The following is a 57,671-nucleotide window of genomic DNA, read 5'->3' on the forward strand; positions in this document are numbered from 1 at the left end:
GCGCCCGGCCGCCTCGATCAAGGACGAGAAGCAGAAGGCGGTCGCCTGCGAGTCCGGCGCGAAGTACCTGCTCGACGTGGCGAAGGTGCTGGGCACCGACGTCAAGAACGCCTCCGCCCAGCTCGACCAGACCAGCTCCTGGGTGGTCAGCCTCAACTTCACCGGCAAGGGCCAGGAGAAGTGGACCGCGCTGACCCGCGAGGCGTTCAACAACGAGGGCCAGGCCTGCGACCAGACCGCGCTCGGCCAGGACGGCAAGTGCCGGGTCGCCGTGGTGCTGGACAACGGGATCGTCTCGTCCCCGGAGATCCAGGGCGTGCTGACCGGTGACTCGCAGATCACCGGCAGCTTCGACAACAAGACGGCGAACGCGCTCGCCAGCCAGCTCCGCTACGGCGCGCTGCCGGTGACGTTCGAGCCGCAGGAGCAGCAGAACGTCACCGCGACGCTCGGCGACAGCCACCTCAAGGCGGGTCTGCTGGCGGCCGGCATCGGCATGCTGCTCGTCATCATCTACTCGTTCTTCTACTACCGGCTGCTCGGCTCGGTCATCTTCCTGAGCCTGGTGCTCTCCGCGCTGCTCGTCTTCGGCGCGCTCGTGGTGCTCGGCCGCTCGATCGGCTTCACGCTCACGCTCGCCGGCATCGCCGGAATGATCGTCTCGCTCGGTGTGGCGGCGGACTCGTTCGTCATCTACTTCGAACGATTGAAGGACGAGATCCGGGAGGGCCGTAGTCCACGGAGCGCGGTGCCGCGCGCCTGGATCCGGGCCCGCCGGACGATCATCTCGGCGAACGCGATCACGCTGATGTCGGCAGTGGTGCTCTACATCGTGTCGGTCGGCGCGGTGAAGGGCTTCGCCTTCGCGCTCGGCCTGGCGACCGTGCTCGACCTGGTCGTCGTGTTCCTCTTCCGCCACCCGATCATGACGATGTTCGCCCGTACCCGGGCGTTCCTGTCGCCGCGGGTCAGCGGTCTGGGCCGGGCGCTGCCGGCCCGGTCGGCCGAGTCGGGCACCGCCCGCAACCCGCGTGTCAAGGAGGCCTGAGATGGCTAAGAGTGGTCTGGCCGCCCGGCTCTACCGGGGCGAGGCGGATCTCAACATCGTCGGCCGCCGGAACCTGTGGTTCGGCGTGGCGGGCGTCCTGGTCCTGATCGCGGTGCTCAGCTTCGCGATCAGCGGCTTCAAGCTCGGCATCGAGTTCGCCGGCGGCAACACGTTCCAGGTGCCGGCCAGCGTCGGCACGCTGGACCGGGCCGAGCAGACCGTCGACGAGGTGCTGGCCGACGAGGCGCCCGGCGTCGAGGTGGTGAGCGCGCAGAAGGTCGGCAGCACCAGCGGCGAGTTCTACGAGATGCGCACCGGGCAGCTCAGCGCCGAGCAGGCCAACGCGGCCAAGGCCGCGATGGCGGAGGAGTTCGGCATCCAGGCCGACCAGATCAGCGGCAGCCAGGTCTCCGAGGCGTGGGGCAGCCAGGTCACCTCCCGCGCCTTCCTCGGTCTGCTGATCTTCATCGCGGTGGTGTCGATCTACCTGGTGCTGCGCTTCGAGTGGCGGATGGCGGTCGCTGCGATCATCTCGCTGCTGACCAACCTGATCCTCACCGCCGGCATCTACTCGCTGGTGAACTTCGAGGTCACCCCGTCGACGATCATCGGCTTCCTCACGATCCTGGGCTTCGCGCTCTACGACGTGGTGGTGGTCTTCGACAAGGTGCAGGAGAACACACGCGGCATCACCGCGAACAACAACGTCACCTACGGCGAGGCGTCCAACCTGGCGCTCAACCAGAGCCTCATGCGGTCGCTGAACACCTCGGTGGTGGCGTTGCTGCCGGTCGGCGGCCTGCTCTTCATCGGCGCCGGCCTGCTCGGCGCGGGCACGCTGAAGGACCTCGGCCTGGTGCTGTTCGTCGGTATGGCGGTGGCGTTCCTGACCTCGATCGTGCTGGCCACCCCGCTGCTGGTGCTGCTGAAGAACATGGACCCGCGGATCAGCGCGCACAACAAGCGGGTGCAGTCCCGCCGGGCCGCCCTGGCCCGGGGCGAGATCACCCCGAAGGGCGCCACGCGCGCCGCCCCGGCCGCCGACGCCGACGCCGACGCGCCGATCGACCCGGATGCCGCCGCGCTCGCCGGCGCCGCCCCCAAGGTCGGCGCCCGCCCGGCCGGCAAGCGTCCCAGCGGCGCCCGCGGCGGCCGACCCGCGGGCGGTGGCGGCAACCGGCCCGGCGGCAAGCGCCGCTGACCGTAGGGCCGGACGCAATCGCGACGACGGCGTCCGTCATGCTGATGTCACGGCATGACGGACGCCGTCGTCGTTTCGAGAGGACATGGGACGCACTGTGACGGAGACCCACACCACGGGCGTACGCGGAGACAGCGGCCCGGAGGCCGCCCAGCTCGTCGCCAGCCGGTTGCTGGACGTGCCGGACTTCCCCAAGCCGGGTGTCATGTTCAAGGACCTGATGCCGCTGTTCGCCGACGGCGCGGCGTTCCGTGAGGTGATCGACGGCATCATCGCGTACCACGGGCGCGACTCGTTCGACACCGTCGCCGGCATCGAGGCGCGCGGGTTCGTCCTCGCCGCGGCCGTCGCGTACGCCACCGGGGTCGGCGTGGTGCCGGTGCGCAAGGCCGGCAAGCTGCCCCGGGCCACGCACTCCGCCTCCTACGCGCTGGAGTACGGCGAGGCGACGCTGGAGGTGCACCAGGACGCCTTCACCGCGGGCCACCGGGTCCTGGTGCTCGACGACGTGCTCGCCACCGGCGGGACCGCCGAGGCCACGCTCGACCTGGTGGAACGCGCCGGCGGGACGGTGGCCGGGTTCACCGTGCTGCTGGAGCTGGGCTTCCTCGAAGGCCGTAAGCGGCTCGCGCCGCGCCCGGTGCACGCCCTGTTGACCGTTTGATCCCGACCGGCCGTCGGGCCGGTCGGCGCCGACCGTCCGGGGGAGCGGTGGCGTACCCTGCGTACGGGTAGCATTGCGCTTTGCCCGACCCGGCCGAGGTGTCCGGGGCGGCGCAGGCGCCGGGGCCCGCCCCGGAGCCGCGGAACAACACCGGCCCCCGGGCTGGTTGCACGAGACGTCGGCCGAACGGCCGGCGCATCCCGGCGAGCGGTGAGGAGGCCGGTGTCCCACGATGTCGTCCCTCCGGTGGAGGGCACGGTGCACCCGACAGGCGACGCGGACGGCTCGGTGACCGAGCGCAGCGGCAACCCGCAGGCCCGGGCGACCGGTGCCACCGGCGGCGCGCCCGACGCGACGGCCGACGGCGGGGCGGTCGTGGTGCCGTTCCCGACCGAGAGTTCCGGTGACCCGACGACCAGCGGCGGGTTCGCGCTCTCCAACGCGCCCACCGGCCGGCGGGTACGCGCCCGGCTGGCCCGGTTCAACGCGCCCTGGCAGACCTCGCAGGTCAGCGAGGTGCTGGAGCCGCTGATCGCCACCCACCGGGAGAACCACCCCAAGGCCGACGCCCGGCTGCTGCAGCGCGCCTTCGACACGGCCGCGCGGTGGCACTCGGGGCAGTACCGCAAGTCCGGTGACCCCTACATCACGCACCCGCTCGCGGTGGCGACCATCCTGGCGAACCTGGGCATGGACACCACCACGCTGGTCGCGGCGCTGTTGCACGACACCATCGAGGACACCGAGTACACGCTCGACCAGATGCGCGCCGACTTCGGCGGCGAGGTCACGCTGCTCGTCGACGGCGTCACCAAGCTCGACAAGGTCAAGCTCGGCGACGCGGCCAAGGCCGAGACCATCCGCAAGATGGTCGTCGCGATGGCGAAGGACCCCCGGGTCCTGGTGATCAAGCTGGCCGACCGGCTGCACAACATGCGGACCCTGACCTTCCTGCCGCGCCCGAAGCAGGAGCAGAAGGCCAAGGAGACGCTGGAGATCCTGGCGCCGCTGGCGCACCGCCTCGGTATGAACACGATCAAGTGGGAGCTGGAGGATCTCGCCTTCGGCACGCTGTTCCCGAAGCGGTTCGAGGAGATCAACCGGCTGATCGGGGAGCACCAGCCGCAGCGTGAGGCGCTGCTGCGCCAGGTGACCCAGAAGGTGTCCACCGACCTGAAGGCCGCCAAGATCAAGGCGGAGACGACCGGGCGGCCGAAGCACCTCTACTCGATCTACCAGAAGATGATCGTGCGAGGGCGGGACTTCAACGACATCTACGACCTGGTGGGTGTGCGGATCCTGGTCGACACGGTGCGCGACTGCTATGCGGCGCTGGGGGTCATCCACGCCAACTGGCAGCCGGTGCCGGGCCGGTTCAAGGACTACATCGCCATGCCCAAGTTCAACATGTACCAGTCGTTGCACACGACTGTGATCGGGCCCACCGGCAAGCCGGTGGAGATGCAGATCCGCACGTACGCGATGCACCGCACCGCCGAGTTCGGCATCGCCGCGCACTGGAAGTACAAGGAGCACAAGGGCACCCCGGTGGTGGGCCCGCCGGCGCACATCGACGAGATGACCTGGCTGCGGCAGCTGCTGGACTGGCAGCGCGAGGCGGCGGACCCGAGCGAGTTCCTGGACGCGCTGCGGTTCGACCTGTCCAGCCAGGAGGTGTACGTCTTCACGCCCAAGGGCGACGTCATCCCGCTGCCGACCGGGTCGACGCCGGTGGACTTCGCGTACGCGGTGCACACCGAGGTCGGGCACAAGTGCATCGGCGCGCGGGTCAACGGCAAGCTGGTGCCGCTGGAGTCGACGCTGTCCAACGGCGACGTGATCGAGATCTTCACGTCGAAGTCCGACACGGCCGGCCCGACGCAGGACTGGCTCGGCTTCGTCAAGAGCCCGCGCGCGCGTACGAAGATTCGCCAGTACTTCAACAAGGAGCGGCGCGAGGAGGCGATCGAGGCCGGCAAGGACGCGATCGTCAAGGCGATGCGCAAGCAGGGCATGCCGTTGCAACGGATGCTCACCTCCGACAACCTGATGGCGATCGCCCGGGACCTGCATCTGCCCGACGTGGCGTCGCTGTACGCGGCGGTCGGCGACAGCCAGGTCTCCGCGCAGTCGGTGGTGCAGAAGCTGATGGCCTCTTACGGCGGCGAGGAGGGCGCGGCGGAGGACATCGCCGAGACCGCCGTCGCCACCCGGCCGCCGCGCAGCCGGCAGAGCAGCGCCGACCCGGGCGTTGTCGTCCGCGGCGTCAGCGACGTCTGGATCAAGCTGGCCCGCTGCTGCACGCCGGTGCCGCCGGACTCGGTGTTCGGCTTCGTCACCCGCTCCGGCGGGGTGAGCGTGCACCGGGACGACTGCGCCAACGCCGAGGACCTGCGCGCCCAGCCCGAGCGGGTGGTCGAGGTCAGCTGGAAGCTCACCTCCGCCTCCACGTTCCTGGTCGCCATCCAGGTCGAGGCGCTGGACCGGCACAAGCTGCTCGCCGACGTGACGAGGGTGCTGTCCGAGGAGCGGGTGAACATTCTCTCCGCGACCGTGACCACCACCCGGGACCGGGTGGCGGTCAGCCGGTTCAGCTTCGAGATGGCCGACCCGAAGCACCTCGGGCACCTGCTGGCCGCCGTCCGGAAGGTCGACGGCGTGTTCGACGCGTACCGGGTCACCTCCGGGGCCTGAGCCACCCCACGCACGCGAAAGCGCCCGCCGGCTGGGATCAGCCGGCGGGCGCTTCGTCGTCGTAACCGGGAGGGCCTCAGCCGCCCTGGATCGGGCTCATGGTCACCTTGGTCATGGTGATCTCCTTCTTCGGGTGACCACCGCCGGCCTGCTTGGCGAACGCGCCGTCGTCACCGGCCGCGGCGACCTGCTTCACCACGTCCATGCCACCGGTGATGGTGCCCAGCACCGTGTAGTTCGGGTCGAGCGACGAGTCGCCGTACACGATGAAGAACTGGCTGCCGGTGCTGCCCGGCTGCCCGGAGTTGGCCATCGCGATGACACCCTCCGGGTACGGCGGGCGCTTGTTGGTGGGGAGGTTCTCCTCGGCCAGGTTGTAGCTCGGCCCGCCGGTGCCGTCGGTGTCCCGCCAGCCCTTGCCGGTGGCGCTCGGGTCGCCGCACTGGAGGACCTGGATGCCCTGGGTCACCAGCCGGTGGCACTTGGTGTTGTCGAAGAAGCCCTTCTCCGCCAGGTGGGTGAAGCTGCCGGCGGTGCAGGGCACGGCGGCGCGGTCGATCTTGGCGGTGATCGGGCCCAGGTTGGTGTCGATCGTCATCGTCTGGCTGCCCTTGCCGGCCTGCTGGGTCGGCGGCAGCCCGACGTCCTTGATCTGCGGCGGCCGGCCCTCCTTGGGCACCTCCGTGTACGCGCACTGCACGGCGTCGGCGGTGGTGGCGCCGCCCGTCTGCTCGTCGTCGTCGCCGCCGAGCGAGGTGGCCAGCCACACCGTGCCGGCCACGACGAGCACCAGCACGGCCGCGGCGCCGACGATCGCCTGGGTCTGCCGGCGCTTGCGGGCCTTACCGGCCCGCTCCGCCATCTCCCGCTCGAGCTTGGCTCGCGCCGCCGCGCGCTGGCGGTCTCTGGTGGACGTCAAGGTCACTCCTCACCTGCTGCGTATGGGGTCGGCGCGCGCGCCGGGTCACGTCTGGATCGCACCGGCGGCACGCCGCCGGCTCGCCTGTGTTCTCAGCCCGCGCTGGCGCTCGGCGAGGGCGCGGGACTGTCGGCCGGAGCCGCGCCGGGCTCGCCGACGGTGACGCTCTGCACAAGGACCTGCGTCTTGGGCTTGACCTTGGCGCCGTTGCCATTGTCCACCGTCGGCATGGCGCCGATCTTCTCCACCACGTCGAGCCCGCCGGTGACCTTGCCGACCACCGAGTAGGCCGGCTTGGCCGGGCTGGCGTCCTTGAAGAAGATCAGGAACTGGCTGCCGTTGCTGCCCGGCGGGTTGCCGATCATGGCGACCGTGCCCTTCGGGTACGTCGCCGGCTGCCCGGGGGCCGGGGAGGCCGACGGGCTGGGCTCCGGCGCGCTCGGGACGTTCTCGTCGAAGAACGAGTAGGTCGGGCCGCCGAGGCCGGTGCCGGTCGGGTCGCCGCAGCGCAGCGCGCCCTCTGCGGTGATCTCGTGGCACGTGGTGTTGTCGAAGAACGAGCGGCCGGCCAGGTAGCTCAGGCTGGCCGCGCCGCACGGGGCGTCGGTCTGGTCCAGCTCGACCGTGATCGGCCCACCCTGGTTGGTGGTGATCGTCATCGGGCGGGTGCCGGAGGTGGGCAGGCCCGTGGTGGGCGGCTCGCCGACGTCCTTGAGGTTGGTGTTGACGGCGCCGTCCTGCGCGGTCCAGAGGCAGACGTCCTCGGCGGCCTGCTTCTCCGGCTCCGAGTCGAACGCGCCGAGCGCCCAGGCGGAACCGGCCACGATCAGCACGAGCACCACCGCGGCGCCCACACCGGCCCGGATCTGCCGGCGGCGCTTCGCGACCGCCGCCCGCCGGGCGAGCTGCCGGTCAAGCTTGGCCCGCGCCAGTTTGCGCTGCCGGTCCCTGCTGGAAGCCACGTGCGCTCCCCTTCCTCTGCCTGAATCGCCGCCGGCGCCGGGCGCCGGCCGCCGTTCCGGTCGGGGTGCGCCACGCCACACGCCCGCCAGAGTGTACGGGTAGCGACTGTGAATGTCGTGTACGAGGTCCCGCCGTCTCAGCCGGGGCCCGCTGGGCGGTGGTGGTGGCGGACGGAACTCGCTGGCCGCTACGACTAGGCTGAAGGTGACGACGACCGGACGGAAAGGGGAGCGACGTGCTCGTGGCCGGCTTTCCCGCGGACGCCTTCGGCACCAACTGCTACGTGGTGGCGACCGCTCCGGGGGAGCAGTGCGTGGTGGTCGACCCCGGCATCGGGGTGCTCGACCGGCTCGACGCCGTGCTCGCCGAGCACCGCCTGCACCCGGCCGCCGTGCTGCTCACCCACGGCCACCTGGACCACACCTTCTCCGTCGCCCCGGTTTGCGACGCGCGGGGCATCCCCGCCTACGTCCACCCGGACGACCGGGAGCTGCTGGCCGACCCGAGCAAGGCGCTGTCGATGGACCTGACCCAGTTGTTCGGTGGCCGGCTGCCGTACGCCGAGCCGGACGACGTGGCCGAGCTGACCGACGGCGCGACGCTGTCGCTGGCCGGGTTGGAGATCACCGTCGACCATGCCCCCGGCCATACCGGCGGGTCGGTGCTGTTCCGGTTGCCCGGCGCCGGCTCGCCCTGGGAGGCCGAGCAGATCTGCCTCTCCGGTGACGTGCTGTTCGCCGGCTCGATCGGCCGCACCGACCTGCCGGGCGGCAGCATGCCCCGCATGCTGTCGAGCCTGCGGGACAAGGTGCTCCCGCTGGCCGACGACACAGTCGTCCTGCCCGGCCACGGCCCCGCGACCACGATCGGCCGCGAGCGCGCGACCAACCCGTACCTCGTCGAGGTGGCGGGCGTCGGCGGCGCGCGCCCGGCAGCGCCCACCCGAGGCCTCTAGACCCTCACCCGCGCCCGCGCGGGTTCCCAAGGAGTTCGTGATGAGCAAGCCCACGCCCATTTCCGGCTTCCCCGAGTGGACGCCGGCGCAGCGGATGATCGAGCAGTTCGTTCTCGATCGCATTCGCACCACGTTCGAGCTGTACGGCTTCGCGCCACTGGAGACCCGCTCGGTGGAGCCGCTGGATCAGTTGCTGCGGAAGGGGGAGACCTCCAAGGAGGTCTACCTGCTGCGCCGGTTGCAGGCCGACGCCGACGGGCCGGCCGGGGACGACGCGCTCGGCCTGCACTTCGACCTGACCGTGCCGTTCGCCCGCTACGTGCTGGAGAACGCCGGCAAGCTGCAGTTCCCGTTCCGCCGCTACCAGATCCAGAAGGTGTGGCGGGGTGAGCGCCCGCAGGAGGGCCGGTACCGGGAGTTCCTCCAGGCCGACATCGACATTGTCGACCGGGACACGCTGCCGGCGCAGTACGAGGCGGAGATGCCACTGGTCATCGGCGACGCGCTGCGGTCGCTGCCGATCCCGCCGGTGCGCATCCAGGTCAACAACCGCAAGATCTGCGAGGGCTTCTACCGGGGCATCGGGCTGACCGACGCGGAGGCGGCGCTGCGCGCCGTCGACAAGCTCGACAAGATCGGGCCGGCCAAGGTGACGGAGCTGCTGGCCGAGACCGCCGGGGCGAGCGAGGCGCAGGCCAAGGCCGTGCTGTCGCTGGCCGAGATCTCCGCGCCGGACGCCTCCTTCGCCGACGCGGTGCGCGCGCTCGGGGTGAGCGACCCGCTGCTGGACGAGGGCGTCGCGGAGCTGACCGCCGTGGTGGAGACGGCCGCCGCGCACGCGCCCGGCCTCTGCGTGGCCGACCTGCGCATCGCGCGGGGCCTGGACTACTACACCGGTACGGTCTACGAGACGCAGATGATCGGCTACGAGCGGTTCGGCTCGATTTGCTCCGGCGGCCGGTACGACAACCTGGCCAGCTCCGGCAACGTCCGGTTCCCCGGGGTGGGCATCTCGATCGGGGTGACCCGGCTGCTCGGCCTGCTGTTCGGCGCCGAGGCGCTGGCGGTGTCCCGTTCGGTGCCGACCTGTGTGCTGGTGGCGGTCACCGCCGAGGAGGACCGGGCGGCCAGCGACGGGGTCGCGGCGGCGCTGCGCTCGCGGGGTGTGCCGACCGAGGTGTCCCCGTCGGCGGCCAAGTTCGGCAAGCAGATCCGGTACGCCGAGCGGCGCGGCATCCCGTACGTCTGGTTCCCCGGCGCGGACGGCGACGAGGTCAAGGACATCCGTTCCGGCGAGCAGGTGGCCGCCTCGGCGGGGGAGTGGACGCCGCCCCGGGCGGACCTGAAGCCGCTGGTCGGCCCGGCCGGCACTGGCGTCTGAAGACGTTTCGACCTACGGTGGCGTAAGTTACGCCACCGTAGGGAGAACGTCGTGACCGTGCTCAGCCAGACCGCTCTGCTCACCGAACTCGAGCCGGTGGTCGAGAAGAACCTCGACCGCCACCTGTCGCTGGCCAAGGAGTGGTTCCCGCACGAGTACGTGCCGTGGAGCGAGGGCCGCACCTTCGACGGGCCGCTGGGCGGCGAGGCCTGGTCGCCGGAGGACTCGACGCTGCCCGAGGTGGCCCGGACGGCGCTGATCGTCAACCTGCTCACCGAGGACAACCTGCCCTCGTACCACCACGAGATCGCCACCCTGTTCGGGCGTGACGGCGCGTGGGGCACCTGGGTGCACCGGTGGACCGCCGAGGAGGGGCGGCACGGCACGGCGATCCGCGACTACCTCACGGTGACCCGGGCGGTGGACCCGGTGGCGCTGGAGCGGGCCCGCATGGTGCACATGTCGGCGGGCTACCAGAACGTGCACGACCAGGAGATGCTGCATTCGCTGGCGTACGTGTCGTTCCAGGAGCTGGCCACCCGCATCTCGCACCGCAACACCGGCCGGGCCACCGGCGATCCGACGTGCGAGGCGCTGCTGGCCCGGGTCGCAGCGGACGAGAACCTGCACATGGTCTTCTACCGCAACCTGCTCGGCGCGGCGTTCGAGCTGGCGCCGTCGCAGGCCATGCGCGCGGTCGCCGACGTGCTGGCCAACTTCCAGATGCCGGGCGTGGGCATCGACGGCTTCGCCCGCAAGTCGGTGGCAATCGCGCTGGCCGGCATCTACGACCTGCGCCAGCACCGCGACGACGTGGTGATGCCGGTGCTGCGCCAGTGGAACCTGTTCGAGGTGACCGGTCTGAACGCCGACGGCGAGGCCGCCCGCGACCAGATCGCCGCCCACATTGACACCCTGGAGACCCAGGCGTCCCGCTTCGAGGAGCGCCGCGCCGCCCGCGCCGCCCGAGTAGCCGCCACCACCCAGGCCTGACCCCGCCCCTCTCCCGCGCGATCTTGCACTTACGGCCCCCACGGCGCCCGTTTCACGGCGTTTGCGGGGGCCGTAACTGCAAGATCGCCGGGGATGGGGGAGGGTGGGGCGGGTCAGGGGAGGGGGAAGATCAGGCAGGTTGAGGTGGCGTGGGCTACCAGGCGGCCTGCCGGGTCTGTCAGGCGGGCCTCGGCCAGGGCGGTACGGCGGCCCCGCTGGAGCACGGTGCCCTCGCAGCGCAGCGTGCCGCTGTCGACGCGGGTCGATCCCCGGCTCTGACACCTTGAGTCGATGTTGTTGCTCAGGCGTTACATCGAGCGCGGGTGCGAATTAGGGCAAAGCCATGTCTTGCTTACGATCTTAAATGTGTGAATACTTTGGGCACTCGGGCGGTTTCCCCAGGTCGCCCGGGTTGCCCTCGGGCGCGCCCCCATGACAGCGCCCGTTCACCCCCATTCGGAGGTTGTTACATGCGACCCACGAGGTCCACGCTCCGCCGCGCCGCCGCAGTCGCCGTCGCCGGCACCCTGGTCACCGGCTCGCTGCTCAGCGCCCCCGCGCAGGCCGCCCCCGCGGCCCTCTCGCCGGACGCCGCCGCCACCCTCGTCGAGAAGCTCGGCGCCCGCGCGGCCGGCACGTACGCCGACGCCAGCGGCGCGATGATCGTCACGGTGACCGACACCGCCACCGCCCGCCAGGTACGCGCCGCCGGCGCTATCCCGAAGATCGTGGCGCGCGGCGCGGACAAGCTCAACGCCGCCACCGGCGAGCTGGAGCGCTCCGCCAAGATCCCCGGCACCGCCTGGTGGACCGACCCGGCCACGAACCAGGTCGTCGTCTCCGTCGACAGCACCGTCACCGGTGCCAAGCTGGAGCGGGTCAAGGCCGCCGCCGCCCGTCACAACGGCGCGATCCGCATCGAGGCCGAGGCCGGCGTGCTGAGCACCCGGATCTCCGGCGGCCAGGCGATCTACGCCGGCGGCGGTGGCCGCTGCTCGCTCGGGTTCAACGTCCGCAGCGGCTCGACCTACTACTTCCTCACCGCGGGCCACTGCACGAACATCTCGTCGAGCTGGTACAGCAACTCCGGGCAGACCAGCCTGCTCGGCACCCGGACCGGCACCAGCTTCCCGGGCAACGACTACGGCATCGTCCGGCACAACAACTCGGCCAACGCGGCCGGCAACGTGTCGCTGTACAACGGCAGCTTCCAGGACATCACCTCGGCCGGCAACGCCTACGTCGGCCAGTCCGTCCGCCGTTCCGGCAGCACCACCGGCCTGCGCAGCGGCAGCGTCAGCGCGCTGAACGCGACCGTGAACTACGCCGAGGGCAGCGTCTCCGGCCTCATCCGCACCAACGTCTGCGCCGAGCCGGGCGACAGCGGCGGCTCGCTGTTCGCCGGCACCACCGCGCTGGGCCTCACCTCCGGTGGTAGCGGCAACTGCCGCACCGGTGGCACCACCTACTTCCAGCCCGTCACCGAAGCCCTCAGCCGTTACGGCGTGAGCGTCTTCTGATCCGCGCACCGCAGTGAACGGGCCGCCGGGTGACCGGCGGCCCGTTCCGCGTACCCGATCAGGCGCCCGCCTCCCGGCGGCCCGGACTGACCGGCGGCGCGTCCGGGCGCGGCGGCCGGGTCGGCCGGGCCGTCCAGTGCCGGTGGGCCCGCCGCGCGGACAGCACCGCCGCCAGCGGCCAGAGCGTCACGGCGAGCGCTGCCACCCGCTCGGCCAGCCCGGTCCGGGAGCCGCCCGTCACCTCCACCACCGACCAGCCGAACAACGCCAGCAGCACCGCGGTGACGGCCAGCGCCACCGGCCGGCGGAACGCCCACGGCGGCCGGCCCGCCGGGGAGGCGGCCACCGCACGCGGCACTCTCCGGGGCAGGCGCAGCGCCGACCCGGCCGGCCAGAGCGACAACGCGAGCACCGCCACTGTGGCGATCACGCCGTGCGCCGGGGAGCCACCCACCTGCGGGCGGGGGAACGCGATGAGCGCGACGGTGGCCAGCCCGCCGAGCACGAGCAAGAAGCGGCTCGGCAGCCCGGCGGCGTGCAGCGCGGCGGCGGTGGCGGCGTAGCAGCAGCCGAGCAGCACCAGCGCGCCGCCCATCAACCACGGATCGGTAGCGCCCTCGCCGGCCAGCTCGCTGATCGTGTCCCGCACCGGGTCGTATTCCGGCCCCTGGCGGGCGCCCGCGACCGTCCAGCCCGCCACCAGCAGTGCGGGCGCGGCGGCCGCGGTGGCCACGGCCCAGCTGGGTACGGCACGCACCCGGCCACGGTAAACCGCCGGACCCGGCCCTCGACGCGCTTTCGCCGCGTCCCCGGGACGGGCCGGGCTCGACGGGTGCCGGGGAGCGGGCCCGCCCGCCCTGACAGAATGCGGAAAGCAGTCGTGGACCAGATTGAGGAGACGCCAGCCGTGATCCGTACCCACAATGCCGGAAGCCTGCGCGCCGCGGACGCCGGCTCGACGGTGACGCTCGCCGGGTGGGTGGCCCGCCGGCGCGACCACGGCGGTGTCATCTTCGTCGATCTGCGCGACGCCTCCGGCGTCGTGCAGGTGGTCTTCCGCGAGGAGGACGCGCACGCGCTGCGCAACGAGTTCTGCGTCAAGGTCACCGGCGAGGTGACCCGCCGCCCCGAGGGCAACGAGAACCCGGACCTGCCGACCGGCGAGATCGAGGTGACCGCGTCCGCGCTGGAGGTGCTCTCCGAGGCCGCGCCGCTGCCGCTGCCGGTGGACGACCAGATCGAGGCCGGCGACGACATCCGGCTCAAGTACCGCTACCTGGACCTGCGCCGGGGCGGCCCGGCCAAGGCCATGCGGCTGCGCTCGCGGGCCAACCAGATCGCCCGCGGCGTGCTGCACGAGCGGGACTTCCTGGAGATCGAGACGCCGACGCTGACCCGCTCCACCCCGGAGGGCGCGCGCGACTTCCTGGTGCCGGTGCGCCTGCAGCCGGGTAGCTGGTACGCGCTGCCGCAGTCGCCGCAGCTGTTCAAGCAGCTGCTCATGGTCGGCGGCATGGAGCGGTACTACCAGATCGCCCGCTGCTACCGCGACGAGGACTTCCGCGCCGACCGGCAGCCGGAGTTCACCCAGCTCGACATCGAGATGTCGTTCGTCACCGAGGACGACGTGATCGACCTCGGCGAGGCGATCGTCTCGGCGCTGTGGAAGGACCTCGCCGGCTACGAGATCACCCGGCCGATCCCGCGCATCACCTGGCACGACGCCATGTCCCGGTACGGCTCGGACAAGCCGGACCTGCGCTACGGCGTGGAGCTGACCGAGCTGACCGAGTACCTGCGTGGCACCGACTTCCGGGTGTTCGCCGGCGCGATCGACGCGGGTGGCTACGTCGGCGCCGTGGTCATGCCCGGTGGCGCGGCGCAGACCCGCAAGGAGCTGGACGGCTGGCAGGACTGGGCCAAGGCGCGTGGCGCGCGGGGCCTGGCGTACGTGGTGCTGGACGCCGAGACCGGCGAGGCGCGCGGCCCGGTGGCGAAGAACCTGTCCGAGGCGCACCTGTCCGGCCTGGCCGACGCGGTCGGCGCGAAGCCCGGCGACGCGATCTTCTTCGCCGCCAGCACCAACACCCGCGAGGCGCAGGAGCTGCTCGGCGCGGCCCGCATCGAGATCGCCAAGCGGTCGAACCTGATCGACGAGAGCGCCTGGGCGTTCTGCTGGGTCGTGGACGCGCCGATGTTCGAGCCGACCTCCGACCAGGAGAACGGCGGAGCGGGCGGCTGGACCGCCGTGCACCACCCGTTCACCTCGCCGAACGCCGAGTGGGTGGACCGGTTCGAGTCCGCTCCGGACCGGGCGCTGGCGTACGCGTACGACATCGTCTGCAACGGCAACGAGATCGGCGGCGGCTCGATCCGTATCCACCGCGGCGACGTGCAGCAGCGGGTGTTCGACCTGCTCGGCATCACCGCCGACGAGGCGCAGGACAAGTTCGGCTTCCTGCTGGAGGCGTTCAAGTACGGCGCCCCGCCGCACGGCGGCATCGCGTTCGGCTGGGACCGGGTCTGCATGCTGCTGGCCGGCGCCGACTCGATCCGCGAGGTGATCGCGTTCCCGAAGACCCGGGGCGGCTTCGACCCGCTGACCGGCGCGCCCACCCCGATCACCGGGCAGCAGCGCGCCGAGGCCGGCATCGACGCCAAGCCGAAGGCCCCGGCCGGTCCGCACGCCGGTACGGCGGGCCCGGCCGCCCCGGTGGCCGACCCCACCTGATCCAGCCCTGTCGAAAGGCCCGCGTCATGATGACGCGGGCCTTTTCGATATCAGGGGGACAGATGCACCTGCTCGTGGTGGGAGCCAGCGGCTTCCTCGGCGCCGAGGTGTGCCGGCAGGCGGTCGCCGCCGGGCACCGGGTGACCGGCACGTACCACTCGAACGCCGTCACGGCTCCCGGCGTCGCGCCGCACCGGCTCGACGTGACCGACCGCGCCGCCGTGCGTGAGCTGCTGACCCGGGTACGCCCCGACGCGGTCGTCGCCACCCCCTACCGGTACGACGACTGGGCGGTCACGGCGGACGGGGCGGCCCACATCGCGGTAGCCGCCGCCGAGGTGGGCGCCCGGCTGGTGCACCTGTCCAGCGACGCGCTGCACGCCGGGCGGCCGAAGGCGTACGCGGACGAGGACGTGCCCACGCCGCTGCACCCGTACGGGGCGGCGAAGGCGGCGGCGGAGACGGCCGTGCGGGCGGTGGACCCGGGCGCGGCGGTGGTGCGTACCTCGCTGATCGTGGGGGAGGGCAGCAAGCAGATCCAGCTCTGCCGGGACGCGCTGGCCGGGCGGGCCACGTTGTTCACCGACGAGCTGCGCTGCCCGGTGCACGTCGCCGACCTCGCCGCCGCGGTGCTGGAGCTGGTGCCGGGGGACTACGCCGGGCTGCTCAACGTGGCCGGGCCGGACGCGGTGAGCCGGGCCGAGCTCGGGCTGCTGGTGGCCCGGCACGACGGCGTCGACGCGGGCGGGCTGCGGACGACCACGATCGCCGCCGCCGGGCTGCACCGCCCGGGTGAGGTGGTGCTGGACTCCGCCCGTGCCGCCGGGCTGCTGCGGACCCGCCTGCGAGGGATCACCGAGCTGTACGGCTAGTTGCACAGTTTCTTTGCAAGCATCTTGTGCACGGAAAGTGTGCACAGATATTGTGCATCCCATGGAGGAGAAGACGGAGCGCACCGTACACATCGACCACCGCCAGGTTCGTGCCCTGGCCCAACCGCTGCGCATGCGGCTGGTCGGGGCGCTGCGCGTGGGCGGCCCGGCCACCGCCACCGCCCTCGCCGAGGCGCTCGGCACCAACAGCGGCGCGACCAGTTACCACCTGCGCCAACTCGCCGAGGTGGGCCTCGTGGTGGAGGACCCGAGCCTCGGCACCGGCCGCCAGCGCTACTGGCGGGCCGCGCACGACGTCACCAACTGGGAATCCAGCGACTTCGACGACGACCCCGACGCGCGGGCGGCCATCGAGTGGATCGAGGCGGACTACGTCCGCTTCTTCGCCGGGCACGCCGAACGCTGGTTCGCCCAGCGGCACCAGTGGTCGCCGGCCTGGCGCGACGCGTTCGGCATGGGCGACTTCTTCATGCGGATTCCGGTCGACCGCCTCAAGGCGATCCAGGAGGAGGTCTTCGCGGTCTTCGAGCGGCACCGCGACGCCACCGACCCCGACGACCCCGACGCCGAGACGGTGCAGCTCTACCTCGCCGCCCTCCCGATGGACGCCGCCTACCCGCGGTCCACCCCGCCGCCTGCCGAGGAGAAGCCGTGACCGCGCTGTCCGTACGCCAGATCCGGATCCGCTACCTCACGCTGTACGGCCTGCGCTGGTTACCAAGCGGCCTGCTCATGCCGGTGATGATCCTGCTGATGCAGGAGCGCGGGCTCACGCTGTCCCAGATCGGCCTGGTCGCCACCGCGCAGGGCCTCGTCGTGCTGGCGCTGGAGTTGCCCACCGGCGGCTTCGCCGACGCGCTCGGCCGCAAGCCGGTGCTGGTCACCGCCTGGGTCATCGGCCTCGGCTCGCTGGCGCTCATGGCGGTGGCCGACTCGTTCTGGATGTTCTTCCTGGTCTGGGCGTTGCAGGGCGTCTACCGGGCGCTCGACAGCGGCCCGCTGGAATCCTGGTACGTCGACGCCACGCTCGCCGCCGACCCGAAAGCCGAGTACGAGCGCGGCCTCGGCTGGGCGGGCACCGTGGTCGGCGTCGCCATCGGTGCCGGCGCGCTGCTCAGCGGCGGCCTGGTCGCGCTCGGCCCGCTCGGCCCGGTCAGCGCGCTGGCCCTGCCGGTGATCGTCGCCGCCGTGCTCCAAGCGGTCTCCATCGTGGCCCTGCTGGCGCTGATGGCCGAGCGGCGGCCCGCGTCCGGCCCGGCCGCGCTGCGCGCCTCGGTCGTCGACGCGCCCCGCATGGTCGGGCAGGCCGTCGGGCTGCTGCGCCGCAACCGGGTACTGCTGGCCCTGGTCGCCGTCGAGCTGTTCTGGGGCTTCGGCATGGTCACCTTCGAGTCGCTGCTCCCGGTACGCCTCGCCGAGGTGCTCGGTGACCCGGACCGCGCCGCGGCGCTGCTCGGCCCCGCCGGCACGGCGGCCTGGCTCGCCAACGCCGCCGGCGCCGCGCTCACCCCGTTCCTGCTGCGCCGCCTCGGCGCCGCCCCGGCCGCCGCGCTGATGCGGATCCTCCAGGGCGTGACGGTGGTCGGCATGGGCCTGCTGGCTGGTCCGGTCGGCATCCTCATCGCGTACCTGGCCTGCTACACCGTGCACGGCGCGTCGAACCCGCTGCACATGGGACTGCTGCACCGGCAGGTCGACGGCCCGTACCGGACGAGCGTGCTGTCGCTCAACTCGATGGCCGGCCAGCCGGCCGGCGCGCTCGGCGCGGTCACGCTCACCGCGCTGGCCGACGCCACGAGCGTCGGCGTCGCCATGATCGTCGGCGGGGTGGTGCTCGCCGTGGCCGCGCCGCTCTACCTGCCGGCCTGGCGCGCGGCCCGCCGTACCTCCGCCGAGGCCGAGGTGGCACCGGAGGTGACGGGCGGCGGACCCGGCCACGCCGGCCTGGCGTCCGAGCCGCCCCTCGACCCGGCCGACCGTGCCACGGTCGTCGGCGCGGCCCGGGCTGCCGGCCGGGGCGAGCCGGTCGTGCCGGCGTCACCCGGCCGCGAATGATTCCTGCGGGCGTCGTCCAGCGGCGGTTGGGTCGTCCCGGCTTCCCCCGGAGGCTGGCGTCGTCCGCCGTGCGGGTCACCGCCCGCCGTGGGTGGAACGACATGGGCGTCTCGGCTCCCGTTTGACACCCATGACGTTCCACCCACCGCTTCGACGCGCCCGCTACGGCGGGCGCGTTCCTTTCTGGGAGGCGGAGTCCGCGACGTGGGACGCGGGGAGATCTTGGTGAGCGGGCGCCCCGGTAGGGGCCGTTTCGTACCAAGATCTCGTGCGGCGTGCGGCGTGCGGCGTGCGGCGTGCGGCGTGCGGCGTGCGGCGTCCGTCCGGTCGAAGCCTTGGCCGGCGGGTGTGCCGACGCGGTCAGGCCAGCTTGATCGAGGTGCGGCGTTCGGTGGCGGTGAAGCCGAGCCGCCGGTAGAGCCGCAGCGCGCCCACGTTGTCCGGGTAGACGCCGAGCGCCACCGTGTCGTACCGGGCGAACAGGGCGCCCGTCATTCCGGCGGTCAGCGCCGCGCCCAGCCCTCGGCCGCGAAGCCCGGGGGCGACTGTCAACCCGGCCAGGAATCCGATGTCGCCGCGGCTGCGATCCGCGCCGCAGGCGAGCAGACGGTCACCGTCGCGGATGCCGTACCAGTCGACGATCCCCGGGTCGCCCGGCCGGGAGGTGGTGCTCGGGAACGCCTCCTCGATCAGCGCGGCCAGCGCGGGAAGGTCGGCCCCGGTCAGGCGTACCACCCGCTCCTGCTCCGGCTGGCGCGGCGGCGGGCCGGTGGTCCAGAGGAAGTCCCACTCGGTCAGCCGGGCCACCGGCAGCCGCGCGGACACCTCGTCCGGATCGGCGTGGGACAGGTTGATCGACTGTCCGGCCGACAACGTCCCGTCCGCCCGCTGGGCGGCGAAGACGCCGAGCGCCGGGCCGGGGGCACCGACCGCCCCGCCGGCCGACCACTCGCCCGGTGGAAGCAGCCATCCGACCGCGCCGCCACGCCGCCACCCCCGCACGGCCTCGTCGCGCCGGAGCGCGTGCCGGGCGAACGGGTGGTGGCCGGCCGCGGCGAGCAACGCCTCCCGCCCGATCAGCGCCTCGTCGACAATGATCATGCCGCCAGCCTACGAGCGCCGACGCGCCCGATCCGCGTCGGCGGCCCGGCTGCTGGGACGTGTTCCACGGTGGAGATTGACGAACAGACCGATTGGGTACATCCGTCGCCGACCTGCTGGGAACCCCCACCGGAGGAACGACATGCTCGCCATTCTCGCGGCCATCGTGTTCGGCTTCGCGCTGCTGCTCGACTTCATGAACACCGACCTCGGCGCGCCCGATCTGTTCAGCACCACGACGCTCATGCTCATCGGATTCCTGCTGCTCTCGCTCTACCTGGCCGGCGTCGGCTCCGGCCCGCGCGGCGGCGGTGGCGGCCGCTGGTACCGGGGTCGGCGGCCGGGTCGCGGCTGACCGGAAAAGACCACCCGGGTCGGGGCGGCGGCGCGATTCCGGCGCCGTCGGCCCGGCCCGGTACTGTTCTCGTGATGGAATCGGACGCCCTCTTCACCCTCGGCGAGCCGGCCGGCGCACCCGCGGGCACGGGCGGCGCCGACGGCTTCACCGACGCCCGGGCGGACTCGCCCCTGCCGGTGCGGATGCGGCCGGCCGGCATCGACGAACTGGTCGGGCAGGAGCACCTGCTCGCGCCGGGCGCGCCGCTGCGTCAGCTGGTCGAGGGCTCGGCGCCGATGTCGGTGATCCTCTGGGGTCCGCCGGGCAGCGGCAAGACCACCATCGCCCACCTCGTGGCCCGGGCCACCGACCGGCGGTTCGTGGCGATGTCCGCGTTGACCGCCGGCGTGAAGGACGTGCGCGCCGTGATCGAGACCGCGCGGCGGCAGCGCCGGTCCGGCGGCCCGCCGACGGTGCTGTTCATCGACGAGGTGCACCGGTTCAGCAAGACCCAGCAGGACTCGCTTCTCGCCGCCGTCGAGGACCGGACTGTCACGCTGCTGGCGGCGACCACCGAGAACCCGTACTTCTCGGTCATCTCGCCCTTGCTGTCGCGCTGCGTGCTGCTCACCCTCCAGGCCCTCGACGACGACGACGTACGCGGGCTGCTGCGCCGCGCGGTCGCCGACGAGCGCGGCCTCGGCGGCTCGCTGGTCCTGGCGCAGGAGGCGGAGGACCACCTGGTCCGGCTCGCCGGGGGCGACGTGCGCAAGGCGCTCACCGCGCTGGAGGCGGCAGCGGCCACCGCGACCGCGCTCGGCGCCGAACGGATCGATCTGGCCGTGGCCGAGCAGGCGGTCGACGTGGCGGCGGTGCGCTACGACCGCGACGGCGACGCCCACTACGACGTGACCAGCGCGTTCATCAAGAGCATGCGCGGCTCCGACGTGGACGCGGCACTGCACTGGCTGGCCCGGATGCTGGTGGCCGGGGAGGACGCCCGGTTCATCGCCCGCCGGCTGGTGATCTTCGCCAGCGAGGACGTCGGGATGGCCGATCCCACCGCGCTGACGGTGGCCACCGCCGCCGCCCACGCGGTCGAGTACGTGGGCCTGCCGGAGGCACAGCTCAACCTGGCCCAGGCGGTCATCCACCTGGCCACCGCGCCGAAGTCGAACTCGGCCACCGCCGCGATCGGCGCCGCCGTCGCCGACGTACGCGCCGGTCGCGGCGGCCCGGTGCCGCGCGGGCTGCGCGACGCCCACTACTCCGGCGCGCGCGGACTCGGCCACGGGGCCGGCTACCGCTACCCGCACGACGACCACCGGGGGGTGGTCACCCAGCAGTACGCTCCGGACGACCTCGTCGGAACCGACTACTACCAGCCCAGCGGGCACGGCGCGGAGCGGGCGGTGGCCACCCGGCTGCCGCTGCTGCGCCGGATCGTCCGTGGGCTGCCGGCACCGACGACCCGGGAGGCCGGCGCCCCGGCCGCCGTGAACGGGGCCCGGGTGGGGGGCGGCGAGCAGGCCAGCGGGGCGAGTGAGGGCGGCAGCGACGCCGCCGAGGGGGGTCAGTAGTGATGGCGCGTGGTCCGGAGCGACCGGCGGACGGCCCCGACGAGCGGCGCGATCCGCGGGCCAAGGGCCGCCGGTGGGGACGCGGCCGGCCCGAGCCCGAACTGGACCCGACGGTCGTCGGCGAGGAACTCGGCTGGATCGACGACCTGCGCACCGCCAAGGAGCAGGGCGGCGAGCTCGGACCGCAGGGGGAGTCCGCCGCGCCCGCGCCGGGCAGGCCGGGCGCCGCACCCGGCCCGGGCGCCGGGCCGGGGATGCCGCCGCCCGCCGCGCGGCCCGCTCCGCGTTCCCCGGCGCCGGGCCCGCAGCCACCCGCCTCCGGTCACCCGGGCCCGCAGCCACCTGTTTCGGGTCGTCCCGGCCCGGCGGCGCCGTCATCGGCCGGGCGGCCCGGTGCGCCGTCTCCCGCCGCCGCGCCCCCGCCCCCCGGCCGGTCCCAACCCGCCGGGCCCGTGCCGGACGGCCGCACCGACCCGACGCTCCCGCCCGTTTCCGGTCGTCCCGGCCCGGCGGCGCCTCCGGGCGTGAGCCGCGGGGGACCGGCCGCGCCCGATCGCGGTCGGCCCGGCGTGGACGTACCTCCGGTCGCCGGGCGTCCCGGTGTGGACGCGGGCGCCGCCCGGCCCGGCCCGGAGATGCCGCCCGGCCGCTCGGCTGACGCGCCGCACCCGATGCCCGATGGCCGGCCCGGTCCGCGTCCTCCGGTGACCCGGCGCGGTCCCGACCAGCCCGGCCCGGCCGCGCCGCCGGTGCGCCCCGGCCCCGAGGCCGGCGCACCGCGGCCGCCTGCCGAGGGCCCCTGGCCCGGCGTGCCCGAGGCCCGTCGTCCGGCGGGGCCACCCGTCCGCCGGAGCCCGGACGGCCCCACGGGCCAGCAGCCGCCGGTCACCGGCGGCACGCCGCCGTCCGGTCCGCCCGCCGGGCCGCCTGCGCACGGCCGGGTACCTGCCGATCCGGGCCGCCCGCCCGTCGACGGCGAGCACCGGCCGCCGACACCTCGCGGCCGGCACGGCGCCGGCGTGCCTGAGGGCGCGCACCAGGCCGCCGTCGCCCCGCCGGTCACCCCGTCGCCTGGCGGTCGCCGGGCCCGGCCCGACGACACCGCCGGCGTCCAGCCGGTCTCCGGCGTGCCCCGGCGAGCGCGGCCGGACGACGTTCCGCCCGGCACGCGTCCCGTCTCCGGCGCCGGCCGCCGCGCCGCCCCGGAGGGCGTCGCCCCCGGCGGGCCGGCCGGGCGGGCCGTCCCCGAGGCCACCCCTGCCCCCGGTGGCGGGCGACGGTCCCGCCACGAGGAGCCCACCGGCGGCGGCCACCGCGCCGCCGGCCCGGGTGCAGCGTCCGCTGCCGTGCCCCCACCGGGGGGCCGTCGGGCCGCCCCGGAGCCGGACCGCCCGCCGGTGGTGCCGCGGAGCGGAAACGCGCCGGACCTGCCCGGCGCGCCCGTGTCCGGTGGCCCGGCGAACGGCCCCCGCCGCCCCGCGCCGGACGGCCGCAGGGCCGTACCCGACGGGCCGGCCGACACCGGCCCCGGCGACGCGGCTCGGCCCGGGCGTCGCGCGGCCCCCGACGACACCGCCGATCCGCGCCCTCAGCGGCCCGCAGACTGGCTGCGGCAGGCGGGTCGCACCCCACACACCGACCCCGCCATGCCGGTGACCCGCCGCCCGGCCGACGAGCAGACCGGCCGGCCCGGCGCCCCCGCCGGCCGTACCGGCGCCGCCGTCCCACCGGTCCGTCCCGAACCGACCGATCCGGGTGTGCCGTCCCGACGGCCCGGGCAGGCCGGACCGGGCGCGCCCGGGCGTGGCGCGGCGGCCGGACACCCGGCTCCGCAGGCCCGGCCCGACCAGTCCGGCCAGGTCATGCCTCCGGCGGGTCCTTTGATGCCCGCCCCGCCCGCGAAGCCCGGGCGCCCCGGTCCGGCCCGGGGGGCCGCCCGCCCCGGCGTACCGCCGGGACCCGGTGGCGGCCCGGCCGGCCCGGCCGGCGCCGGCCCGCAGGGCGACGTCGAGCGCACCGGTGGTGTGCCGACCGGCGGTGGCCGTCCCGGCGGTCGCGCCGACGAGGCCGTCCGCGCTCCGGGCCGCCCGCCCGGCGTCGACGGTGGCCGTACCGTTCCCGGCCCGCATCCGCCCCGGCAGGGGCCTGGCGGTCCCGGCCCGCATCCGCCCCGGCAAGCGCCTGGCGGAGCCGGCCCGGCCCGGCCCGGTGAGACGCCTCCGCCCGGTGGCGCACCCCGTCCGCCGATGGCGCCCGGCCCTCGGGGCGCGGCCGCCGGACCGGCGCCTGCCGCCCGCGCGGCGGCGGGTGTGGCGCGACCGGTCGGACCGGACGAGCGGACCACCGGACGGGCGGCCGGCCCCGGACCGGAGCCGGACCGCAGTGGACCGGGCAACCCGGCCGGCATGGCGCCGCCCCCCGGCGCTCCGGCGGTGGCACGGGCGGCTGCTGTCGTACCCCCGGGGGAGCCTTCGGGGCCACGGCCGGGCGCGGACGGCATGCCGGCGCCGCGACCCGCCGGTCCCGGGGTGGACGAGGCGGAGGCCGGTGGCCTGCGCGGCGCCCGGTCCGAGCTGCGGCGGCAGATGCGCGAGCGGCGCCGCCTGCGGATGGGCGTCCTCGCGCTGGTGAGTCTCGTGCTGCTGGGCGCGGTGCCGCTCTACTTCGGGATGCGGGCGCTCAGCCGCGATCCGGTCTTCGACACCCTCGACGCGCTCGACGTGCCCGCCTGGGCCGAGACCAAGACCGTCGACAACGTCAGCGGCAGCCGCTGGTGCCTGCAGGACTGCCGGCTGCGCGAACGCGCGGTCGAGTCGGAGCAGGGGTGGGAGCAGACGGTCGCCGTCTACGAACAGGCGCTGGCCAAGGACGGCTGGCGGCGGTGGACCGTCGAACGCTGCCCGGAGGAGAAGGTCGAGGGCAGCTACACCTGCTGGCGCCGCGACGAACTCACGCTGGACCTGTGGGTACGCGACCCGGCCTGCACGCCGCCGCCGATCGACGGCGCGCCCGCGCCCTCGGCCCCGCCCGCGCCCGCAGCGGCGACGTGCACCGGCTCGTTGGTGTCGGTGAAGGTGCGCAACGCGATCGACGACGAGCGCACCGGGCCGACGCCGACCACCGATCCGTCACTCACCGGTGAGGACCCGTTCCCGACGCTGACCGACGACCCGCTGGGCGAGGCGACTCCCTCACCGTCGTGAGCCGACTTTCATCACGGACGGTAGGGTCTGGGGCTGGCACGCCCGTCCGCGCCCGGTGACCGGGTCGGCGTGGCGCGAAGTGGGTAGGTACGGTCGCGCGTTCCGGGGCGTCGGGTCCCGGGACACTGCTTGAGGAGGACTTACGCGTGAGTGGTGGAGAGATCGCTGCGCTGATCGCGGCCGGCGCGTTCCTGATGCTGGTGCTCGTGCTGGCGGTGCCGATCCTGCGGCTGCGGCACACCGTGGACGCGACGACCCGCATGATCACCGAGGTGAACGAGCGCACCGCGCCGTTGCTCGGTGACGTGAACACCACGGTGAAGAACGTCAACGTGGCGCTGGAGCAGGTGCAGACCTCGCTGGACGGGGTGAACCTGCAGCTCGCCAAGGTGGACACCATGACCAGCCACGCGCAGAACGTCACCGCGAACGTGGCGAACCTGGCCACCGTGGTCTCGGCCGCCGCCGCGAACCCGCTGGTCAAGGTGGCCGCGTTCGGGTACGGCGTGCGCCGGGCCGCGTCCGCGCGCCGGCACGCCGAGACCGAGCGCGAGGTGCGCGACACCATCAAGCAGCAGCGCCGGGCCGCCAAGCGCGGCAACCGCTGACCTCGACCGGCGTACGCGGGAGGATGAGAGCATGAGGCGGTTGTTCTGGCTGGGCATCGGGCTGGCCGTGGGCGTCCTGGTGGTGCGCAAGGCCACCCGGACGGCGCAGGCGTACACCCCGGCGGGCATCGCGAGCGGGCTGTCCGAGTCCGCCGGCGGTCTGGTCGAGTCGCTGCGGGCGTTCGTGGACGACGTCCGGGTCGGCATGGCCGAGCGTGAGCAGGAGATCCACGAGGCCTTCGCCCGCGGCGAGGCGTACGACGACCAGTTCGCCGAGCTGCGGGAGGACCCGCGGATCGGCGATCGAGAGATTTTCCCGGAGGACCACCAGCGATGAAGACGGCGGAGATCAAGCGGCGGTTCCTCGCCCACTTCGAGGCGAACGGGCACACCGTGGTGCCGTCCGCTCCGCTGCCCGCCATCAGCGACCCGAACCTGCTGTTCATCAACGCGGGCATGGTGCAGTTCGTGCCCTACTTCCTGGGCCAGCAGGCCCCGCCGTACGCGCGGGCGACGAGCGTGCAGAAGTGCATCCGTACGCCGGACATCGACGAGGTCGGCAAGACCAGCCGGCACGGCACGTTCTTCCAGATGAACGGCAACTTCTCCTTCGGTGACTACTTCAAGTCCGGGGCGATCCCGCTCGCCTGGGACCTGGCCACGAAGTCGGTCGAGGCGGGCGGCTTCGGCCTGGACCCGGAGCGGATCTGGGCCACCGTCTACCTGGACGACGACGAGGCGTACGACATCTGGCGTGCCACCGGCGTGCCGGCCGAGCGGATCGTGCGCCGGGGCAAGGCCGACAACTTCTGGTCGATGGGCATCCCCGGCCCGTGCGGCCCGTGCTCCGAGCTGTACTACGACCGCGGCCCGGCCTACGGCCGCGAGGGCGGCCCGGAGGTCGACGAGGACCGCTACCTGGAGTTCTGGAACCTCGTCTTCATGCAGTTCGAGCGCGGCCCGGGCGCCGGCAAGGAGGACTTCCCGATCCTCGGTGACCTGCCGGCGAAGAACATCGACACCGGCATGGGCCTGGAGCGGATGGCCTCGCTGCTGCAGGGCGTGGACAACCTCTACGAGATCGACGAGGTCCGGCCGATCCTGGACAAGGCCGCCGAACTGACCGGCAAGCGCTACGGCGTGCACTCCGGTCACGCGGCGAACGAGTCGCACCCGGACGACGTGCGGCTGCGGGTGATCGCCGACCACGTGCGCACCTCGCTGATGCTCATCGGCGACGGCGTGACCCCGTCGAACGAGGGCCGGGGCTACGTGCTGCGCCGGATCATGCGCCGCGCGATCCGGGCCGTTCGGCTGCTCGGCTACCAGGACCGGGCGCTGCCGGAGCTGCTGCCGGTGGCGCGCGACTGCATGGCGCCGTCTTACCCGGAGCTGGCCGAGGACTTCGGCCGGATCTCCCAGTACGCGTACGCCGAGGAGGACGCGTTCCTGGCCACGCTGCGCGCCGGCACCACCATCCTGGACACCGCCATCGCCGAGACCAAGTCGGCGGGCAAGGCGGCGCTCTCCGGTGACAAGGCGTTCCAGCTGCACGACACGTACGGCTTCCCGATCGACCTGACCCTGGAGATCGCGGCCGAGCAGGGGTTGCAGGTCGACGCGGAGGGCTTCCGCCGGCTGATGGCCGACCAGCGCAGCCGGGCCAAGGCCGACGCGCAGGCCCGCAAGACCGGGCACACCGACGTGTCGGCGTACCGGTCGGTGCTCGACGGCGGCGGGCCGGTGGAGTTCACCGGCTACACGGAGCTGAGCCGCGAGTCCCGGGTGCGCGCGCTGCTGTCCGGCGGCGCCGCTGTCTCCGCCGCGGTGGAGGGCGACACGATCGAGCTGGTGCTCGACACCACCCCGTTCTACGCCGAGGGCGGCGGGCAGCAGCCCGACCAGGGGCTCATCACCGTCGGCGGCGGCCAGGTCGAGGTCTTCGACGTGCAGCAGCCGGTGCCCGGCCTGATCGTGCACCGGGCCAAGGTGGTGCGCGGCGAGGTGCGCTCCGGGGAGACCGGGTACGCCGAGATCGACGTGTCCCGCCGCCGGGCGATCTCCCGCTCGCACACCGCGACGCACCTGGTGCACCAGACGATGCGCAACTTCCTCGGTGAGTCGGCCACCCAGGCAGGTTCGCTGAACGCGCCGGGCCGGCTGCGGTTCGACTTCAACACCCCGACGGGTGTGGCGCCGAGCGTGCTGCACGACGTGGAGCAGCAGGTGAACGAGGTGCTCCTGGCCGACCTGGAGGTGCACGCGTTCGTCACCAGCCAGGAGGAGGCGCGCCGGATCGGGGCGATGGCCCTGTTCGGCGAGAAGTACGGCGAGCGGGTCCGGGTCGTCGAGGTCGGCGACTACGCCCGGGAGCTGTGCGGCGGCACGCACGTGGCCCGCTCCGCCCAGCTCGGCCTGGTGAAGATCCTCTCCGAGGCGTCGGTGGGCTCCGGGGTACGCCGGATCGAGGCGCTCGTCGGCATGGACGCGTTCGGCTTCCTGGCCCGCGAGCACCTGCTGGTGTCCCGGCTGGCGGAGCTGTTCCGGGTGCCGGGGGAGCAGGTCGCCGACCGGGTGGAGCAGACCGTCACGCAGCTGCGCGACGCGGAGAAGGAGCTGGAGAAGCTGCGCGCCCAGCTCGTGCTCGGCGGGGCCGGCGCCCTGGCCGCGCAGGCGAAGGACGTGCGCGGCGTCGCGTACGTCGGCACCGAGGCGCCCGAGGGCGCGGCGGCGAACGACGTGCGGACGCTCGCCCAGGAGATCCGGGGCCGGATCGACGCGGCCCGCCCGGCGGTGGTCGCGGTGGCGGCCCGAGCCAACGGCAAGGCGTCCCTGGTGGTGGCCGTCAACCAGGCTGCCCGGGGCCGGGGCCTGAGCGCGAAGGACCTCGTGAAGGCGGCGTTCTCCGGCCGGGGCGGCGGCAGCGACGACCTGGCCCAGGGTGGCGGGCTGCCCGCGGCGGAGGCGCCGAAGCTGCTGGTCACCGTCGAGCAGGCGGTCGCCGGCACGGCATGAGCGAACGCACCGAGCGGAGCGAGGGCCGTGAGGGCATGCCCAGCCGGCACGGCATGAGCGCACCGATCGACGCCAGGGCGGACCACCCGGTCCGCCCTGGCCCGTACCGGCGGGGAGGTGCCCGATAGTGGGCGAGCTGTCCCGTGGCGTCCGGCTGGGCGTCGACGTGGGTCAGGTCCGGGTGGGGGTGGCCCGTTGTGATCCGCACGGCATCCTCGCCACGCCCCTGGTCACGCTGGCCCGCGACCTGACCGCGGAACCGGACGCGGTGCCCGCCGACATGGCCGAGTTGGTCCGGCTCGCCGCCGAGCACGAGGCGGTGGGGATCGTGGTCGGCTTGCCGATCAACCTCGCCGGAAAGCACGGGCCCGCGGCGGCGAACGTATCGGCATATGCCAGCCGATTGGCTGATGTAATGAGGCCGATTCCGGTGACGCTGACGGACGAGAGGATGTCTACCGTCGTCGCGAGTCGTAGGCTGGCCGAACGGGGCGTCCGGGGAAAGCGCCAACGGGCGGTGGTCGACCAGGCCGCCGCGGTGGAGATTCTGCAGAGCTGGCTGGACGCACAGCGGAGGCGGACGCGATGATCGACGACCTTGACCTGGGCTTCGACGAGCAGGACAGGGGGGATAAGGGCCGGCACCGGCGCGGCGCGGTGCGCCGACGGCAGGGCAAGTCCGGCGGCGGCCCGGGCAAGACCCTGCTCGCCCTCGCGCTCGCGCTGATCCTGCTGGGCGGCATCGGCGGCGGCGCGTTCTACGGCTTCGACCGGGTCCAGAACTACTTCGTCACGCCCGACTACGACGGCTCCGGCACCGCCGAGGTGACCGTCGAGATCAAGCAGGGCGCGCTGCTCGCCGACATGGCCGACGCGTTGGTCGCGGCCGACGTGGTGAAGAGCACCAAGGCGTTCATCGAGGCCGCCGAGGAGAACTCGCGCAGCAAGAACATCCAGCCTGGCACGTACAAGCTGCGCAAGCAGATGAGCGGCGACGCGGCGGTCGCGGCGATGCTGGACCTCAAGAACCGGATCGTGAACGGGATCACCATCCCCGAAGGCCTCACCGCGAAGACGGTCTACAAGCGGCTCTCCGAGAAGACCGACATCCCGGTCAAGGACTTCGAGGCGGCGGCGAAGGACCCGATCGCGCTCGGCGTCCCGGACTGGTGGTTCAAGCGCTCCGACGGCAAGACGGTCAAGCCGTCGATCGAGGGCTTCCTCTTCCCCGACACGTACGAGATCCCGCCGAAGGCCACCGCCGAGACGGTGCTCAAGCTGATGGTGAACAACTTCCTCACCGTCACCTCGAACATGCAGTACGCCGAGAAGGTGCAGAAGGAACGCGGCGGCATCACCCCGTACGAGGCGCTGATCGTCGCCTCGCTCGCGCAGGCCGAGGCCGGCAACAAGGCCGACCTGGGCAAGGTCGCCCGGGTGGCCTACAACCGGGTCTACGGCGAGTTCGACTGCAACTGCCTGGAGATGGACGTCACCGTCAACTACTACCTGGAACTGACCGGCCAGAAGACCAAGGCGTCCAAGGACATGACGGCCGCCGAGCTGGACAACCCGAAGAACCCGTACAACCGCAAGCTGCGCGGGCTGGTCCCGTCACCGATCAACAACCCGGGCAAGGAGGCGCTCGAGGGCGCGCTGAGCCCGCCGCCGGGCAAGTGGCTCTACTTCGTGGCGATCAGCAAGGACGGGCGCTCCGCGTTCGCCGAGACCTACGACGAGCAACTGCGCAACGAGCGGAAGGCCAAGGAGGCCGGGATCATCTGATGGCCGATCCCCGCCGCGCCGCGGTGGTCGGCAAGCCGATCGCCCACTCGCTCTCCCCGGTGATCCACACCGCCGGGTACGCGGCGGCCGGGCTGACCGGCTGGTCGTACACCCGGATCGAAGCCGGCGCCGACGAGATGCCCGGCCTGGTCGCGGGCCTCGGCCCGGAGTGGGCCGGGCTGTCAGTGACCATGCCGGGCAAGGAGGCGGCGCTCGCGCTGGCCGACGAGGTCGCGCCGGTCGCCGCCGCCGTCGGCGCCGCCAACACGCTGGTACGCCGCCGCGACGGCACCTGGTACGCGGACAACACCGACGTCACCGGCATGGTCGAGGTGCTCACCGGCGCCGGCTGCGTGGCCGGGGCGGTGGTCACCGTGCTCGGCGCGGGTGGCACCGCCCGGGCGGCCGTCGCGGCGGCGGCCCGGATCGGGGCGGCCGAGGTGACTGTGGTGGCCCGCAGCCCGGAGGCGGTCGACGAGCTGCGCCCGGTCGCGGCGGCCGCCGGCGTTCCGCTGGCCGGGGCCGAGTGGGACGGCGCGCCCGCGCACGCCCGCGCCGACCTGGTGATCTCCACGGTGCCGAAGGGCGTGGCCGACCCGCTCGCGGACAACTTCGACTGGCGGCCGGAGTCCGTGTTCTTCGACGTCGTCTACGATCCGTGGCCCACGCCGCTCGCGGCGGCGGCGCTGACTGCCGGGTGCCGGGTGGTCTCCGGGCTGGACCTGCTGCTGGCCCAGGCGTTCGGCCAGTTCGAGCAGTTCACCGGCGTTCCCGCCCCACGCGCCGCGATGCGCGCCGCCCTGCCGGTGTAAGGAAGGGCCCCTTCTTAACGCCTCAGGTAGAGGAAGGGCCCCTTGTTAACGCCTCACCCATGGAGCGGCAGATCAGCGCGGAGCTGGCCTGTCCGGTGGGCGGGATGCGGCGGGCGGCGTACGCCGGTGACCACCGGGCGTGACACACTGACCGTCGTGTTGCGCTGGCTGACTGCAGGTGAATCGCACGGACCCGCCCTCGTCGCGATGCTGGAGGGCGTACCCGCCGGCATCGAGGTGACCACCGGGGAGATCTCTGGCGAGCTGGCCCGGCGCCGGCTCGGCTACGGCCGGGGCGCCCGGATGGCGTTCGAGCAGGACGAGGTCGAGATCATCGGCGGGCTCCGGCACGGGGTGACGCTCGGCAGCCCGGTGGCGATCCGGGTCGGGAACTCCGAGTGGCCCAAGTGGCGCACCGTGATGGCCGCCGACCCGGTCGACCCGGAGGAACTGGCGAGCCAGGCCCGCAACGCGCCGCTGACCCGTCCCCGCCCGGGTCACGCCGACCTGGCCGGCATGCAGAAGTACGGCCACACCGACGCCCGGCCGATCCTGGAGCGCGCCAGCGCCCGGGAGACTGCCGCCCGGGTCGCGGTGGGCACCGTCGCCAAGGCGCTCGTCCGTCAGGCGCTCGGCATCGAGATCGTCTCCCACGTGGTCGAGCTGGGCCCGGTGGCGGTCAAGCCGGGCCTGCGGCCCACGCCGGAGGACGCCGCGCGCATCGACGCCGACCCGCTGCGCTGCCTCGACGCCGAGGCCAGCGCACGGATGGTCGCCGAGGTCGACGCCGCGAAGAAGGCCGCCGACACGCTCGGTGGCGTGGTCGAGGTGCTGGCGTACGGGGTGCCGCCGGGCCTGGGCAGCCACGTGCAGTGGGACCGCAAGCTCGACGCCCGCCTGGCCACCGCGCTGATGTCGATCCAGGCGATCAAGGGCGTGGAGATCGGCGACGGGTGGCAGCAGGCCCGATCGCGCGGCTCGGAGGCGCACGACGAGATCGTGCCCACCGCCACCGGCGTGCGGCGGATCACCGACCGGGCCGGTGGCCTGGAGGGCGGCATCACCACTGGTGAGCCGCTGCGGGTGAAGGTGGCCATGAAGCCGATCTCCTCGCTGAACCGGGCCCTCGCGACGATCGACGTGACCACGGGCGAGCCGGCCACCGCGATCAACCAGCGCTCCGACGTGTGCGCGGTGCCGGCGGCGGCGGTGGTGGCCGAGGCGATGGTCGCGCTGGTGCTGGCCGAGGCGGCGGTGGAGAAGTTCGGCGGCGACTCGGTCGCCGAGATGCGCCGCAACCTGAACGGTTACCTCGACAGCCTGGTGATCAAATGAGCACCCGGCCGGTCTGCGTGCTGGTCGGTGCGCCCGGCTCCGGCAAGACCACTGTCGGCACGGCGCTGGCCGAGGCGCTCGGCGTCGACTTCCGGGACACCGACGCCGACATCGAGAACCTCGCCGGCAAGCCCATCCCGGAGATCTTCGTGGACGAGGGGGAGGAGCACTTCCGTACCCTCGAACGGGCCGCCGTGGCGGCGGCGCTCGCGTCGCACGCGGGCGTGCTCGCGCTCGGCGGCGGCGCGGTCCTGGCCGAGGAGAACCGGGCCGCGCTGATCGGCCACACCGTGGTGCACCTGTCGGTGGAGCTGCCGGACGCGGTCAAGCGGATCGGTCTGGGCGCCGGGCGGCCGCTGCTCGCGCTGAACCCGCGCGCCACGCTCAAGCACCTGATGGACCAGCGCCGCCCGCTCTACGCCGAGGTGGCGACCGCGACCGTGGTGACGGACGGGCGTACCCCGGAAGAGCTGGCTGCGGAGATCGCCGCGCTGCTCAAGCCCTGACAACCGCCCGCCCCGCCGTGTCCGGCTCCCTCGGTGGAACGCCGTGGGTGTCTCCCGAGCGTTTTGGCACCCGTGGCGTTCCAGTCGGCGTGCATGACGCCGGTGGGTGGAACGCCATGGGCGGGTGAGAAGGCGCACCGGCCAGGTCCGGCCGGTCAGGCGTTGGCCGCAACGGCCCCGGCCGCCCGGCGTCGAGGGCTCCGCTCCGGTCGCCAGGTGGCGAGCAGCGCGAGCGCCAGCGCGATCTCGGCCAGGTCGCCGAGGTAGTACATGAGCGTGGCGCCGGCCCGCAGCTCGGCTGCGGTGGCCGGCACGTCCACGAACAGCCCGGCGTAGAGCAGCTGGGCGATGGTCGCGTGCGCGGCCACCCCGACCCCGATCACCACCAGCCGCACCGGTACGCGCGGGCGGTGCGGGCCCGGATCCGGACCGGCGATCGACCAGGCGAACAGGCAGCCGCTGAGCAGGAAGTGCACGTTCACCAGCGTGTGCAGGGCCGGGCTGTCCAGTGTGGCCCGGTACAGCGGGGTGAGGTAGAGCAGCCAGAGTCCGCCCGCGGTCAGCAGCAGCCCGGTCACCGGGTGGCCGAGCACCCGCGCGACGGGATGCCGCAGCAGGTGGACCAGGGCCCGGCCGGTACGCCGGTCCAGCGTGCGCAGCAGCAACGTGACCGGCGCGCCGAGCACCAGCGCCAGCGGCGCCAGCATGCCGATCAGCAGGTGCTGCCACATGTGCCCGACGAAGTCGCCGGCGGGCCACAGCAGCCCCGCCGCCAGCAGCAGCGCGCCCAGCCCGAAGCTCGCCGTCCGGGCGTGCGGCCAGCCCGGCCCGCCCGGGTCACGCAGCCGCAACGCGGCGGCCAGGTACGCCCAGAACAGCGCCGCCGGGACCAGCGCGGTCGCCGGGAAGCCGCCGTCGGCGTGCCCGGCGTGGGCCAGGCTCACCGGCGCTCCGGCGCGCAGAGGTCGACCGCCCGGGCCCGGCGCTGGATCGCCCAGCCCACAGCGATCAGCACCACGCCGAGGGCGAGGAACCCGAGGTCCCACCAGAGCTGGTTCGGACCGCTGCGGACGTGGTGGATGCCGAGCAGGTGGTGGTCGATGACGCCCTCGACCAGGTTGAACAGGCCCCAGCCGATCAGGGCCCAGCCCCAGAGCATCGGCGAGCGCCACAGCCGGCCCCGGGAACTGGTCACCCGGGAGTAGAGCAGGGCCAGGCCGGTCAGCACCGCCACCCAGGTGACCACATGGAACAGGCCGTCCCAGAGCGTGTTCATCTGCAATCCGGGCACGGTGTCCACCGGGTACTCGCGGATGCCGACCCGGTCGCTGCCGGTGCTGCTGAGCAGGTGGTGCCACTGGAGGACCTGGTGCAGGACGATGCCGTCGACGAAGCCGCCCAGCCCGACGCCGAGGATCGTGGCGGGCAGCCGGATGCTCGTCGCGGACTCCGGTCGGGTCGCGTGTGCCGTCGTCTCGCTCATTCCGGCCGCCCTACCCGGTGCGCGACCGGTCAAACACCCAGGGAGTGGACAGTGGCCCCGCTAGGGCGCCGTCCTGCACTAGGCTGCCCGCGATGGACGAGGTGACCCGGATCCCGGTCGGCGGCGAGCGGCCGTACGACGTGCTGGTGGGACGTGACCTGCTGGACCCGCCGCCCCGGCTGCTGCCGGGCGCCGAGCGGGTGGCCTTCCTGCACGCGCCGCCGCTCAAGGCGCTCGCCGACCGGCTCGCCGACGCGGTCCGCGAGGGCGGCGTGACGCCGCTGCTGATCGAGGTGCCGGACGCCGAGGCGGGCAAGCACGTCGACGTGGCCGCGGCCTGCTGGGACCGGCTCGGCGCGGCCGGGTTCACCCGTACCGACGCGGTGGTCGGGGTGGGCGGCGGCGCGGTCACCGACCTGGCCGGTTTCGTCGCCGCGACCTGGCTGCGCGGCGTGCGCTGGGTGCCGGTCGCCACGTCGCTGCTCGGCATGGTCGACGCGGCGGTGGGCGGCAAGACCGGGATCAACACGGCCGCCGGCAAGAACCTGGTCGGCGCGTTCCACCCGCCGGCCGGCGTGCTGGCCGACCTGGCGACGCTGGACAGCCTGCCCCCGGCCGACCTGGCCGCCGGCATGGCCGAGGTGGTCAAGTGCGGGTTCATCGCCGACCCGGTGATCCTCGACCTGGTCGAGCGGGACCCGGCCGCCGCGCTGGACCCGGCCGGGCCGGTGCTGCGCGAACTGGTCGAGCGCGCGGTCCGCGTGAAGGCCGGCGTGGTCGCCGGGGACCTGCGCGAGTCCGGGGTACGCGAGGTGCTCAACTACGGGCACACGCTCGCGCACGCGATCGAGAAGGTGGAGGGCTACCGCTGGCGGCACGGTCACGCGGTGTCGGTGGGCCTGGTCTACGCGGCCACGCTGGCCCGGCTCGCCGGCCGCCTCGACGCGGCCGACGCCGAGCGGCACCGCCGCGTGCTGACCGCGCTCGACCTGCCCACCGGCTACCGGGCCGACGCCTGGCCGGAGCTGCTGGCCGCGATGCGGGTGGACAAGAAGGCCCGTGGTAGCCGGCTGCGCTTCGTGGTGCTCGACGGCCTCGCCCGCCCGGCGATCCTGGAGGCGCCGCCGGACGACCTGCTGGCCGCCGCGTACGAGGAGATCAGCTCATGAGGGTGTACGTGCTGAACGGGCCGAACCTGGGCCGGCTCGGCACCCGCCAGGTCGACGTGTACGGGGTGACCAGCTACGCGCAGCTGGTGGCCGACTGCGAGCGGCACGGCCGGGAGCTGGGGCTGGACGTGGTGGTCCGGCAGACCGACGCCGAGCACGAGATGCTGGCCTGGCTGCACGCGGCGGCCGACGAGGAAGCGGCTGTGGTGCTCAACCCGGCGGCGTGGACGCACTACTCGGTCGCGGTGCGGGACGCCTGCGCCATGCTGCGTGGTCCGCTGGTCGAGGTGCACATCTCCAACATCCACGCCCGGGAGGAGTTCCGGCGCCACTCGGTGATCTCGGCGGTGGCGACCGGGGTGATCTGCGGGCTGGGCGTGGACGGCTACCGGCTGGCCCTGCACCACCTGGCCGCCCGGCTCGCCGCAGGCGCCTGAGCCGGTCCGTTCCGCGGCGCGAGTCCGATTCGACAGGGCGAGTAGACTTGGACGGTCTGTCCGCCAATTGATGATCAAGGCAGGAAATGGCCACCACCAACGACCTGAAGAACGGCCTGGTACTCAACCTGGACGGCGAGCTGTGGGCCGTCGTCGAGTTCCAGCACGTCAAGCCCGGTAAGGGTGGTGCCTTCGTGCGCACCACGCTGAAGAACGTGCTGTCCGGCAAGGTGGTCGACAAGACCTTCAACGCGGGCACCAAGGTCGAGACCGCGACCGTGGACAAGCGCACCATGCAGTACCTGTACGCCGACGGCGAGGACTACGTCTTCATGGATCTGGAGACGTTCGACCAGATCACCGTCCCCGGCGCCACCGTCGGCGAGGCCGCCAACTACCTCCTCCCCGAGGCCGAGGCGACTGTCGCCACCCACGAGAGCGTGCCGCTGTACATCGAGCTGCCGACCTCGGTCGTGCTCGAGGTCACCTACACCGAGCCGGGCCTGCAGGGCGACCGGTCGACCGGCGGCAACAAGCCGGCCACCGTCGAGACCGGCGCGACCGTGCAGGTGCCGCTGTTCATCACCACCGGTGAGAAGATCAAGGTCGACACCCGCGACGGCCGTTACCTCGGCCGAGCCTGATGGCTGAGGGTCCCAAGCAGCAGATGCCCGCGCGTCGCAAGGCGCGTAAGCGGGCGCTGGACGTGCTCTTCGAGGCCGATCTGCGGGACCGCCCGCCGGTCGAGGTGCTCGCCGGCTACCTGGAGCGGATCGAGCAGCCGCGCCCCGACCACCTCGGCTACGCGGTCGGGCTGGTCGAGGGCGTGGCGGCGCACCTCGACCGGATCGACGAGACGATCGCCAGCTACGCCGAGGGGTGGACGCTGGCCCGGATGCCGGTGGTCGACCGCAACCTGGCCCGGATCGCCGTGTACGAGCTGCTCTACGTCGACGAGATCGACGACGCGGTGGCGATCAGCGAGGCGGTGGAGCTGGCCCGGCAGATGTCGACAGACGACTCGCCCCGCTTCCTCAACGGCATCCTCGGCCGGATCGCCGAGTACGCCTCCCGCTGAGCCCCGCGCTCCGCGCCGCGACGACGAAAGGGCCCGTGCCGGACGGCACGGGCCCTTTTCGTACGGGATGTCAGGACGCGAAGAACGCCCGCGGGTCGGCGACCAGCACACCGTGCTCGGTCAGCCGCTCGATCAGCCCCGACGGTGAGGCGTCGTAGACGATCGCGAGGGCGCGCAGGTCGTCGGCGCGGATGGAGAGCACCCGGCCGTTGTAGTCGCCGCGCTGCTGCTGGATGGCGCGCGCGTAGCGGGCGACGTAGGCCAGGTCCTCGGAGGCCTCGTCGTAGAGCCGCTCCAGGTCCAGCACGATCTTGCTGGTGGGCTCGTGACGCACCCCGCTGCCGTCGGGCAGCAGCTCCGAGACGGGAACACGGTAGAAGTCGGCCAGTTCCGCCAGGCGGGACACGGTGACGGCGCGGTCGCCGCGCTCGTACGAGCCGACCACCACGGCCTTCCACCGCCCGTTCGACTTCTCCTCCACCCCTTGCAGGGACAGGCCCTGCTGCTGGCGGATGGAGCGCAGGCGGGCGCCCAGAGACTTGGCGTATTCAGAGGGCATTCGGACACTCCCAGTGCTGCTCGGGGTTCTCCCAGCTATCGCTACGGAGCGTGACGGTACGGGGATTGCGACACGTGGTCAAGTGGTGGTGTCCACGGGGTCCGGGGCGCTCGTGTGGCTTGTCCGCATTTCTCCGGGCTGACCAGCAGGTCAGGACCGGCGGCGGGCGGCCCGGTGACCGCTGGTAACGTGGCGTTAAGCCCCGGTCCGGGCCCCGCGCGGGCCCCCGGAGCCGACCCAGACGTCCTTTAACGACCCGTCCCGTGAGGCGGGGAAGGAGGTCCGCCGTGGCCTACCCACCGGCTGCCCATTCGTCACCGCCGCGACAACCCTCGGTGAAGGTGATCCTCGCCGCTGCCGACGTCTCGCGGGTGGTCGACCGCATCGCCCACCAGATCCTGGAGAAGACCCAGGGCGCCGCCGACACCGTGCTGCTCGGCATCCCCACCCGGGGTGTGCCGCTGTCCCGCCGCCTCGCGGACCGGATCAGCACCTTCGAGGACGTGACGGTACCGGTCGGCGTGCTCGACATCACGCTCTACCGCGACGACCTGCGCCGGCACGCCACCCGCGCGGTCGGCCCGACCGATCTGCCGTCCGGCGGGATCGACGGCAAGCGGGTGATCCTCGTCGACGACGTGCTGTTCTCCGGCCGCACCGTACGGGCCGCGCTCGACGCGCTCAGCGACGTCGGCCGCCCGGCCTCGGTGCAACTCGCGGTCCTGGTCGACCGCGGTCACCGTCAGCTCCCGATCCGCGCCGACTACGTCGGCAAGAACATCCCCACCGCGCTGGCCGAGAACGTGAAGGTCACCCTCGCCGAGACCGACGGCACGGACGAGGTACGGCTGTACGGAGGCTCTCCCGCATGATCCGGCACCTGCTCTCCGGCGCCGACCTGGACGCCGCCACCGCCACCCTGGTCCTGGACACCGCCGCGGAGATGGCGACGGTGGCCGGGCGCGAGGTCAAGAAGCTGCCCGCGCTGCGCGGGCGCACCGTGGTCAACCTCTTCTACGAGGACTCCACCCGGACCCGGATCTCGTTCGAGGCGGCCGCCAAGCGGCTCAGCGCCGACGTGATCAACTTCTCTGCCAAGGGCTCCAGCGTGACCAAGGGGGAGAGCCTGAAGGACACCGCGCTGACGCTCCAGGCGATGGGCGCGGACGCGGTGGTCGTCCGGCACCCCGCCTCCGGCGCGCCGCACCGGCTCGCCGAGTGGGTCGACGGGTCGGTGGTCAACGCCGGTGACGGCACCCACGAGCACCCCACCCAGGCGCTGCTCGACGCGTACACGATGCGGTCCCGGCTGGGCCGGCTCGACGGGCTGCACGTGGCGATCGTCGGCGACGTGCTGCACTCCCGGGTGGCCCGCTCCAACGTGCTGCTGCTGTCCACGCTCGGCGCGAAGGTCACCCTGGTCGGCCCGCCCACGCTCATCCCGGTCGACATCTCCGCCGCGCTCGCCCCCGGCACCGACGTCTGTTACGACCTCGACGCCGTTCTCCCAGATGTGGACGTGGTGATGATGCTGCGGGTGCAGCGGGAACGGATGGGTGACTCCTACTTCCCGTCGGCCCGGGAGTACGCCCGCCGCTACGGGCTCGACGGGCCGCGCATGCGCCGGCTGCCCGAGCACGCGATCGTCATGCACCCCGGGCCGATGAACCGGGGGATGGAGATCACGCCCGAGGTGGCCGACTCACCCCGCTCCACCATCGTCGAACAGGTCGCCAACGGGGTCTCCGTGCGGATGGCCGTGCTCTACCTGCTGCTCGGAGGGAACAACCGGTGACCGCGTACCTCATCACAGGCGTCAGTGTGGTCGGCGGCGAGCCGACCGACCTGCTCATCCGCGACGGCGTGGTGGCCGCCGTCGGCGGCGGCCTCGCCGCCGACGACGCCACAGTGCTCGACGCGACCGGCCTGGTCGCGCTGCCCGGCCTGGTCGACCTGCACACCCACCTGCGCGAGCCCGGCCGGGAGGACGCCGAGACCGTCGAGTCCGGCTCCCGGGCCGCGGCGCTCGGCGGCTACACAGCTGTGTGCGCGATGGCGAACACCTCGCCGGTCGCCGACACCGCGGGCGTGGTCGAGCAGGTCTGGCGGCTCGGCCGGGAGGCCGGCCTGGTCGACGTGCAGCCGATCGGCGCGGTCACCGTCGGGCTGGCCGGTGAGCGCCTGGCCGAGCTGGGCGCGATGGCCGACTCGGCCGCCGGGGTGCGGATCTTCTCCGACGACGGGCACTGCGTGGCCGACCCGCGGCTCATGCGCCGGGCGCTGGAGTACGTCAAGGCGTTCGACGGCGTGATCGCCCAGCACGCCGAGGAGCCCCGGCTCACCGAGGGCGCGCAGATGCACGAGGGCGAGGTGTCCACCCGCCTCGGCCTGACCGGCTGGCCCGCCGTCGCCGAGGAGGCGATCATCGCCCGGGACGTGCTGCTGGCCGAGCACGTCGGCAGCCGCCTGCACGTCTGCCACGTCTCCACCGCCGGCAGCGTCGAGGTGCTGCGCCAGGCCAAGTCGCGCGGGGTACGGGTCACCGCCGAGGTGACCCCGCACCACCTGCTGCTGACCGACGAGAAAGCGGAGAGCTACGACCCGGTCTTCAAGGTCAACCCGCCGCTGCGCACCGCCGCCGACATCGCCGCGCTGCGGGAGGCGCTGGCCGAGGGCGTCATCGACGTCATCGCCACCGACCACGCGCCGCACGCCGTGGAGGACAAGGAGTGCGAGTGGGCGTACGCCCGGCCGGGCATGCTCGGCCTGGAGACGGCGCTGTCCATCGCGCTCGACGTGTTCGGTCCGCGCTGGGACCTGATCGCCGAGCGGATGTCCCGCACGCCGGCCCGCATCGCCGGGCTGGCCGGGCACGGCCTCGACCCGGCGCCCGGCGTGCCGGCCAACCTGACCCTGGTCGACCCGGCCGCCCGCCGCCTCATCGAGCCGGCGGAGCTGGCCAGTCGCAGTCGCAACACCCCGTACGCCCGCATGACGCTGCCGGGTCGCATCGTGGCGACCTTCCTGCGCGGCGAGCCGACGGTCCTGGACGGAAAGGCTGTTAAGTGAGCGCGAGGAACGCAGCGGAGCGGAGTCCCGCAGTCGCGAACGAAAGGCGGGCACAGTGAAGCGACGGCCTGCAATTCTCGTCCTCGAGGACGGGCGCACGTTCCACGGCGAGGCGTACGGCAGCGTCGGGGAGACCTTCGGCGAGGCGGTCTTCAACACCGGTATGACCGGCTACCAGGAGACGCTCACCGACCCCTCCTACCACCGGCAGGTGGTGGTGCAGACCGCGCCGCACATCGGCAACACCGGCGTCAACGGCGAGGACGACGAGTCCGACCGGATCTGGGTGGCCGGATACGTGGTGCGCGACCCGGCCCGGATCAGCTCCAACTGGCGCGCCACCGGCGGGCTGGAGGACCGGCTCGCCGCCGAGGGCGTGGTCGGCATCAGCGGCGTGGACACCCGGGCGCTGACCCGGCACCTGCGTGAGCGCGGCGCGATGCGCGTCGGCATCTCCAGCGTCGAGGACGACCCGGCCGCCCTGCTGGAGCGGGTCCGCCGCTCGCCGCAGATGGTCGGCGCGAACCTGTCCGACGAGGTGACCACGGCCAAGCCGTACGTCGTCGAGGCGCAGGGCGAGCACCGGTTCACGGTGGCCGCCGTGGACCTGGGCATCAAGCGCAACGTGCCGCGCCGGCTCGCCGCCCGCGGCGTCACCACCCACGTGCTGCCCGCCGGGTCGACGATCGAGGACCTGCTCGCCACCGGCGCGGACGCGGTCTTCTTCTCGCCCGGCCCGGGCGACCCGGCGACCGCCGACGGCCCGGTGGCGCTGGCCCGGGAGGTGCTGGCCCGGCGGATCCCGCTGTTCGGCATCTGCTTCGGCAGCCAGATCCTCGGCCGGGCGCTCGGCTTCGGCACCTACAAGCTCGGGTACGGCCACCGCGGCATCAACCAGCCGGTGCTCGACCGGGCCACCGGCAAGGTCGAGGTGACCAGCCACAACCACGGTTTCGCGGTGCAGGTGCCGGGCGCCGGGGACGGCGCCGTGGTGCCGGATCAGGTGATCCAGACCGAGTTCGGCGGTGTCCAGGTGTCACACGTCTGCCTCAATGACAACGTGGTCGAGGGGCTGCGGGGCGTGGACGTGCCCGCCTTCACCGTCCAGTACCACCCGGAGGCGGCGGCCGGCCCGCACGACGCGGACTACCTCTTCGACCGCTTCGCCGAGCTGATCGAGAGCGGCGGCCCCGACCGGAACCACAGTGAAGGCGGCAAGAATGCCTAAGCGGACCGACCTCAAGCACGTCATGGTGATCGGCTCCGGGCCGATCGTAATCGGACAGGCCTGCGAGTTCGACTACTCCGGCACCCAGGCCTGCCGGGTGCTGCGCAGCGAGGGGATCCGGGTCAGCCTGGTCAACTCCAACCCGGCGACGATCATGACGGACCCGGAGTTCGCCGACGCCACGTACGTCGAGCCGATCACCCCGGAGTTCGTCGAGCTGGTCATCGCCAAGGAGCGTCCCGACGCGCTGCTGCCGACGCTCGGCGGCCAGACCGCGCTGAACACCGCTGTCGCGCTGCACGAGGCGGGCGTGCTGGAGAAGTACGGCGTCGAGCTGATCGGCGCGAACATCGAGGCGATCAACCGGGGCGAGGACCGGCAGCTGTTCAAGGAGATCGTCGCGAAGGCCGGCGTACGGCTGGGCCTGGCGGATCCGTCCGCGCTGGTGCCGCGCTCGCGGGTCTGCCACTCGATGGACGAGGTCCGCGAGACGGTCGCCGAGCTGGGCCTGCCGGTGGTCATCCGGCCGTCGTTCACCATGGGCGGCCTCGGCTCCGGCATGGCGCACACCGACGAGGACCTGGAGCGCATCGCCGGTTCGGGCCTGGCGGCCAGCCCGGTGCACGAGGTGCTCATCGAGGAGAGCGTGCTCGGCTGGAAGGAGTACGAGCTCGAACTGATGCGCGACCGCCACGACAACGTGGTGGTGGTCTGCTCGATCGAGAACGTCGACCCGATGGGCGTGCACACCGGCGACAGCGTCACCGTCGCGCCGTCGATGACGCTCACCGACCGGGAGTACCAGCGGCTGCGTGACCTCGGCATCGCGGTGCTGCGCGAGGTCGGGGTGGACACCGGCGGCTGCAACATCCAGTTCGCGGTCAACCCGGCCGACGGCCGGATCGTCGTGATCGAGATGAATCCACGGGTGTCGCGTTCCTCGGCGCTGGCGTCGAAGGCGACCGGCTTCCCGATCGCGAAGATCGCCGCGAAGCTCGCCATCGGCTACACGCTGGACGAGATCCCGAACGACATCACGCTCAAGACGCCGGCCGCGTTCGAGCCGACGCTCGACTACGTGGTGGTGAAGATCCCCCGGTTCGCGTTCGAGAAGTTCCCCGGCGCCGACCCGGAGCTGACCACCACCATGAAGTCGGTGGGCGAGGCGATGAGCCTGGGCCGCAACTTCACCGAGGCGCTGAACAAGGCGATGCGCTCGATGGAAACCAAGGCATCGGGTTTCTGGACCACTCCGGACCCGGCGGGCGCGACGCTGGAGAACACCCTCGCGGCGCTGCGGACGCCGCACGACGGCCGGCTCTACACCGTCGAGCGGGCGCTGCGCCTGGGCGCGTCGATCGCCGAGGTGTCCAAGGCGTCCGGCGGCATGGACCCGTGGTTCCTGGACCAGATCGCCTCGCTGGTCGAGCTGCGTGCCGAGATCGTCGACGCGCCGGTGCTCGACGCCGGCCTGCTGCGCCGGGCCAAGCGCGCCGGTCTGTCCGACCGGCAGCTCGCCGCGCTGCGTCCCGAGCTGGCCGCCGAGGACGGCGTCCGCACGCTGCGCCACCGGCTCGGCGTCCGGCCGGTCTACAAGACGGTGGACACCTGCGCGGCCGAGTTCGAGGCGACCACGCCGTACCACTACTCGACCTACGACTCGGAGACCGAGGTGGCGCCCTCGGCGCGGCCGAAGGTGCTCATCCTGGGCTCCGGGCCGAACCGGATCGGTCAGGGCATCGAGTTCGACTACTCGTGCGTGCACGCGGTCCAGGCGCTCCGGGACGTCGACTACGAGACCGTCATGGTCAACTGCAACCCGGAGACCGTCTCCACCGACTACGACACCGCCGACCGGCTCTACTTCGAGCCGCTGACGTTCGAGGACGTGCTGGAGGTCTGGCACGCCGAGGACTCCTCCGGCAAGGCCGCCGGCGGGCCCGGCGTCATCGGGGTGATCGTCCAGCTCGGCGGGCAGACGCCGCTCGGCCTGGCCCAGCGGCTCAAGAACGCCGGGGTGCCGATCGTCGGGACCTCCCCGGAGTCGATCCACCTGGCCGAGGAGCGCGGCGCGTTCGGCGCGGTGCTGTCCCGGGCCGGGCTGCGCGCGCCCGCGCACGGCATGGCCACGTCGTACGACGAGGCGAAGGCGATCGCCGACGAGATCGGGTACCCGGTCCTGGTCCGCCCCTCGTACGTGCTCGGCGGGCGGGGCATGGAAATCGTGTACGACGACGCCACGCTGCGCGACTACATCGGCCGGGCCACCGCCATCTCGCCGGACCGCCCGGTGCTGGTGGACCGGTTCCTGGACGACGCCATCGAGATCGACGTGGACGCGCTCGTGGACGCCGAGGGCGACGTCTACCTGGGCGGCGTGATGGAGCACATCGAGGAGGCCGGCATCCACTCCGGCGACTCGTCGTGCGCGCTGCCGCCGATCACCCTGGCCGGCTCCCACCTGGCCCAGGTGCGCCGCTACACCGAGGAGATCGCCCGCGGCGTCGGGGTGCGCGGCCTGCTCAACGTCCAGTACGCGCTGCAGGGCGACATGCTCTACGTGCTGGAGGCCAACCCGCGTGCCTCCCGTACCGTGCCGTTCGTCTCCAAGGCCACGGCGGTGCCGCTGGCCAAGGCGGCGGCCCGGATCGCGCTCGGCGCCACCATCGCGCAGCTGCGTGCCGAGGGGATGCTTCCGCCCACCGGTGACGGCGGCACCATGCCGGCCGACGCGCCGATCGCGGTCAAGGAGGCGGTGCTGCCGTTCAAGCGGTTCCGCACCCCCTCCGGCAAGGGCATCGACGTGCTGCTCGGCCCGGAGATGAAGTCCACCGGCGAGGTGATGGGCATCGACACCGGCTTCGGGCAGGCGTTCGCCAAGTCCCAGGCCGCCGCGTACGGGTCGCTGCCCACCGCCGGGAAGATCTTCGTCTCGGTGGCCAACCGGGACAAGCGCGGCATGATCTTCCCGATCAAGCGCCTGGCCGACCTGGGCTTCGAGATCGTGGCCACCACCGGCACGGCCGAGGTGCTGCGCCGGCACGGCATCGCCTGCGAGCAGATCCGCAAGCACTACGAGTCGGGTGAGGGCGCGGACGCGGTCTCGCTGATCCTCGGCGGGGACGTGGCGCTCGTGGTGAACACGCCGCAGGGCTCCGGCGCGAGCGCCCGCTCGGACGGGTACGAGATCCGCAGCGCGGCGGTGAGCGTGGACATTCCGTGCGTGACCACTGTCCCCGGCGCCGCGGCCGCGGTCATGGGCATCGAGGCCCGCATCCGGGGCGACCTGAAGGTCCGCCCGCTGCAGGACCTGCACGCCGCCCTCCGGGCGGGCGAGTGACAGCGCGTCTCCACGCGTCGATCATGAGGTTGGCGGCGGAATCGGAGATCCACTTCGCCGCCAACCTCATGATCATCGGGCCGGGGGTCGGGGCGTGATCTTCGAGAAGGTGGTGCGGCCCCGGCTGTTCTCGCTCGCGGGCGGGGACGCGGAGGGCGCGCACGAATGGACGCTTGAGCGGCTGGCGGCGGTGTCGCGGCGGCCGGCGCTCCTGGCGGCGCTGCGCGCGGCGTACTTCCGGTCCGCGCCGCGCACCGTGTTCGGGGTGCGGTTCCCCAACCCGGTCGGGCTGGCCGCCGGGATGGACAAGAACGGCGTCGCGTTACCGGCGTGGCCGGCGCTGGGCTTCGGCTTCGTCGAGGTCGGCACCGTGACCGCGCACGCCCAGCCGGGCAACCCCCGGCCCCGGCTGTTCCGGCTGCGCGACAGCGAAGCGGTGGTCAACCGGATGGGCTTCAACAACGCGGGCGCGGCGGCGCTCGCGGACCGGCTGGCGGCGCTGCCACGCCCGCTCGGCGTACCGCTCGGCATCTCGCTCGGCAAGTCCAAGGTGACCCCGTTGGATCAGGCCGTCGAGGACTACCTCGACTCCTACCGGGCGCTCAAGGGGCACGGTGACTACTTCGCCGTGAACGTGTCCTCACCGAACACCCCCGGGCTGCGGTCGCTTCAGGACCGGTCCCACCTGGACGCGCTGCTCGCCGCGCTGGTGGGGGAGAAGCCGGTGCTGGTGAAGATCGCCCCGGACCTCACCGAGCCGGCCGTGGCCGAGCTGCTGGAGGTCTGTCTCGACCGCGGCGCGGCCGGGGTCATCGCGACCAACACCACGCTCGCCCGTGACGGGCTGGCCCCGGCCGACCGGGCGCGGGGCGCGGAGGCGGGCGGCCTGTCCGGCCGGCCGCTCACCGTACGGGCCCGGGAGATGGTCGCCTTCGTGCACCGGGAGACCGGGGGACGGCTGCCGGTGATCGGCGTCGGCGGCATCCTCGACCCGGACGACGCCACCCGCATGTTCGACGCCGGCGCGTCCCTGGTCCAGCTCTACACCGGCTTCATCTACCGCGGCCCCGCCCTCACCCGAGCCATCACCCGAGCCACCCACCCCTGACCCACCCCGCCCCACCCCCACCCCACCAGTTGCACTTTCCGCCCCGGCATTCCACCCGTTCCGGGCGCGGCAGGGGCAGCAACCGCAAGATCGCGGGGGAGAGGGGGGCGGCGGTGGGGGTGGGGTGGGGTGGGGGACGAGGAGGAGTCATGACGCCTGAGGAGATCCTGGAAGCTGATCGGCGGCACGTGTGGCATCCGTACACCGCGATGCCGGCGGCCGGCTCGCCGTACGTGGTCGACAGCGCTGCGGGGGTGCGGCTGCGGCTGGCGGACGGGCGGGAGCTGGTCGACGGCATGTCGTCGTGGTGGGCGGCGATCCACGGCTACCGGCACCCGGTGCTCGACGCCGCGGTGACCGATCAGCTCGGGCGGATGAGCCACGTGATGTTCGGCGGGCTCACCCACGAGCCCGCGGTACGCCTGGCGCGCACGCTCGTCGAGCTGACCCCGGACGGCCTGGAACACGTCTTCCTGGCCGACTCCGGCTCGGTGAGCGTCGAGGTCGCGGTGAAGATGTGCCTGCAGTACCAGCGGGCGCTGGGACGCCCGCAGCGCCGAAGGCTGGGCACCTGGCGGGGCGGCTACCACGGCGACACGTTCCACCCGATGAGCGTCTGCGACCCGGAGGGCGGCATGCACCACCTCTGGGGCGACGTGCTGCCCCGGCAGGTTTTCGCGCCGGCGCCGCCGCCCGGCTTCGACGCGCCGCCGGACCCGGCGTACGAGGCGGCTCTGGTGGACGCGGTGGAGCGGCACGCCGACGAGCTGGCCGCGGTGATCGTCGAGCCCGTGGTCCAGGGCGCCGGGGGGATGCGGTTCCACCACCCGCACTATCTGCGGGTGCTGCGCGAGGTGACCCGCAGGCACGGCATCCTGCTGGTCTTCGACGAGATCGCCACCGGCTTCGGCCGGACCGGGAAGATGTTCGCCGCCGAGCACGCCGGGGTCGCCCCGGACGTGCTCTGCGTGGGCAAGGCGCTCACCGGCGGCTACCTGACGCTGGCCGCGGCGCTGTGCACGCCCGAGGTGGCGCGGGCGATCTCCGCCGACGGGGTGCTGGCGCACGGACCGACGTTCATGGGCAACCCGCTCGCCTGCGCGGTCGCCAACGCCTCCCTGGACCTGCTGCGGGCCGGGGACTGGGCCGGCCGGGTGGCGGGGATCGCCGAGGGCCTGCGGGCCGGCCTGGCGCCGTTGCGTGGCGCGCCCGGCGTGGCCGACGTACGCGTGCTCGGCGCGATCGGGGTGGTGCAGCTCGACCACGACGTGGACCTGCCGCGCGCCACGGCCGCAGCAGTGGCGCAGGGGGTGTGGCTGCGGCCGTTCCGGGATCTCGTCTACACCATGCCGCCGTACGTCTGCGACGCCGCGGACGTGGCCCGGATCGCGGCCGGGGTCGCCGCGGCTGTGAAGGCCGGCTGAGCCCGGCCGAGTTCGACAGGGCGCGACGGGGAGGCCGTCGCCGGACACGCCCAGGCGGCCCGGGGCCGCGGGGAGAGGAGAGACGCGATGGAGACGTTCGGCGCCAGACTGCACCGGGCCGTGGCGGACCGGGGACCGCTCTGCGTGGGGATCGACCCGCACCCCGGGCTGCTGGCCGACTGGGGGCTGCCCGACGACGTCGACGGACTCGACCGGTTCTGCCGCACGGTGGTGGAGGCGATCGGGGACCGGGTGGCGGTGGTCAAGCCGCAGTCGGCGTTCTTCGAGCGCTTCGGCTCGCGAGGGGTCGGGGTGCTTGAGTCAACTATCCGACAGTTACGAGATTTGGGAGCGCTCGTTCTGCTTGACGTGAAGCGCGGCGACATCGGATCGACGGTTGCCGCGTACGCCTCGGCGTACCTCGATCCATCCAGCCCGATGTATGTCGATGCGGTGACCGCGAGCCCCTACCTGGGAGTAGGTTCACTCGCGCCGATGTTCTCCACCGCCGCCGAGCACGGTGGCGGGGTCTTCGTCCTGGCCCTCACCTCGAACCCGGAGGGTGCCTCCGTGCAGCGGGCCGTCGGGGCCGACGGGCGCACCGTCGCGCAGACCGTGATCGACGAGATTTCCCAGCTCAACCGGGGTGCGGAGCCGCTCGGCAGCTTCGGTCTGGTGGTCGGCGCGACGGTCGGCGAGACCGGTCACGACCTCGGCTCGGTGAACGGTCCGCTGCTCGCGCCGGGCCTGGGCGCGCAGGGTGGCACGCCCGCCGGGTTGCGTACCGTCTTCGGCGCCGCGCTGCCGTCGGTGCTTCCGTCGTACTCCCGGGAGGTGCTCGGGGCGGGACCGGACCCGGCCGGTCTGCGCGCCGCCGCCGAGCGGGCGCTGGCCGAGTGCCGGACCGCCCTGAACGCCGTAGGCTGACTGACGGCTCGGTCACTTTCCGTTGATCATCGCGCGCCCACGTTGCCGAAATCTCCGTTGACCGCTAGTTTTCCCCGCGCTGGGAACCACGGACCCCTTTGGTTGCCAGCGACACCACGTTTCACAGATGCGGTGGGGCACTCCGCCCGCCGTACTAGGGACCTGAGGAGAACTGGTGCCGCTCCCGTCACTGACCCCCGAACAGCGCGCTGCCGCGCTGGAGAAGGCCGCGGAGATCCGCAAGGCCCGCGCTGAGCTGAAGGAGCAGCTCAAGCAGGGCAAGACCACCCTCGCCACCGTCCTCGAGCGGGCCGAGTCCGACGACGTCGTGGGCAAGCTGAAGGTTTCGGCCGTGCTCCAGGCGATGCCGGGCATCGGCAAGATCCGGGCCACCCAGATCATGGAGAAGCTCAAGATCGCGGACAGCCGTCGCCTGCGCGGCCTCGGCGAGCAGCAGCGCAAGGCTCTGCTCGGAGAGTTCGCCGCGAACTGAACGGCCCGCCGTGTAGAAACAAGCGGTGAGCACGGATGACGAGGCGCGCTCGGCGGCTCGGCTCACTGTCCTGTCCGGTCCCTCCGGGGCCGGCCGGAGCAGTGTGGTCGAGGCGGTCCGGGCGCGCCTTGCGTCTGTCTGGGTGCCGGTGGTCGCCACCACCCGGCCGCCGCGCCCGGACGAGCGGGACGGCGTGGACCGCGTCTTCCTCGACCCGGCCGGCTTCGACCGCCTGATCGCCGCGGGCGAGCTGCTGGAGTGGTGCCGCATCGGCCCGTACCGCCGGGGGGTGCCCCGCGCGCCGGTGCGGGCCCGGCTCGCCGGCGGATCTCCGGTGCTGCTGCCGCTGGACCTGGCCGGCGCGCTGACGGTCCGGGCGGTGGAGCCGGACGCCCGGCTGGTGCTGCTCGCGCCGCCGGCGTACCGGGCCGACCCGGAGGTCGCGGCGGCCTTCGCCCACGCCGTGGCGCACGACCGCACCGAGCGCGCCGCGGTGGAACTGGTAGGATTGCTCGGTTCGTCCTTCCTGGCTCCGGCCCGACCGCCCGCGGGCGGCGCACGAGACGCAGAGGTTTAATTCGTGGGATCCATCGCCACCAACCCCGAGGGCATCACCAACCCGCCGATCGACGAGCTGCTCGAGAAGACCACCTCGAAGTACGCGCTGGTCATCTTCGCCGCCAAGCGCGCCCGTCAGGTCAACGCCTACTACAGCCAGCTCGGTGAGGGCCTGCTGGAGTACGTCGGCCCGCTGGTGGAGACCACTCCCCAGGAGAAGCCGCTCTCCATCGCCATGCGTGAGATCAACTCGGGCCTGCTCACCGCTGAGCCGACCGACCAGCCGTAACCGCGCCCGCGCCGATGCCCGCCGAGATCGTCCTCGGGGTCGGCGGCGGCATCGCCGCCTACAAGGCGTGTGAGCTGCTCCGGCTCTTCACCGAGTCGGGTCACCGGGTCCGGGTGGTGCCGACCGCCTCGGCGCTCCGCTTCGTCGGGGCGCCGACCTGGGCGGCCCTGTCCGGCCAGCCGGTGGCCGACGACGTCTGGTCCGATGTGCACGAGGTCCCGCACGTGCGGCTCGGGCAGCACGCCGACCTGGTCGTGGTCGCCCCGGCCACCGCTGACCTGATCGCCAAGGCCGCCCACGGCCTCGCCGACGACCTGCTCACGAACACGCTGCTGACCGCTCGCTGCCCGGTGCTGCTGGCGCCGGCCATGCACACCGAGATGTGGGAGCACCCGGCGACGGTGGCGAACGTGGCCACGCTGCGCTCGCGCGGCGTCCGGGTGATCGAGCCGGCCGTGGGCCGGCTCACCGGGCGGGACACCGGCAAGGGCCGGCTGCCCGACCCGGCGGAGATCTTCGCGGTCGCCCGCCGGGCCCTGGCGCGCGGCGCCGGCGCCGAGGCCGACCTGGCGGGCCGGCACGTCGTGGTCACCGCCGGCGGCACCCGGGAGCCGCTGGACCCGGTCCGGTTCCTGGGCAACCGGTCGTCCGGCAAGCAGGGGTACGCGTTCGCCCGCGCCGCCGTCGCCCGGGGCGCCCGGGTCACGCTGGTCGCGGCGAACGTGGCGCTGCCCGACCCGGCCGGGGTGGACCTGGTCCGGGTGGGCACCACCGAGGAGCTGCGCACGGCGACGCTGGCGGCCGCCGCCGACGCGGACGCCGTGGTGATGGCCGCCGCGCCCGCCGACTTCCGGCCGGCCAGCTACGCCACCGGGAAGATCAAGAAGTCCGACGACGGTGTCGCGCCGACCATCGAGCTGGTCACCAACCCGGACATCGCCGCCGAGCTGGGGCGCGTCCGCCGCGCCGGGCAGGTGTTGGTGATCTTCGCCGCGGAGACCGACGACGCGGAGGCCAACGGCCGGGCCAAGCTGGCCCGCAAGGGGGCTGACATGATCGTCGTCAACGAGGTCGGCGTGGACAAGGTCTTCGGCGCCGACACCAACGCGGCCACCGTGATCGCCGCCGACGGCGCCGTTCACCGGCTGGCCGAGCAGCCCAAGGAGGCCCTGGCCGACGCCGTCTGGGACCTCGTGTGTCCGCGGCTGCCGTCACGTTCCTGACGGTTGGTCGGCCCGCTATCAGGGGGTCACGGCGGAACGGGGATGGCTAAACTGCCGCCGAGCGACCTTTAAAAGTCTTCACATGCTTAGGAGTGCCGTGACACGTCTCTTCACGTCCGAATCGGTCACGGAGGGCCACCCGGACAAGATCGCCGACCAGATCAGTGACGGCATTCTCGACGCGCTGCTCGCCCAGGACCCGCACAGCCGGGTCGCGGTGGAGACGTTGATCACCACCGGCCAGGTGCACGTGGCCGGCGAGGTGACCACGAAGGCGTACGCCGACATCCCGACCATCGTCCGGGAGACCATCCTCGGCATCGGGTACGACTCGTCGAAGAAGGGCTTCGACGGCGCCTCCTGCGGCGTCAGCGTGTCCATCGGCGCCCAGTCGCCGGACATCGCCCAGGGCGTCGACAACGCCTTCGAGCTGCGTACCGGCGGGTCGGAGAGCGCGCTGGACGCGCAGGGCGCCGGTGACCAGGGCATGATGTTCGGCTTCGCCTGCTCCGAGACGCCCGAGCTGATGCCGCTGCCGATCGCGCTGGCGCACCGGCTGGCGCGCCGGCTCGCCACGGTCCGCAAGGACGGCACCATCCCCTACCTGCGGCCGGACGGCAAGACCCAGGTCACCATCGAGTACGACGGGCTGCGCCCGGTCCGGCTCGACACCGTTGTCGTGTCCAGCCAGCACGCGGCCGACATCTCGCTGGAGTCGCTGCTCACCCCGGACATCCGGGACCACGTCATCAACCCGGAGCTGGAGGGCCTCGGCCTGGAGACCGAGGGCTACCGGCTGCTGGTCAACCCGACCGGGCGCTTCGAAATCGGCGGCCCGATGGGTGACGCCGGCCTGACCGGCCGGAAGATCATCGTGGACACCTACGGCGGGTACGCGCGCCACGGCGGCGGCGCGTTCTCCGGCAAGGACCCGTCGAAGGTGGACCGCTCGGCCGCGTACGCGATGCGCTGGGTGGCCAAGAACGTGGTCGCCGCCGGGCTGGCCGAGCGGTGCGAGGCCCAGGTCGCGTACGCGATCGGCAAGGCCCACCCGGTGAGCCTGTTCATCGAGACGTTCGGCACCGAGACCGTGCCGGTGGCCTCGATCGAGAAGGCCGTCACCGAGGTGTTCGACCTGCGCCCGGCCGCCATCATCCGGGACCTGCACCTGCTCCGCCCGATCTACCAGCAGACCGCCGCGTACGGCCACTTCGGCCGGGAGCTGCCGGACCTGACCTGGGAGGGCACCGACCGGGCCGCCGACCTCAAGTCGGCCGCGGGAGCCTGACCGCCGCCACGCGCCGCGACCGGCGACCCGCGCAGGGGTCGCCGGTCGCGCGCGTCTGCGTGGACGTGCCCCTGCCGCACCTGGACCGCCCGTTCGACTACCTGGTGCCGGCGGCGCTCGACGCCGAGGCACAGCCGGGGGTACGGGTGAAGGTGCGCTTCGCCGGGCAGCTCGTCGACGGCTGGCTGCTGGAGCGCGCCGAGTCCTCCGAGCACCCGAAGCTGGCGTACCTGGAGAAGGTCGTCTCGCCGGTGCCGGTGCTCTCTCCGGAGGTGGCCCGGCTGGCCCGCGCGGTCGCCGACCGGTACGCGGGCAGCCTCGCCGACGTGCTCCGGCTGGCCGTGCCGCCCCGGCACGCCCGCGCCGAGAAGGCCGTCACCGCCGAGGCGCCGTCCGCCGACGCCCCCGCACCCTCCGACGCTCCCGCACCCGACGGCAGCTCCGCACCCGACGGCAGCTCCGCCCCCGCGCCGTCCACCGACGCCCTCGCGCCCGCCGACGCGGCCGCCCGGGCGGAGGTGGATCCGCGCGGCTGGCGGGACTACCCGGCCGGGCCGGCGCTGCTGCGGGCGCTCACCGACGGCAGGCCCGCGCGCGCGGTGTGGTCGGCGCTGCCGGGGGAGGACTGGGCCGACAGGTACGCCGACGCGGTGGCCGCCACGGTGGCCGGCGGCCGGGGCGCCGTGGTCGTGGTGGCCGACGCCCGTGACCTGGACCGGCTCGACGCCGCCCTGACCGCCGTGCTCGGCGCGGGGCGGCACGTGCGGCTCACCGCCGCCGACGGCCCGGCCCGCCGCTACCGGGCCTTCCTGGCCGCCCGGCGCGGCGACGTGGCAGTGGTGATCGGCACCCGCGCGGCCATGTTCGCCCCGGTGGATCGGCTCGGCCTGGTGGCGATCTGGGACGACGGCGACGATCTGCACGCCGAGCCCCGTGCGCCCTACCCGCACGCCCGGGACGTGCTGCTCACCCGGGCGCACCTCGGCGACGCCGCCGCCCTGGTCGGCGGGTACGCCCGCAGCGCCGAGGCGCAACTGCTGGTGGAGACGTCCTGGGCCCGGGAGGTGGTGGCCGACCGGGCGGTGGTGCGCGCGCGTACCCCGGCCCTGGCGCCCACCGGCGACGACCCGCAACTCGCACGCGATCCCGGCGCGGCCTCGGCGCGGCTGCCGAGCCTGGCCTGGACCAGCGCCCGGGACGCGCTGCGCGCGGACCTGCCGGTGCTGGTGCAGGTGCCGCGCCGGGGTTACGTGCCGTCGGTGGCCTGCGCGGACTGTCGGGCCCCGGCCCGCTGCCCGCACTGCGCCGGGCCGCTCGCGCTGCCCTCGGCGCAGGGCACGCCCGCCTGCCGCTGGTGCGGCCGGGTGACCGCCGCGTACGCCTGCCCGGAGTGCGGTGGGCGGCGGCTGCGCGCCTCGGTCACCGGCGCCCGGCGGACGGCCGAGGAGCTGGGCCGGGCGTTCCCGGGCGTGCCGGTGCGCACCTCGGGGCGGGAGGAGGTGCTCGCCACGGTGCCGGGCGGGGCGGGGCTGGTGATCGCGACGCCGGGCGCCGAGCCGGTGGCCGACGGCGGCTACGGCGCGGTGCTGCTGCTCGACTCGTGGGCGCTGCTGACCCGGGCCGACCTGCGGGCCGGTGAGGAGGCGCTGCGGCGGTGGATGGCCGCCGCCGCGCTGGCCCGCCCGGGCCCGGCCGGTGGCCGGGTGGTGGTGGTCGCCGACGGCGCGCTCGCGCCGGTGCAGGCGCTGCTGCGCTGGGACTCGGCCTGGTTCGCCGCCCGCGAACTGGCCGAGCGGCGCGAGCTGGGCTTCCCCCCGGCGGTCCGGATGGCGAGCGTCACCGGCACCGCCGAGGCGGTGGCCGACCTGCTGGCGGGCGCCCGGCTGCCGGGCGACGCCGAGGTGCTCGGCCCGGTGCCGGCCGACGAGGGCCGGGAGCGGATGCTCGTGCGGGTGCCGCGGTCCCGGGCCGCCGCGCTGGCCGATGCGCTGCACGCCGCCGCCGGGCAGCGCAGCGCCCGAAAGGCCGCCGATCCGGTACGCCTGCAGGTCGATCCGCTCGTCCTGTTCTGACCGCCGGCAGCCGCGTGACCCTGCGCACGCGGCCCCTCGCGCACGGTCGTGAGCTGGGGTTTGCCGCACACCTGGTCCGGCAATTGGGTAGCGGGCGGTGATAGCATCGCCCGTCATGCCAGGCGCGTGGTTTTCCCCGTGCGGGACGCGGCGCGGCGGGTGCCAGAGCACGTCGGGCCGACACGGATTCGATGTCGTCAGTCAGCCGGTGAGCAGGGGTGGACCAGTCGTGACCGTTCGTCAGTCGATCGTCTTCAACGGTGACCTCGGCAGTGGCAAGAGCACCGTCTCGGTCGAGATCGCCAAGCGGCTGGGGCTGCGCCGGGTCAGCGTCGGCGACCTCTACCGCCAGATGGCCCAGGAGCGGCAGATGACCGCCCTGCAGCTCAACCTGCACGCCGAGCTGGACCAGGCCGTCGACGGCTACGTCGACCAGCTTCAGCGCGACATCGCCGCCTCCGGCGAGTCGCTGGTCATGGACTCCCGCCTGGCCTGGCACTTCTTCACCGACGCGCTCAAGGTGCACATGATCACCGAGCCGACCGAGGCGGCCCGGCGCGTGCTGGCCCGCCCGTCCGGCCCGGCTGAGAGCTACACCTCGCTGGAGGAGGCGCGGGCCAAGCTGCGCGAGCGCAGCGAGAGCGAGCGTGGCCGGTTCATCGTCCGCTACGGCGTCGACAAGGCCCGCCTGCGCAACTACGACCTGATCTGCGACACCACCCGGGCCAACCCGGAACAGGTCATCCAGCACGTGATCGACGTCTACGAGGGCCGGCTCGGCGCGGACGTGCTGCGCGCCGGTCAGCCGTTGCTGCTGCTCGATCCGACCCGGGTCTACCCCACCGAGGACGTGTCGGCGCTGCGGGGCCTCTGGGACGCCGACCTCGCCGCCGAGCTGGCCGAGAGCGGCGAGGAGCCGGAGCCGTTGAGCATCGGCTACACCGGCGAGTACTTCTTCGTCGTCGACGGGCACCGGCGGCTCAGCGCGGCGGTGCGCGCCGGCCTGCCGATGGTCGCCGCCCGGCTGGTCGCCGAGGTGGACGAGCCGGTGGTCGGCGGGATGAGCGCGGTCGAGTTCTTCACCGCCCAGACCCGGCCGGGGCTGATCCACGACTGGGAGGACGCCCACGGCATCGCGCTGCCGCTGCCCGAGCACGCGCTGCTCGACGGCGGCCCGGTGCTGGCCGGGGAGCCGGGCGCGGGCGCCTGAGGGCCGGGGACACCGCCACCTCGCCGTGACGGGTTGATCACGGTCGGGCGGCACGGAGCATGATGAGGGTCTCCGACGCCTGGGGAGGCGGACCGTGGATCCTGCCGACGCGCTCGCACTGCTGATGTCCCCCGAGGGTCGTGTCGACCCCTACCCGACGTACGAGCGGCTGCGCGCCCACGGCCCGGTGGTCCAGGCCGGCCCGGTCTTCTTCGTGGTCACCGGGTACGCCGAGGCCGACGCGATCCTGCGCGACGCCCGGTTCGGGGTGATGGACGACGCGCTGCGCGACCAGTTCCTGCCCGGCTGGCGGGAGAGCCCGGCGATCCTGTCGATCTCCCGGTCGATGCTGCGCACCAACCCGCCCGACCACAGCCGGATGCGCCGGCTGGCCGCCGGCGCGTTCACCCCGCGCCGGATCGCCGCCATGCGCGACGTGGTGCAGGCGCAGGCCGACGAGCTGATCGACGCGATGCTCGCCGCCGAAGGGCCGGTCGACTTCATGGCCGCGTTCGCGTACCCCCTGCCGGTCGGGGTGATCTGCGCGCTGCTCGGCGTGCCGGCGGCGGACCGGCCGTTGTTCCGGCGCTGGGCCACCGACCTGACCGGCGTGCTCGAACCGGAGATCACCGAAGAGGAGCTGGCCGTCGCCGACCGGGGCGCGAGCGAGTTGCGCGCCTACTTCACCGAGCTGGTGGCGGCCCGCCGCCGGGCGCCGGCCGACGACCTGACCACCGCGCTGGTGCAGGCGCACGACGGCGGTGACCGGCTCTCCGGCGACGAGTTGCTGGCCAACCTCATCGTGCTGCTGGTGGCCGGCTTCGAGACCACCACCAACCTGCTCGGCAACGGCCTGGTGGCGCTGCTGGAGCACCCGCGCGCGGCGGCGCTGGCCGAGCACCCGGAGTTCGCCCCCGGCTACGTCGACGAGCTGCTGCGCTACGACTCGCCGGTGCAGCTCACGTCCCGGATGAGCACCACGCCGGCCCGGTACGGCGACGTCGACCTGCCACCGGAGAGCTGGGTGATCGTGATGCTCGGCGCGGCGAACCGTGACCCGCGCCGCTATCCGGACCCGGGCCGCTTCGACCCGTGGCGTCCGCAGGTGCACCCGCTGTCCTTCGGCGCGGGGCCGCACTACTGCCTCGGCGCGGCGCTGGCCCGGCTGGAGGCGCAGGTGGCGTTCCCGCTGCTGCTGCGCCGGCTGCCCGGGCTCGCCGTGGCGGGCCGGCCCGAGCGGCGCGTCCGGCTCACGCTGCGTGGTCACGCCACGCTGCCGGTGCGCGTCGGGCGGGAGGCGTCCCCGGTCACCGTTCCCGGTACGCCGCCCGGGGCGGCCGGGCCGACTCCGTAGACTGGACGCGCATCGTTCGACCCACACAAGGAGCCACGCCGAGTGACCGTCCAGCCCATCCGTCTGTTCGGCGATCCGGTGCTGCGCACGCCGGCCGACCCGGTCGTCGACTTCGACGCCGAGCTGCGCAAGCTGATCGCCGACCTGACCGACACGATGCGCGAGCAGAGCGGCGCCGGCCTCGCCGCGCCGCAGCTCGGGGTGGGCCTGCGGGTGTTCACCTTCGACGTCGACGACGTCCTCGGCCACCTGGTCAACCCGGTGCTGGAGTTCCCCGACGAGGAGGAACAGGACGGCCCGGAGGGCTGCCTGTCCATCCCCGGGCTCTACTTCGACACCAAGCGCCGGCAGAACGTGATCGCCAAGGGCTTCAACGGCTACGGCGACCCGTTGCAGATCGTCGGCACCGGCCTGATGGCCCGCTGCGTGCAGCACGAGACCGACCACCTCGACGGCGTGCTCTTCGTCGACCGGCTCGACGCGGCCGGCCGCAAGGAGGCCATGAAGGCGATCCGCCAGGCCGAGTGGTACGACCAGGGCGCCCCGCCCACTGTCAAGCTCAGCCCGCACGCCGCCGGCAACCCGTTCGGCCTGGGGCGGTGACCCGGATGCGCCTGGTCTTCGCCGGCACGCCGGCGGTCGCCGTACCGGCCCTGGACGCGATCGCCGCCTCCGGGCACGAGCTGCTCGCCGTCGTCACCCGTCCCGACGCCCCGGCCGGTCGTGGCCGGGGACTGGTCCGCTCGCCGGTCGGCGCGTGGGCCGACGCGCACGGCGTCGAGGTGCTCACCCCGGCCCGCCCGCGCGAGCCGGAGTTCCTCGACCGGCTGCGCGAGCTGGCGCCGGACTGCGTACCGGTGGTCGCCTACGGCGCGCTGGTGCCGCCGGTGGCGCTGGAGATCCCCGCGCACGGCTGGATCAACCTGCACTTCTCGCTGCTGCCCGCCTGGCGGGGCGCCGCGCCCGTGCAGCACGCGGTGCTGCACGGCGACGCGCTCACCGGGGCCAGCGTCTTCGAGCTGGAGGAAGGGCTGGACACCGGCCCGGTCTACGGCACGGTCAC

At 73.4% G+C, this 57,671-nt stretch carries 52 protein-coding genes and 1 pseudogene (2 of these 53 cut by a window edge); 45 read left to right on the forward strand and 8 right to left on the reverse strand.

The window, feature by feature from the left end:
* The 4 genes from secD to FHU28_RS14775 all read left to right on the forward strand — a co-directional run.
* Positions 1-1,048 carry the 3' portion of a protein translocase subunit SecD gene (secD, locus tag FHU28_RS14760; RefSeq protein ID WP_184684567.1) on the forward strand. It extends 854 nt beyond the left edge of the window, so 1,048 of the gene's 1,902 nt are visible here — the last part of the coding sequence; its start codon lies off the left edge, out of view; its stop codon occupies positions 1,046-1,048.
* Between the two features lies 1 nt (position 1,049).
* Positions 1,050-2,249, forward strand: coding sequence for a protein translocase subunit SecF (gene secF / locus FHU28_RS14765; protein WP_184684568.1), 1,200 nt, complete (start codon positions 1,050-1,052; stop codon positions 2,247-2,249).
* A gap of 97 nt (positions 2,250-2,346) precedes the next feature.
* Complete coding sequence (locus FHU28_RS14770) at positions 2,347-2,913, forward strand: adenine phosphoribosyltransferase (RefSeq protein ID WP_116509856.1); 567 nt, start codon at positions 2,347-2,349, stop codon at positions 2,911-2,913.
* A 222-nt stretch (positions 2,914-3,135) separates the two neighbouring features.
* Entirely contained in the window at positions 3,136-5,607 is a 2,472-nt protein-coding gene (locus tag FHU28_RS14775; RefSeq protein WP_376700772.1) for a RelA/SpoT family protein, read from the forward strand.
* Positions 5,608-5,683: 76 nt separating this feature from the next.
* On the opposite strand, the gene FHU28_RS14780 is transcribed toward FHU28_RS14775, so the two are convergent.
* Both FHU28_RS14780 and FHU28_RS14785 read right to left on the reverse strand, forming a co-directional pair.
* Positions 5,684-6,526: a peptidylprolyl isomerase gene (locus FHU28_RS14780; protein ID WP_184684570.1), complete on the reverse strand. Its 843-nt coding sequence runs from the start codon at positions 6,524-6,526 to the stop codon at positions 5,684-5,686.
* Between the two features lie 92 nt (positions 6,527-6,618).
* Positions 6,619-7,488, reverse strand: a complete 870-nt coding sequence (locus FHU28_RS14785; protein ID WP_184684572.1) for a peptidylprolyl isomerase — start codon at positions 7,486-7,488, stop codon at positions 6,619-6,621.
* A gap of 236 nt (positions 7,489-7,724) precedes the next feature.
* Between FHU28_RS14785 and FHU28_RS14790 the strand changes: the two genes are divergently transcribed.
* The 3 genes from FHU28_RS14790 to FHU28_RS14800 are packed head-to-tail and all read left to right on the forward strand — an operon-like array spanning position 7,725 to position 10,818.
* The gene (locus FHU28_RS14790; RefSeq protein ID WP_184684574.1) at positions 7,725-8,444 is read left to right on the forward strand and encodes an MBL fold metallo-hydrolase; all 720 of its coding nucleotides are present in this window, start codon (positions 7,725-7,727) and stop codon (positions 8,442-8,444) included.
* Between the two features lie 40 nt (positions 8,445-8,484).
* Positions 8,485-9,825, forward strand: coding sequence for a histidine--tRNA ligase (gene hisS / locus FHU28_RS14795; protein WP_184684576.1), 1,341 nt, complete (start codon positions 8,485-8,487; stop codon positions 9,823-9,825).
* Positions 9,826-9,876: 51 nt separating this feature from the next.
* Positions 9,877-10,818, forward strand: coding sequence for an acyl-ACP desaturase (locus tag FHU28_RS14800; RefSeq protein ID WP_184684579.1), 942 nt, complete (start codon positions 9,877-9,879; stop codon positions 10,816-10,818).
* 113 nt (positions 10,819-10,931) lie between these two features.
* Here FHU28_RS14800 and FHU28_RS32670 read toward each other — a convergent pair.
* Positions 10,932-11,075: pseudogene (locus tag FHU28_RS32670) on the reverse strand (PaaI family thioesterase); the annotation flags it as partial.
* A gap of 213 nt (positions 11,076-11,288) precedes the next feature.
* Between FHU28_RS32670 and FHU28_RS14805 the strand changes: the two are divergent.
* Complete coding sequence (locus FHU28_RS14805; RefSeq protein WP_073827663.1) at positions 11,289-12,338, forward strand: S1 family peptidase; 1,050 nt, start codon at positions 11,289-11,291, stop codon at positions 12,336-12,338.
* Positions 12,339-12,396: 58 nt separating this feature from the next.
* Here the strand turns inward: FHU28_RS14805 and FHU28_RS14810 are convergent, their stop codons facing one another.
* Positions 12,397-13,095: a DUF998 domain-containing protein gene (locus tag FHU28_RS14810; protein ID WP_184684581.1), complete on the reverse strand. Its 699-nt coding sequence runs from the start codon at positions 13,093-13,095 to the stop codon at positions 12,397-12,399.
* 150 nt (positions 13,096-13,245) lie between these two features.
* On the opposite strand from FHU28_RS14810, the gene aspS reads away from it, so the two are divergent.
* The 4 genes from aspS (at position 13,246) to FHU28_RS14830 (ending at position 18,017) form a co-directional block, all read left to right on the forward strand.
* The gene (gene aspS, locus FHU28_RS14815; protein ID WP_184689542.1) at positions 13,246-15,069 is read left to right on the forward strand and encodes an aspartate--tRNA ligase; all 1,824 of its coding nucleotides are present in this window, start codon (positions 13,246-13,248) and stop codon (positions 15,067-15,069) included.
* A gap of 62 nt (positions 15,070-15,131) precedes the next feature.
* A complete protein-coding gene (locus FHU28_RS14820) occupies positions 15,132-15,941 on the forward strand; it encodes an SDR family oxidoreductase (RefSeq protein ID WP_184684583.1) in 810 nt (269 codons plus the stop codon).
* 61 nt (positions 15,942-16,002) lie between these two features.
* Positions 16,003-16,617: a winged helix-turn-helix domain-containing protein gene (locus tag FHU28_RS14825; protein WP_184684585.1), complete on the forward strand. Its 615-nt coding sequence runs from the start codon at positions 16,003-16,005 to the stop codon at positions 16,615-16,617.
* Positions 16,614-18,017 carry an MFS transporter gene (locus tag FHU28_RS14830; RefSeq protein WP_311773591.1) on the forward strand — a complete coding sequence of 468 codons (1,404 nt, stop codon included), beginning with the start codon at positions 16,614-16,616 and terminating at the stop codon, positions 18,015-18,017. Before FHU28_RS14825 ends, FHU28_RS14830 begins: the two co-directional genes overlap by 4 nt.
* Positions 18,018-18,377: 360 nt before the next feature.
* Here the strand turns inward: FHU28_RS14830 and FHU28_RS14835 are convergent, their stop codons facing one another.
* Positions 18,378-19,118: a GNAT family N-acetyltransferase gene (locus tag FHU28_RS14835; protein WP_184684588.1), complete on the reverse strand. Its 741-nt coding sequence runs from the start codon at positions 19,116-19,118 to the stop codon at positions 18,378-18,380.
* Between the two features lie 142 nt (positions 19,119-19,260).
* Between FHU28_RS14835 and FHU28_RS14840 the strand changes: the two genes are divergently transcribed.
* The 11 genes from FHU28_RS14840 to FHU28_RS14890 all read left to right on the forward strand — a co-directional run bounded on the left by FHU28_RS14840 (position 19,261) and on the right by FHU28_RS14890 (position 32,299).
* Positions 19,261-19,473 (forward strand): hypothetical protein, encoded by a 213-nt coding sequence (locus FHU28_RS14840; protein WP_013285485.1) that lies wholly within the window; start codon positions 19,261-19,263, stop codon positions 19,471-19,473.
* A 74-nt stretch (positions 19,474-19,547) separates the two neighbouring features.
* Positions 19,548-21,035, forward strand: coding sequence for a replication-associated recombination protein A (locus tag FHU28_RS14845; protein ID WP_184684590.1), 1,488 nt, complete (start codon positions 19,548-19,550; stop codon positions 21,033-21,035).
* Between the two features lie 2,498 nt (positions 21,036-23,533).
* On the forward strand, positions 23,534-24,238 hold the full coding sequence (locus tag FHU28_RS14850) for a hypothetical protein (RefSeq protein ID WP_260413452.1): 705 nt from the start codon (positions 23,534-23,536) through the stop codon (positions 24,236-24,238).
* Positions 24,239-24,384: 146 nt separating this feature from the next.
* Positions 24,385-24,846 (forward strand): DUF948 domain-containing protein, encoded by a 462-nt coding sequence (locus FHU28_RS14855; protein WP_104115776.1) that lies wholly within the window; start codon positions 24,385-24,387, stop codon positions 24,844-24,846.
* A 31-nt stretch (positions 24,847-24,877) separates the two neighbouring features.
* Positions 24,878-25,183, forward strand: a complete 306-nt coding sequence (locus FHU28_RS14860) for a hypothetical protein (RefSeq protein ID WP_073827670.1) — start codon at positions 24,878-24,880, stop codon at positions 25,181-25,183.
* Positions 25,180-27,861, forward strand: a complete 2,682-nt coding sequence (alaS, locus tag FHU28_RS14865) for an alanine--tRNA ligase (RefSeq protein WP_184684592.1) — start codon at positions 25,180-25,182, stop codon at positions 27,859-27,861. Before FHU28_RS14860 ends, alaS begins: the two co-directional genes overlap by 4 nt.
* 127 nt (positions 27,862-27,988) lie before the next feature.
* On the forward strand, positions 27,989-28,450 hold the full coding sequence (ruvX, locus tag FHU28_RS14870) for a Holliday junction resolvase RuvX (RefSeq protein WP_184684594.1): 462 nt from the start codon (positions 27,989-27,991) through the stop codon (positions 28,448-28,450).
* A complete protein-coding gene (gene mltG, locus FHU28_RS14875) occupies positions 28,447-29,646 on the forward strand; it encodes an endolytic transglycosylase MltG (RefSeq protein WP_184684596.1) in 1,200 nt (399 codons plus the stop codon). Before ruvX ends, mltG begins: the two co-directional genes overlap by 4 nt.
* On the forward strand, positions 29,646-30,458 hold the full coding sequence (locus FHU28_RS14880) for a shikimate dehydrogenase (protein ID WP_184684598.1): 813 nt from the start codon (positions 29,646-29,648) through the stop codon (positions 30,456-30,458). The genes mltG and FHU28_RS14880 overlap by 1 nt, the downstream gene beginning before the upstream one ends.
* A 156-nt stretch (positions 30,459-30,614) precedes the next feature.
* On the forward strand, positions 30,615-31,793 hold the full coding sequence (aroC, locus tag FHU28_RS14885) for a chorismate synthase (RefSeq protein WP_184684605.1): 1,179 nt from the start codon (positions 30,615-30,617) through the stop codon (positions 31,791-31,793).
* Entirely contained in the window at positions 31,790-32,299 is a 510-nt protein-coding gene (locus tag FHU28_RS14890; protein WP_116509885.1) for a shikimate kinase, read from the forward strand. Before aroC ends, FHU28_RS14890 begins: the two co-directional genes overlap by 4 nt.
* 155 nt (positions 32,300-32,454) lie before the next feature.
* On the opposite strand, the gene FHU28_RS14895 is transcribed toward FHU28_RS14890, so the two are convergent.
* Together FHU28_RS14895 and FHU28_RS14900 are read right to left on the reverse strand one after the other, a co-directional pair.
* Complete coding sequence (locus FHU28_RS14895) at positions 32,455-33,243, reverse strand: cytochrome c oxidase assembly protein (protein ID WP_184684607.1); 789 nt, start codon at positions 33,241-33,243, stop codon at positions 32,455-32,457.
* Complete coding sequence (locus FHU28_RS14900; protein WP_184684609.1) at positions 33,240-33,782, reverse strand: DUF2243 domain-containing protein; 543 nt, start codon at positions 33,780-33,782, stop codon at positions 33,240-33,242. Before FHU28_RS14900 ends, FHU28_RS14895 begins: the two co-directional genes overlap by 4 nt.
* 92 nt (positions 33,783-33,874) lie before the next feature.
* Between FHU28_RS14900 and aroB the strand changes: the two genes are divergently transcribed.
* The 4 genes from aroB (at position 33,875) to nusB (ending at position 36,466) form a co-directional block, all read left to right on the forward strand.
* Positions 33,875-34,951, forward strand: coding sequence for a 3-dehydroquinate synthase (gene aroB / locus FHU28_RS14905; protein ID WP_184684611.1), 1,077 nt, complete (start codon positions 33,875-33,877; stop codon positions 34,949-34,951).
* Positions 34,948-35,388, forward strand: coding sequence for a type II 3-dehydroquinate dehydratase (aroQ, locus tag FHU28_RS14910; RefSeq protein WP_030502505.1), 441 nt, complete (start codon positions 34,948-34,950; stop codon positions 35,386-35,388). Before aroB ends, aroQ begins: the two co-directional genes overlap by 4 nt.
* An 86-nt stretch (positions 35,389-35,474) precedes the next feature.
* The gene (gene efp, locus FHU28_RS14915; protein ID WP_073827682.1) at positions 35,475-36,032 is read left to right on the forward strand and encodes an elongation factor P; all 558 of its coding nucleotides are present in this window, start codon (positions 35,475-35,477) and stop codon (positions 36,030-36,032) included.
* Positions 36,033-36,055: 23 nt separating this feature from the next.
* Complete coding sequence (nusB, locus tag FHU28_RS14920; RefSeq protein WP_184689547.1) at positions 36,056-36,466, forward strand: transcription antitermination factor NusB; 411 nt, start codon at positions 36,056-36,058, stop codon at positions 36,464-36,466.
* Between the two features lie 70 nt (positions 36,467-36,536).
* On the opposite strand, the gene bldD is transcribed toward nusB, so the two are convergent.
* Positions 36,537-37,025, reverse strand: coding sequence for a transcriptional regulator BldD (gene bldD / locus FHU28_RS14925; RefSeq protein ID WP_013285505.1), 489 nt, complete (start codon positions 37,023-37,025; stop codon positions 36,537-36,539).
* A gap of 287 nt (positions 37,026-37,312) precedes the next feature.
* Between bldD and pyrR the strand changes: the two genes are divergently transcribed.
* From pyrR to fmt, 18 genes are all read left to right on the forward strand, one after another.
* Positions 37,313-37,897 (forward strand): bifunctional pyr operon transcriptional regulator/uracil phosphoribosyltransferase PyrR, encoded by a 585-nt coding sequence (pyrR, locus tag FHU28_RS14930; protein ID WP_116509893.1) that lies wholly within the window; start codon positions 37,313-37,315, stop codon positions 37,895-37,897.
* Positions 37,894-38,820, forward strand: a complete 927-nt coding sequence (locus FHU28_RS14935; RefSeq protein ID WP_184684613.1) for an aspartate carbamoyltransferase catalytic subunit — start codon at positions 37,894-37,896, stop codon at positions 38,818-38,820. Before pyrR ends, FHU28_RS14935 begins: the two co-directional genes overlap by 4 nt.
* On the forward strand, positions 38,817-40,094 hold the full coding sequence (locus FHU28_RS14940; RefSeq protein ID WP_184684616.1) for a dihydroorotase: 1,278 nt from the start codon (positions 38,817-38,819) through the stop codon (positions 40,092-40,094). Before FHU28_RS14935 ends, FHU28_RS14940 begins: the two co-directional genes overlap by 4 nt.
* Positions 40,095-40,149: 55 nt before the next feature.
* Complete coding sequence (carA, locus tag FHU28_RS14945) at positions 40,150-41,322, forward strand: glutamine-hydrolyzing carbamoyl-phosphate synthase small subunit (RefSeq protein WP_184684628.1); 1,173 nt, start codon at positions 40,150-40,152, stop codon at positions 41,320-41,322.
* On the forward strand, positions 41,315-44,662 hold the full coding sequence (carB, locus tag FHU28_RS14950) for a carbamoyl-phosphate synthase large subunit (protein WP_184684636.1): 3,348 nt from the start codon (positions 41,315-41,317) through the stop codon (positions 44,660-44,662). The genes carA and carB overlap by 8 nt, the downstream gene beginning before the upstream one ends.
* Positions 44,663-44,756: 94 nt before the next feature.
* Positions 44,757-45,770 carry a quinone-dependent dihydroorotate dehydrogenase gene (locus FHU28_RS14955; RefSeq protein WP_184684638.1) on the forward strand — a complete coding sequence of 338 codons (1,014 nt, stop codon included), beginning with the start codon at positions 44,757-44,759 and terminating at the stop codon, positions 45,768-45,770.
* Positions 45,771-45,919: 149 nt separating this feature from the next.
* The gene (locus tag FHU28_RS14960) at positions 45,920-47,194 is read left to right on the forward strand and encodes an adenosylmethionine--8-amino-7-oxononanoate transaminase (protein WP_184684640.1); all 1,275 of its coding nucleotides are present in this window, start codon (positions 45,920-45,922) and stop codon (positions 47,192-47,194) included.
* A gap of 87 nt (positions 47,195-47,281) precedes the next feature.
* Positions 47,282-48,121 (forward strand): orotidine-5'-phosphate decarboxylase, encoded by an 840-nt coding sequence (pyrF, locus tag FHU28_RS14965; RefSeq protein ID WP_073827690.1) that lies wholly within the window; start codon positions 47,282-47,284, stop codon positions 48,119-48,121.
* A gap of 175 nt (positions 48,122-48,296) precedes the next feature.
* Positions 48,297-48,614 carry an integration host factor, actinobacterial type gene (mihF, locus tag FHU28_RS14970; RefSeq protein WP_013285515.1) on the forward strand — a complete coding sequence of 106 codons (318 nt, stop codon included), beginning with the start codon at positions 48,297-48,299 and terminating at the stop codon, positions 48,612-48,614.
* 25 nt (positions 48,615-48,639) lie between these two features.
* Positions 48,640-49,191 carry a nucleoside/nucleotide kinase family protein gene (locus FHU28_RS14975; RefSeq protein ID WP_184684642.1) on the forward strand — a complete coding sequence of 184 codons (552 nt, stop codon included), beginning with the start codon at positions 48,640-48,642 and terminating at the stop codon, positions 49,189-49,191.
* 3 nt (positions 49,192-49,194) lie between these two features.
* Positions 49,195-49,461 (forward strand): DNA-directed RNA polymerase subunit omega, encoded by a 267-nt coding sequence (gene rpoZ / locus FHU28_RS14980; protein ID WP_025617742.1) that lies wholly within the window; start codon positions 49,195-49,197, stop codon positions 49,459-49,461.
* A 14-nt stretch (positions 49,462-49,475) separates the two neighbouring features.
* Positions 49,476-50,684: a bifunctional phosphopantothenoylcysteine decarboxylase/phosphopantothenate--cysteine ligase CoaBC gene (gene coaBC / locus FHU28_RS14985; RefSeq protein WP_184684644.1), complete on the forward strand. Its 1,209-nt coding sequence runs from the start codon at positions 49,476-49,478 to the stop codon at positions 50,682-50,684.
* A gap of 82 nt (positions 50,685-50,766) precedes the next feature.
* Positions 50,767-51,972, forward strand: coding sequence for a methionine adenosyltransferase (gene metK, locus FHU28_RS14990; RefSeq protein WP_184684646.1), 1,206 nt, complete (start codon positions 50,767-50,769; stop codon positions 51,970-51,972).
* 59 nt (positions 51,973-52,031) lie between these two features.
* Complete coding sequence (locus tag FHU28_RS14995; RefSeq protein ID WP_184684648.1) at positions 52,032-54,044, forward strand: primosomal protein N'; 2,013 nt, start codon at positions 52,032-52,034, stop codon at positions 54,042-54,044.
* Positions 54,045-54,273: 229 nt separating this feature from the next.
* Positions 54,274-55,254, forward strand: coding sequence for an AAA family ATPase (locus FHU28_RS15000; RefSeq protein WP_184684650.1), 981 nt, complete (start codon positions 54,274-54,276; stop codon positions 55,252-55,254).
* Between the two features lie 94 nt (positions 55,255-55,348).
* Positions 55,349-56,608 (forward strand): cytochrome P450, encoded by a 1,260-nt coding sequence (locus FHU28_RS15005; protein ID WP_184684652.1) that lies wholly within the window; start codon positions 55,349-55,351, stop codon positions 56,606-56,608.
* 42 nt (positions 56,609-56,650) lie between these two features.
* On the forward strand, positions 56,651-57,211 hold the full coding sequence (gene def, locus FHU28_RS15010; RefSeq protein WP_184684653.1) for a peptide deformylase: 561 nt from the start codon (positions 56,651-56,653) through the stop codon (positions 57,209-57,211).
* 5 nt (positions 57,212-57,216) lie between these two features.
* On the forward strand, positions 57,217-57,671 hold the 5' end (the start) of the coding sequence (fmt, locus tag FHU28_RS15015) for a methionyl-tRNA formyltransferase (RefSeq protein ID WP_073827697.1). It continues 472 nt past the right edge of the window; 455 of the gene's 927 nt are visible here — the first part of the coding sequence; the start codon lies at positions 57,217-57,219; its stop codon lies off the right edge, out of view.

It is taken from the genome of Micromonospora echinospora, assembly GCF_014203425.1.
GTDB lineage: Bacteria > Actinomycetota > Actinomycetes > Mycobacteriales > Micromonosporaceae > Micromonospora > Micromonospora echinospora_A.

What these genes read in the sequence shown, in the direction of transcription:
- secF (WP_184684568.1), top strand. Translation starts at nt 1,050, where the DNA reads ATGGCTAAGAGTGGTCTGGCCGCCCGGCTCTACCGGGGCGAGGCGGAT.
- hisS (WP_184684576.1), top strand. Translation starts at nt 8,485, where the DNA reads ATGAGCAAGCCCACGCCCATTTCCGGCTTCCCCGAGTGGACGCCGGCG.
- FHU28_RS14805 (WP_073827663.1), top strand. Translation starts at nt 11,289, where the DNA reads ATGCGACCCACGAGGTCCACGCTCCGCCGCGCCGCCGCAGTCGCCGTC.
- FHU28_RS14820 (WP_184684583.1), top strand. Translation starts at nt 15,132, where the DNA reads ATGCACCTGCTCGTGGTGGGAGCCAGCGGCTTCCTCGGCGCCGAGGTG.
- FHU28_RS14825 (WP_184684585.1), top strand. Translation starts at nt 16,003, where the DNA reads ATGGAGGAGAAGACGGAGCGCACCGTACACATCGACCACCGCCAGGTT.
- FHU28_RS14835 (WP_184684588.1), bottom strand. Translation starts at nt 19,118, where the DNA reads ATGATCATTGTCGACGAGGCGCTGATCGGGCGGGAGGCGTTGCTCGCC.
- FHU28_RS14840 (WP_013285485.1), top strand. Translation starts at nt 19,261, where the DNA reads ATGCTCGCCATTCTCGCGGCCATCGTGTTCGGCTTCGCGCTGCTGCTC.
- FHU28_RS14845 (WP_184684590.1), top strand. Translation starts at nt 19,548, where the DNA reads ATGGAATCGGACGCCCTCTTCACCCTCGGCGAGCCGGCCGGCGCACCC.
- FHU28_RS14850 (WP_260413452.1), top strand. Translation starts at nt 23,534, where the DNA reads ATGCCGGCGCCGCGACCCGCCGGTCCCGGGGTGGACGAGGCGGAGGCC.
- FHU28_RS14860 (WP_073827670.1), top strand. Translation starts at nt 24,878, where the DNA reads ATGAGGCGGTTGTTCTGGCTGGGCATCGGGCTGGCCGTGGGCGTCCTG.
- alaS (WP_184684592.1), top strand. Translation starts at nt 25,180, where the DNA reads ATGAAGACGGCGGAGATCAAGCGGCGGTTCCTCGCCCACTTCGAGGCG.
- mltG (WP_184684596.1), top strand. Translation starts at nt 28,447, where the DNA reads ATGATCGACGACCTTGACCTGGGCTTCGACGAGCAGGACAGGGGGGAT.
- FHU28_RS14880 (WP_184684598.1), top strand. Translation starts at nt 29,646, where the DNA reads ATGGCCGATCCCCGCCGCGCCGCGGTGGTCGGCAAGCCGATCGCCCAC.
- FHU28_RS14890 (WP_116509885.1), top strand. Translation starts at nt 31,790, where the DNA reads ATGAGCACCCGGCCGGTCTGCGTGCTGGTCGGTGCGCCCGGCTCCGGC.
- FHU28_RS14900 (WP_184684609.1), bottom strand. Translation starts at nt 33,782, where the DNA reads ATGAGCGAGACGACGGCACACGCGACCCGACCGGAGTCCGCGACGAGC.
- aroB (WP_184684611.1), top strand. Translation starts at nt 33,875, where the DNA reads ATGGACGAGGTGACCCGGATCCCGGTCGGCGGCGAGCGGCCGTACGAC.
- aroQ (WP_030502505.1), top strand. Translation starts at nt 34,948, where the DNA reads ATGAGGGTGTACGTGCTGAACGGGCCGAACCTGGGCCGGCTCGGCACC.
- efp (WP_073827682.1), top strand. Translation starts at nt 35,475, where the DNA reads ATGGCCACCACCAACGACCTGAAGAACGGCCTGGTACTCAACCTGGAC.
- nusB (WP_184689547.1), top strand. Translation starts at nt 36,056, where the DNA reads ATGCCCGCGCGTCGCAAGGCGCGTAAGCGGGCGCTGGACGTGCTCTTC.
- bldD (WP_013285505.1), bottom strand. Translation starts at nt 37,025, where the DNA reads ATGCCCTCTGAATACGCCAAGTCTCTGGGCGCCCGCCTGCGCTCCATC.
- FHU28_RS14935 (WP_184684613.1), top strand. Translation starts at nt 37,894, where the DNA reads ATGATCCGGCACCTGCTCTCCGGCGCCGACCTGGACGCCGCCACCGCC.
- carB (WP_184684636.1), top strand. Translation starts at nt 41,315, where the DNA reads ATGCCTAAGCGGACCGACCTCAAGCACGTCATGGTGATCGGCTCCGGG.
- FHU28_RS14960 (WP_184684640.1), top strand. Translation starts at nt 45,920, where the DNA reads ATGACGCCTGAGGAGATCCTGGAAGCTGATCGGCGGCACGTGTGGCAT.
- pyrF (WP_073827690.1), top strand. Translation starts at nt 47,282, where the DNA reads ATGGAGACGTTCGGCGCCAGACTGCACCGGGCCGTGGCGGACCGGGGA.
- coaBC (WP_184684644.1), top strand. Translation starts at nt 49,476, where the DNA reads ATGCCCGCCGAGATCGTCCTCGGGGTCGGCGGCGGCATCGCCGCCTAC.
- metK (WP_184684646.1), top strand. Translation starts at nt 50,767, where the DNA reads ATGCTTAGGAGTGCCGTGACACGTCTCTTCACGTCCGAATCGGTCACG.